At 66.7% G+C, this 57,192-nt stretch carries 52 protein-coding genes and 1 tRNA gene (2 of these 53 running past the window's edge); 19 read left to right on the forward strand and 34 right to left on the reverse strand.

Annotation, left to right across the window (positions count from 1 at the left end):
• From HLH21_RS09450 to gspG, 12 genes are all read right to left on the reverse strand, one after another.
• A protein-coding gene (locus tag HLH21_RS09450; protein WP_182943508.1) for a type II secretion system minor pseudopilin crosses the window boundary here: on the reverse strand, positions 1 to 339 show its 5' portion. The gene continues 498 nt to the left of window position 1, outside the view; 339 of the gene's 837 nt are visible here — the first part of the coding sequence; the start codon lies at positions 337 to 339; its stop codon lies beyond the left edge, outside the window.
• Positions 336 to 2,693, reverse strand: coding sequence for a type II secretion system secretin GspD (gene gspD, locus HLH21_RS09455; RefSeq protein WP_182943509.1), 2,358 nt, complete (start codon positions 2,691 to 2,693; stop codon positions 336 to 338). The genes HLH21_RS09450 and gspD overlap by 4 nt, the downstream gene beginning before the upstream one ends.
• The gene (locus HLH21_RS17000; RefSeq protein WP_246379499.1) at positions 2,690 to 3,199 is read right to left on the reverse strand and encodes a general secretion pathway protein GspN; all 510 of its coding nucleotides are present in this window, start codon (positions 3,197 to 3,199) and stop codon (positions 2,690 to 2,692) included. Before HLH21_RS17000 ends, gspD begins: the two co-directional genes overlap by 4 nt.
• Positions 3,196 to 3,825, reverse strand: a complete 630-nt coding sequence (gspM, locus tag HLH21_RS09465) for a type II secretion system protein GspM (protein WP_182943510.1) — start codon at positions 3,823 to 3,825, stop codon at positions 3,196 to 3,198. Before gspM ends, HLH21_RS17000 begins: the two co-directional genes overlap by 4 nt.
• Positions 3,825 to 4,871, reverse strand: a complete 1,047-nt coding sequence (locus tag HLH21_RS09470; protein WP_182943511.1) for a PilN domain-containing protein — start codon at positions 4,869 to 4,871, stop codon at positions 3,825 to 3,827. The genes gspM and HLH21_RS09470 overlap by 1 nt, the downstream gene beginning before the upstream one ends.
• Positions 4,872 to 4,987: 116 nt before the next feature.
• A complete protein-coding gene (locus tag HLH21_RS09475; RefSeq protein WP_182943512.1) occupies positions 4,988 to 5,578 on the reverse strand; it encodes a prepilin-type N-terminal cleavage/methylation domain-containing protein in 591 nt (196 codons plus the stop codon).
• Complete coding sequence (locus tag HLH21_RS09480; protein ID WP_246379500.1) at positions 5,575 to 5,991, reverse strand: PulJ/GspJ family protein; 417 nt, start codon at positions 5,989 to 5,991, stop codon at positions 5,575 to 5,577. The genes HLH21_RS09475 and HLH21_RS09480 overlap by 4 nt, the downstream gene beginning before the upstream one ends.
• Entirely contained in the window at positions 5,988 to 6,410 is a 423-nt protein-coding gene (locus tag HLH21_RS09485) for a GspH/FimT family pseudopilin (RefSeq protein ID WP_182943513.1), read from the reverse strand. Before HLH21_RS09485 ends, HLH21_RS09480 begins: the two co-directional genes overlap by 4 nt.
• Positions 6,400 to 7,620: a type II secretion system F family protein gene (locus HLH21_RS09490; protein WP_182943514.1), complete on the reverse strand. Its 1,221-nt coding sequence runs from the start codon at positions 7,618 to 7,620 to the stop codon at positions 6,400 to 6,402. The genes HLH21_RS09485 and HLH21_RS09490 overlap by 11 nt, the downstream gene beginning before the upstream one ends.
• Before the next feature lie 26 nt (positions 7,621 to 7,646).
• Complete coding sequence (locus HLH21_RS09495; protein WP_182943515.1) at positions 7,647 to 9,359, reverse strand: GspE/PulE family protein; 1,713 nt, start codon at positions 9,357 to 9,359, stop codon at positions 7,647 to 7,649.
• Positions 9,360 to 9,383: 24 nt separating this feature from the next.
• On the reverse strand, positions 9,384 to 10,172 hold the full coding sequence (locus HLH21_RS09500) for a prepilin peptidase (protein WP_246379504.1): 789 nt from the start codon (positions 10,170 to 10,172) through the stop codon (positions 9,384 to 9,386).
• Positions 10,172 to 10,609, reverse strand: coding sequence for a type II secretion system major pseudopilin GspG (gene gspG / locus HLH21_RS09505; protein ID WP_182943516.1), 438 nt, complete (start codon positions 10,607 to 10,609; stop codon positions 10,172 to 10,174). Before gspG ends, HLH21_RS09500 begins: the two co-directional genes overlap by 1 nt.
• 186 nt (positions 10,610 to 10,795) lie before the next feature.
• Between gspG and HLH21_RS09510 the strand changes: the two genes are divergently transcribed.
• Entirely contained in the window at positions 10,796 to 11,209 is a 414-nt protein-coding gene (locus tag HLH21_RS09510; RefSeq protein ID WP_182943517.1) for a lytic transglycosylase domain-containing protein, read from the forward strand.
• Between the two features lie 64 nt (positions 11,210 to 11,273).
• Here HLH21_RS09510 and HLH21_RS09515 read toward each other — a convergent pair whose 3' ends face one another.
• From HLH21_RS09515 to HLH21_RS09525, 3 genes are all read right to left on the reverse strand, one after another.
• Positions 11,274 to 12,896: a glycoside hydrolase family 32 protein gene (locus HLH21_RS09515; protein WP_246379537.1), complete on the reverse strand. Its 1,623-nt coding sequence runs from the start codon at positions 12,894 to 12,896 to the stop codon at positions 11,274 to 11,276.
• A 70-nt stretch (positions 12,897 to 12,966) separates the two neighbouring features.
• Positions 12,967 to 14,733: a glycoside hydrolase family 68 protein gene (locus HLH21_RS09520; protein WP_182943518.1), complete on the reverse strand. Its 1,767-nt coding sequence runs from the start codon at positions 14,731 to 14,733 to the stop codon at positions 12,967 to 12,969.
• Between the two features lie 521 nt (positions 14,734 to 15,254).
• Positions 15,255 to 16,178, reverse strand: coding sequence for a LysR family transcriptional regulator (locus HLH21_RS09525; RefSeq protein ID WP_182943519.1), 924 nt, complete (start codon positions 16,176 to 16,178; stop codon positions 15,255 to 15,257).
• A 106-nt stretch (positions 16,179 to 16,284) separates the two neighbouring features.
• Between HLH21_RS09525 and HLH21_RS09530 the strand changes: the two genes are divergently transcribed.
• The 6 genes from HLH21_RS09530 to HLH21_RS09555 all read left to right on the forward strand — a co-directional run bounded on the left by HLH21_RS09530 (position 16,285) and on the right by HLH21_RS09555 (position 22,189).
• Positions 16,285 to 17,112: a DODA-type extradiol aromatic ring-opening family dioxygenase gene (locus HLH21_RS09530; RefSeq protein ID WP_246379506.1), complete on the forward strand. Its 828-nt coding sequence runs from the start codon at positions 16,285 to 16,287 to the stop codon at positions 17,110 to 17,112.
• Positions 17,113 to 17,147: 35 nt separating this feature from the next.
• Positions 17,148 to 17,756, forward strand: a complete 609-nt coding sequence (locus tag HLH21_RS09535; RefSeq protein ID WP_182943520.1) for a YceI family protein — start codon at positions 17,148 to 17,150, stop codon at positions 17,754 to 17,756.
• 325 nt (positions 17,757 to 18,081) lie between these two features.
• Positions 18,082 to 18,690, forward strand: coding sequence for an acetate uptake transporter (locus HLH21_RS09540; RefSeq protein WP_246379508.1), 609 nt, complete (start codon positions 18,082 to 18,084; stop codon positions 18,688 to 18,690).
• A 618-nt stretch (positions 18,691 to 19,308) separates the two neighbouring features.
• Complete coding sequence (locus HLH21_RS09545) at positions 19,309 to 19,980, forward strand: phosphatase PAP2 family protein (RefSeq protein ID WP_182943521.1); 672 nt, start codon at positions 19,309 to 19,311, stop codon at positions 19,978 to 19,980.
• A gap of 222 nt (positions 19,981 to 20,202) precedes the next feature.
• Positions 20,203 to 21,249: a hypothetical protein gene (locus tag HLH21_RS09550; protein WP_246379510.1), complete on the forward strand. Its 1,047-nt coding sequence runs from the start codon at positions 20,203 to 20,205 to the stop codon at positions 21,247 to 21,249.
• 166 nt (positions 21,250 to 21,415) lie between these two features.
• Positions 21,416 to 22,189 (forward strand): VOC family protein, encoded by a 774-nt coding sequence (locus tag HLH21_RS09555; RefSeq protein ID WP_182943523.1) that lies wholly within the window; start codon positions 21,416 to 21,418, stop codon positions 22,187 to 22,189.
• A gap of 28 nt (positions 22,190 to 22,217) precedes the next feature.
• On the opposite strand, the gene HLH21_RS09560 is transcribed toward HLH21_RS09555, so the two are convergent.
• From HLH21_RS09560 to HLH21_RS09570, 3 genes are all read right to left on the reverse strand, one after another.
• Positions 22,218 to 22,961, reverse strand: coding sequence for a TerC family protein (locus HLH21_RS09560; protein ID WP_182943524.1), 744 nt, complete (start codon positions 22,959 to 22,961; stop codon positions 22,218 to 22,220).
• Positions 22,962 to 23,408: 447 nt separating this feature from the next.
• Positions 23,409 to 23,690: an addiction module antidote protein gene (locus tag HLH21_RS09565; protein ID WP_182943525.1), complete on the reverse strand. Its 282-nt coding sequence runs from the start codon at positions 23,688 to 23,690 to the stop codon at positions 23,409 to 23,411.
• Positions 23,691 to 23,741: 51 nt separating this feature from the next.
• Positions 23,742 to 24,035 (reverse strand): type II toxin-antitoxin system RelE/ParE family toxin, encoded by a 294-nt coding sequence (locus tag HLH21_RS09570; protein ID WP_182943526.1) that lies wholly within the window; start codon positions 24,033 to 24,035, stop codon positions 23,742 to 23,744.
• A 148-nt stretch (positions 24,036 to 24,183) separates the two neighbouring features.
• On the opposite strand from HLH21_RS09570, the gene HLH21_RS09575 reads away from it, so the two are divergent.
• On the forward strand, positions 24,184 to 24,438 hold the full coding sequence (locus HLH21_RS09575) for a hypothetical protein (protein WP_182943527.1): 255 nt from the start codon (positions 24,184 to 24,186) through the stop codon (positions 24,436 to 24,438).
• Between the two features lie 261 nt (positions 24,439 to 24,699).
• Here HLH21_RS09575 and HLH21_RS09580 read toward each other — a convergent pair whose 3' ends face one another.
• A complete protein-coding gene (locus HLH21_RS09580) occupies positions 24,700 to 25,290 on the reverse strand; it encodes a hypothetical protein (protein WP_182943528.1) in 591 nt (196 codons plus the stop codon).
• 882 nt (positions 25,291 to 26,172) lie between these two features.
• Positions 26,173 to 26,258: transfer RNA gene (locus tag HLH21_RS09585), tRNA-Tyr, on the reverse strand.
• Positions 26,259 to 26,362: 104 nt separating this feature from the next.
• Here HLH21_RS09585 and HLH21_RS09590 point away from each other — a divergent pair.
• The 4 genes from HLH21_RS09590 (at position 26,363) to HLH21_RS09605 (ending at position 29,191) form a co-directional block, all read left to right on the forward strand.
• Positions 26,363 to 27,217 carry a TrmH family RNA methyltransferase gene (locus HLH21_RS09590; protein ID WP_182943529.1) on the forward strand — a complete coding sequence of 285 codons (855 nt, stop codon included), beginning with the start codon at positions 26,363 to 26,365 and terminating at the stop codon, positions 27,215 to 27,217.
• A gap of 40 nt (positions 27,218 to 27,257) precedes the next feature.
• Positions 27,258 to 27,653 carry a GFA family protein gene (locus tag HLH21_RS09595; RefSeq protein ID WP_182943530.1) on the forward strand — a complete coding sequence of 132 codons (396 nt, stop codon included), beginning with the start codon at positions 27,258 to 27,260 and terminating at the stop codon, positions 27,651 to 27,653.
• 31 nt (positions 27,654 to 27,684) lie between these two features.
• Positions 27,685 to 28,233 carry an OsmC family protein gene (locus tag HLH21_RS09600; protein WP_182943531.1) on the forward strand — a complete coding sequence of 183 codons (549 nt, stop codon included), beginning with the start codon at positions 27,685 to 27,687 and terminating at the stop codon, positions 28,231 to 28,233.
• A 232-nt stretch (positions 28,234 to 28,465) separates the two neighbouring features.
• Complete coding sequence (locus HLH21_RS09605; protein WP_182943532.1) at positions 28,466 to 29,191, forward strand: haloacid dehalogenase type II; 726 nt, start codon at positions 28,466 to 28,468, stop codon at positions 29,189 to 29,191.
• On the opposite strand, the gene HLH21_RS09610 is transcribed toward HLH21_RS09605, so the two are convergent.
• The 7 genes from HLH21_RS09610 to HLH21_RS09640 all read right to left on the reverse strand — a co-directional run bounded on the left by HLH21_RS09610 (position 29,124) and on the right by HLH21_RS09640 (position 43,219).
• Positions 29,124 to 30,704, reverse strand: a complete 1,581-nt coding sequence (locus tag HLH21_RS09610) for an amidase (protein ID WP_182943533.1) — start codon at positions 30,702 to 30,704, stop codon at positions 29,124 to 29,126. The genes HLH21_RS09605 and HLH21_RS09610 overlap by 68 nt on opposite strands.
• Positions 30,705 to 30,861: 157 nt before the next feature.
• Positions 30,862 to 31,734 carry an alpha/beta hydrolase gene (locus HLH21_RS09615; RefSeq protein WP_246379511.1) on the reverse strand — a complete coding sequence of 291 codons (873 nt, stop codon included), beginning with the start codon at positions 31,732 to 31,734 and terminating at the stop codon, positions 30,862 to 30,864.
• A 211-nt stretch (positions 31,735 to 31,945) separates the two neighbouring features.
• A complete protein-coding gene (locus tag HLH21_RS09620) occupies positions 31,946 to 33,535 on the reverse strand; it encodes an efflux transporter outer membrane subunit (protein WP_182943535.1) in 1,590 nt (529 codons plus the stop codon).
• A complete protein-coding gene (locus HLH21_RS09625) occupies positions 33,532 to 34,713 on the reverse strand; it encodes an efflux RND transporter periplasmic adaptor subunit (protein ID WP_182943536.1) in 1,182 nt (393 codons plus the stop codon). Before HLH21_RS09625 ends, HLH21_RS09620 begins: the two co-directional genes overlap by 4 nt.
• Positions 34,713 to 37,886, reverse strand: a complete 3,174-nt coding sequence (locus tag HLH21_RS09630) for an efflux RND transporter permease subunit (protein WP_182943537.1) — start codon at positions 37,884 to 37,886, stop codon at positions 34,713 to 34,715. The genes HLH21_RS09625 and HLH21_RS09630 overlap by 1 nt, the downstream gene beginning before the upstream one ends.
• Before the next feature lie 566 nt (positions 37,887 to 38,452).
• Positions 38,453 to 40,312 (reverse strand): dihydroxy-acid dehydratase, encoded by a 1,860-nt coding sequence (ilvD, locus tag HLH21_RS09635; RefSeq protein WP_182943538.1) that lies wholly within the window; start codon positions 40,310 to 40,312, stop codon positions 38,453 to 38,455.
• A gap of 441 nt (positions 40,313 to 40,753) precedes the next feature.
• Positions 40,754 to 43,219, reverse strand: coding sequence for a TonB-dependent receptor (locus tag HLH21_RS09640; protein ID WP_182943539.1), 2,466 nt, complete (start codon positions 43,217 to 43,219; stop codon positions 40,754 to 40,756).
• Between the two features lie 250 nt (positions 43,220 to 43,469).
• Between HLH21_RS09640 and HLH21_RS09645 the strand changes: the two genes are divergently transcribed.
• Together HLH21_RS09645 and HLH21_RS09650 are read left to right on the forward strand one after the other, a co-directional pair.
• The gene (locus HLH21_RS09645) at positions 43,470 to 44,402 is read left to right on the forward strand and encodes an MBL fold metallo-hydrolase (protein WP_264811943.1); all 933 of its coding nucleotides are present in this window, start codon (positions 43,470 to 43,472) and stop codon (positions 44,400 to 44,402) included.
• Between the two features lie 133 nt (positions 44,403 to 44,535).
• Positions 44,536 to 45,012, forward strand: a complete 477-nt coding sequence (locus HLH21_RS09650) for a CBS domain-containing protein (protein ID WP_182943541.1) — start codon at positions 44,536 to 44,538, stop codon at positions 45,010 to 45,012.
• An 8-nt stretch (positions 45,013 to 45,020) separates the two neighbouring features.
• On the opposite strand, the gene HLH21_RS09655 is transcribed toward HLH21_RS09650, so the two are convergent.
• The 3 genes from HLH21_RS09655 to HLH21_RS09665 form a co-directional block, all read right to left on the reverse strand.
• The gene (locus HLH21_RS09655; protein WP_182943542.1) at positions 45,021 to 45,620 is read right to left on the reverse strand and encodes a nitroreductase family protein; all 600 of its coding nucleotides are present in this window, start codon (positions 45,618 to 45,620) and stop codon (positions 45,021 to 45,023) included.
• A gap of 180 nt (positions 45,621 to 45,800) precedes the next feature.
• Complete coding sequence (locus tag HLH21_RS09660; RefSeq protein WP_182943543.1) at positions 45,801 to 46,580, reverse strand: sulfite exporter TauE/SafE family protein; 780 nt, start codon at positions 46,578 to 46,580, stop codon at positions 45,801 to 45,803.
• Positions 46,581 to 46,709: 129 nt separating this feature from the next.
• Positions 46,710 to 47,636: an MBL fold metallo-hydrolase gene (locus HLH21_RS09665; protein ID WP_182943544.1), complete on the reverse strand. Its 927-nt coding sequence runs from the start codon at positions 47,634 to 47,636 to the stop codon at positions 46,710 to 46,712.
• Between the two features lie 109 nt (positions 47,637 to 47,745).
• On the opposite strand from HLH21_RS09665, the gene HLH21_RS09670 reads away from it, so the two are divergent.
• Both HLH21_RS09670 and HLH21_RS09675 read left to right on the forward strand, forming a co-directional pair.
• Positions 47,746 to 48,423 (forward strand): peroxiredoxin, encoded by a 678-nt coding sequence (locus tag HLH21_RS09670; protein WP_182943545.1) that lies wholly within the window; start codon positions 47,746 to 47,748, stop codon positions 48,421 to 48,423.
• Positions 48,420 to 48,869, forward strand: a complete 450-nt coding sequence (locus HLH21_RS09675; RefSeq protein WP_182943546.1) for an ArsR/SmtB family transcription factor — start codon at positions 48,420 to 48,422, stop codon at positions 48,867 to 48,869. The genes HLH21_RS09670 and HLH21_RS09675 overlap by 4 nt, the downstream gene beginning before the upstream one ends.
• Here HLH21_RS09675 and HLH21_RS09680 read toward each other — a convergent pair.
• The 3 genes from HLH21_RS09680 to HLH21_RS09690 form a co-directional block, all read right to left on the reverse strand.
• On the reverse strand, positions 48,857 to 49,621 hold the full coding sequence (locus HLH21_RS09680) for a class II aldolase/adducin family protein (protein ID WP_182943547.1): 765 nt from the start codon (positions 49,619 to 49,621) through the stop codon (positions 48,857 to 48,859). The two genes, HLH21_RS09675 and HLH21_RS09680, sit on opposite strands and share 13 nt — an antisense overlap.
• Positions 49,622 to 49,746: 125 nt before the next feature.
• A complete protein-coding gene (gene mgrA, locus HLH21_RS09685) occupies positions 49,747 to 50,742 on the reverse strand; it encodes an L-glyceraldehyde 3-phosphate reductase (RefSeq protein WP_182943548.1) in 996 nt (331 codons plus the stop codon).
• A 77-nt stretch (positions 50,743 to 50,819) separates the two neighbouring features.
• Positions 50,820 to 51,746 carry a TauD/TfdA dioxygenase family protein gene (locus HLH21_RS09690; protein ID WP_182943549.1) on the reverse strand — a complete coding sequence of 309 codons (927 nt, stop codon included), beginning with the start codon at positions 51,744 to 51,746 and terminating at the stop codon, positions 50,820 to 50,822.
• 259 nt (positions 51,747 to 52,005) lie between these two features.
• Here HLH21_RS09690 and HLH21_RS09695 point away from each other — a divergent pair, with 259 nt between their 5' ends.
• A complete protein-coding gene (locus tag HLH21_RS09695; protein ID WP_246379513.1) occupies positions 52,006 to 54,327 on the forward strand; it encodes a TonB-dependent receptor in 2,322 nt (773 codons plus the stop codon).
• Positions 54,328 to 54,369: 42 nt separating this feature from the next.
• Positions 54,370 to 55,593: an MFS transporter gene (locus HLH21_RS09700; RefSeq protein WP_182943550.1), complete on the forward strand. Its 1,224-nt coding sequence runs from the start codon at positions 54,370 to 54,372 to the stop codon at positions 55,591 to 55,593.
• Here HLH21_RS09700 and HLH21_RS09705 read toward each other — a convergent pair.
• A complete protein-coding gene (locus HLH21_RS09705) occupies positions 55,588 to 56,742 on the reverse strand; it encodes a Gfo/Idh/MocA family protein (RefSeq protein WP_343065125.1) in 1,155 nt (384 codons plus the stop codon). The genes HLH21_RS09700 and HLH21_RS09705 overlap by 6 nt on opposite strands.
• Before the next feature lie 62 nt (positions 56,743 to 56,804).
• Here HLH21_RS09705 and HLH21_RS09710 point away from each other — a divergent pair, with 62 nt between their 5' ends.
• Positions 56,805 to 57,192: the 5' end (the start) of an LLM class flavin-dependent oxidoreductase gene (locus tag HLH21_RS09710; protein ID WP_182943552.1), read on the forward strand. 701 nt of this gene lie beyond the right edge of the window; 388 of the gene's 1,089 nt are visible here — the first part of the coding sequence; it begins with the start codon at positions 56,805 to 56,807; the stop codon falls past the right edge of the window.

A 57,192-nucleotide genomic window follows, 5' to 3' on the forward strand; every position in this document is an offset into this window, starting at 1 on the left:
CCGCGAGGCGATGTTGGGATTGACCAGCCCGGCCTCGCTGGCCAGGCGTATGCGCGATGTCAGGCCCCCCGCGGCCTGCACATGTTCGCGCCCGTCGGCGTTCCAGTGCCCGGGCGAGCGGTCGAGGACATGGAAGATCCCCAGCCAGATTTCCCCATCCGCCGCCGCCCGCATCTGCGCCGCGCGGCGCATGGCATGGACGGTACGCAACTGCCGGTCGGCCGACGTCACGACGACGGACACCAGGAACGACAGCAGGACCAGCGTCCACAGCACGATCAACAGGGCGAAGCCCCCGTCGCGTTCTCCGTCGCCCTTCCTGGTACGGGCGCCCGTCACGGCGACAGGCCGACCCTGTGCCGCAGGTGCTGCTGGGGATCGGCGTTGCCGGTCGCGCCCATCGTGGTCAATTCGTCCGGGACGACCGCGGCGTTGGGGTGGCTGTCGCGCAGGTCTTCCATCAACGCCACGGCGTCATGCTGGTCGTGCATGACATGCGGGGTAATGAGGATCAGCAATTCCGTCCGCTGGCGATTGTTGTTCTGGTTTCCCGCCAGGACACCCAGCACCGGGATGTTCTTGAGCCAGGGGATGCCGCTGTTGGTGCGGGTGGAGGTATCGGTAATCAGGCCCGCCAGCCCCACCGTCTGCCCGTCCTGCACCACCACGCGCGAGGACACCGAGCGGTCGTTGAAAGTGGGGTTGGCGATCGCGCTGCTGGTGGTGGAATTTGCCGAGGTCACGGAACTGACCTCCTGGACGATGTCCAGCGTGACCAGCCCGGCGTCGCTGACATGCGGCGTCACCTGCATGATGACGCCCGTCGGCTGGTAGGTGAACTGGTTGTAGATCGACGTGCCGATGGTGCTGGATTGCGAGCCGATCTGGATCGGCACCAACTGCCCGACCTGCAGGCGGGCGGCCTTGTTGTCCTGGACCATGAGCTGCGGCGACGACAGGACATGCACCGTGGTCACGTTCTGCAGCGCGTCGATGGCGAACGGCGCGCCGCCGCCGCTGGCGCCGCCGATGATGAAGCCGGGCAGCGTATGGCTGAAGGCCGCCGTCGCCAGGGTGCCGGCAGTGATGGTCTGGCTGTTGCTGCTGAGAACCCCGTTGATGCCGCCGGATTTGAAGAAGAACTGCGTGCCGTACTGCAACGCGTCGTTGAGCTGGACTTCGGCGATGACGGCGTCGATGCGGACCTGCAGGGGCATGACGTCGATTTTTCGCATCATCTGCTCGACCGTGTCGCTTTCCTGCTCGGTCGCGTAGATCAGGATGGCGTTGTGCTGGGCGTTGGAGATGATCCGCATCCCCTGGCTTCGGCCGTCGTTGCCGGCCGTGCTGTCCAGCCCGCCCAGCAGCGGATTGCTGGACGCCCCCGGCTGGGCTGCCGTCTGTCCCCCGCCCCCCTGCTGGCCGGCGGCCGGCGTCGCGGCACCCTGCTGCCCCCCGCCGAACAGGGAACCGGCGTTTCCCAACCCGCCCGTCATGGCATTATTGCCGCCCAGTCCGCCGCCGGCCAGACCGCCACCACCCAGGCCGCCGCCCATGACATTGGCGCCGATGCCCCCCTGGCCGGCCTGGGTGGCGGCGGCTTCGGGCGGCAGCGCCGTCACGTCGCCCGGCGTGAACGCCTGCTGCAACGTATAGGCCACGTCGTTCACGCTGGAATTCTGCACATAGAACACGTGCCACGACCGCATGGTCGCGCGGCGGTTGCGTTCGATCAGCGCGAACAGCCGTCGCGCGTCATCGACATAGCGCGCGGCCCGGGCCACGACCAGGACGGCATTGACCCGCGCCAGCGGCAGGACCTGGACGACCTGCGCCAGCGCCCCGCCGCTGCCGTGCAGGGCGGTTTGCAGGGCCGTCGCCATGTCGCGGGCGTTTCCCGAATCCACGGGCAGCAGGGCGTAGGACTGGCTGGCCAGCCAGTCCACGTCGAAGGCGCGGATGACCTCGACCAGCGTGTTGCGCGCCGAGGGCTCGCCGCTGACCATCACGGCATTCGCGCTGTCCACCGGCGTGACGTGCGCCCCAGCCTGCACGAACGGCTGAAGCGCCTTGGCCAGGTTTCCGGCGGCGGCGTAGCGCAGCGGCACCATGACGCTGCCGCCCAGGGCCTCGCCCTCGGCCAGGCCCGGCGTGCCCGCCCCCTGCGACGCGCCCCCCTCGGCCTGCGCGGGCACGATGCGGTACAGGCCGTTGCTGCGGACGAGGGTGGCGTGCACCTGGGACAGGATGAGTTGCAGGGCCGGCATGACCTGCGCCGACGTCAGGGGCGCAGCAGTATGCAGCGTCACCTGGCCCCTGACCGCCGGGTCGATCGCGTAATTCACATGCAGGATGTCCGTCAGGATCTGCGATACCGCGTCGCGTATGTCGGTATCGGCGAAATTCAGCACGATCGTGCCGACACCGCCCGCCTGCCCCGACGCGGGAATATACGGCACCGCATCGCGCCCGTAGCTGTACTGGACCGGGCCGACCGGGTTCACCGCCCCGATCCGGCCGCCGGTCATGTCGGGTTCGGCGCGGCCCAGCGACAGCGGGCCGGGCAGCGGCCGCACCTGCGGCGCATGCGCGGGGGCGCATCCCGTGACGGCCAGGCACAGCATCACCCCTACCCGGCCCGCATGTCGGCGGCGGCAGGTCGTGCGGGGAAACGAATCATCGCGAAAAATCATTGTGTGCCGCCTGGTATCTGGTCTTCGGGCTTCTGGTCGCCGGGTTGGGAAAGGCCGGGAGGTGGGGCGCCGGCCTTGCCGTCGGCGCTGCGGTCGCGGTCCGGCCGCAGGGTCTGCGCGCCGCCCGCGCCGGTCACGCGCACGGAATCGACCCCGATGGCGAGGACCCGCCACGGGCCGACCGTCGCGCCGGCATCGACGACCTGTCCTCGCCCCGCGCCCGGCGTCATGAAGATGGCGCGGCGTCGCCCCAGGCTGACGACGATGCCGGCCAGCCGCGGCACGGATGCGGACACATCCGGCGCGGCCTCGGGGCGGCGGGTGCGGCTGAACAGCGGACGCGCCAGGATGACCGCCTGCCAGTCCGCGATCCGTGCGGCGTTGGCCATGCCCGGCGCGGCCGGCGCGGCGGCGTGGGCGGAAAAGGGAGGAAAGAGGACGGCCCATACGATACCGCAGGCCATGGCGCGGCCCCGGCGCGACGGGCGGACTGTCGTGCGGATCATGGCGCGGGGGCGGCCGGCGGGGGCGCGCTGCTGTCGGTCCGGCGGAACGCGTACACGGACATGTCGCATTCCATCATCGTGGCCGGCGCGTCCTCGTCTTCGGATTTGTGAATATGCAGCCCGTCGATAACGACGGCGGGCGCGGAACGTTCCAGGGTGGCGATCAATCGGACCAGGGTGGGAAACGACGCGCCGACCACGATGTGCAGCCCGATCCGCTGGTACGGGCCGATCATGGCGGCGGGCACATTCTCGGCGCTGGAGATGCTGGCCCCCATCGACGAGGCCGTCTGTTGCAGCATCTCCTCGAGATTGGCGCTGGCGATGGCGTCCGTCGCGCCGCCGATCAGCAGCGCCGGCCCCGGCGCGGACGTGGCGGCGGCGCGGCGCAGGCCCGGCAGGGCCGCCGACAGGGCCTGCATCCGTTCCACCGTGTCGCGCTGGAGGGCGAGGGTTTCGGCGCGCCGCCCGTACCAGCCCCACAGCGGCCCCACGACCAGCAGCCAGCCCAGCATCACGACGAGCGCCGACAGGCCCAGGGCGGCCACGTGGCCCGCCCGCCCTTCGGGCAGGGCGCGGACCAGGGCATGGCGCGACGGGAGAGTGTGTTTCGAGATCGGCGACATCACTGCCCGACGCCCGCATGAATCGAAAAGAGGCTGGCATTCTGCCCCTCCACCCGCGTCACCGGGGCGACGAAGGCGGGGGTCCGGAACAGGGGATCGGTGCTGAGGGCCTGGATCAGCCCCGTCGCGGCGGCGGCCTGGCCGCTGACGATCAATTGCCCCTGTCGCAGGATCAGGTCGGTCAGGAAGCTGTCGTCGGGCAGGATGCGGGTGACGGCGGCCAGCACCTCCATCGGGTCGCCCAGCCGCCTGCGTTCGCGCGCGATCAGTCCCGCCCCGGCCGAACGGTCCTCGGCCTGCCGGCGCAGCACGCGGGCCTGCTCGGCCTCGGGGCGCAGCAGCGCGATCCGCGCCGCCAGATGCCCCTGTTCGACCGACTGCCGCCAGAACGCCGCCGCCCCCGCGACGACGGGCAGCAGCGCCGCCGCGACGATCATCGCCATGCGGGCGCGACGCGGCCGCCCGTACCGGGTCGCGGCGTCGCGCATCGGGATAGCCGCCCGGCTTGCCGCGTCTTCCAGCACGTCCGGCCGAAGCCCGACCCGCGCGAGGGCGGCCAGCGCCGGGGCGACCGCCGCGCGGGGCACGATCGACAGCCGCACATGCAACTGCTTGTGGTCGGGGTCGCGGCGCAGGATGTCGTAGGCGTACCAGATCCGGTCGGCGGGAAAGGGCGTCAGCCGGTCCATCTCGTAGCCCAGGACCGTATCGAGGCTGCCGCCCGTGGCCGACGGCAGCACGACATCGCGCTGCATCAGCAGGCCGGGCGGCAGGCGCAGCACGGTCGAGGCCGGCGCGCCGCCCCCCAACGCATCGGACAGGGCCTGGCGGCAGGCCGTGGCCTCGCCGTCGTCCGCCCCGTCGGACAGGCCGCAGCCGCCGACCGGCGTGGACGTGCCCTGCCGGACCAGCGACACGGCCAGCCGCGCGTCCGCCAGCGCCGCGACGATCACCGGCCGGGCCGAAAAGCGTGACAGGCGCCATCGCTCGGGGATCATCTCCCCGATCTGTCGCCGCCACCAGATGAACAGGTCGCCGAGGATCATGAAGCGTGTGTCAGGGACGTGACGGGCAAGGACAGGGTTCCGACCGGTGGCAAGGGAGTATTTTGCTTCTTTTGAAAAAAGAATCAGAAAACTTTTATTCGTTCAGGGTTCTTTTACTAGCCGGGCATGGGTTCCGTCATGGGCGCCGCGACGATATCGGGCCAGTGGCGCCGATCGTCATCGGGAAAGAGGATCCGGATCCGCACGAGTTCCGGCAAACCGTTTCCATACCATCCATTGTCCCACTTTCCGCCCGAAAAATAATCACAGTCGATCCCCCGCACGCCGTCCAGCAGGATGTCCTGCCGCGTGGGGGGCGCGGGTTCGACCACATGCCGGTAGGGCGCCCAGACGACGGTCAGCCGGTGACGGTCGTCCACCGACAGGCGGATATCGGCCAATGGCGTATCGGCCCCCAGCGCCAGCGGCAGGCGGCCGCGCAGGGCGAAGCCGTGGGCGCGCCCGACGAAGACCGGCCCGTCCCGCGCGCCGCCGTTGTTGGCGTCCTCGACCAGATGGCGCAGGAACCGGTCGACCGCGCCCAGTTCGGCCTGCGCCGCCAGCATGCCGCGCTGGCGCTCGAAGACCATCGTCGCCGCCTGGAACCCCCGTTCCAGCGCCAGCAGCACCAGCGAGAAGACCACCAGGGAAATCAGGATTTCGACCAGCGTGAAGCCCTGCTGCCCGCTGTCGCGGCCGGCCCTCATGGCGCGCCCACCCGCGCGCCCAGCCGCCGGGTGTGCAGCACCACCGCCCGACGCCCCCCCGACGGGGTCGCGTCGGGCCATGATTCGGTGACGTCCACCCGGTACAGCACCATGGCGGAGCCATGGTCCGCCGTGCCCGACTGGTCGGGGACGATGCGGATCTGCCAGGTGAAGCCGCTGCCGTCGTCCCCGCCCTGCACCAGCGGGGCGATCCGCAGGCCGTGACCCACCGCCGCCAGGTGCGACTGCGCGCGCGAGATCGCTTCCTCGGTGCGGTTGGACAGTTGCGTGGCCGCGATGCCGCCGATCATCCCTTCGTAGACCACGCCCAGCGCCAGCATGGCGATGACGAAGGCGATCAGGACCTCGATCAGGGTGAAGCCGGCGTCGCGGTCGCGCATGACGGGGCTCATGGCCCGTCCACGGTGACGGCGCCGGTCAGCCAGTTGGTGCGGAGGGTGACCTGCCGCCCCTGCTCGACCAGCCCCAGCCGGGCGCCGGAGGCGCTGCCGTCGGGGTAGAAGGTGACGCCCGTGGCGCTGCCGGCGGCCAGCGCCACGCCGCGCGGCAGGGCCTGGCGGGCGCCGCGCCCTGCCCCATAGTCCAAATGCACCGGGTCGATCGTGACCGTGGTGGCGGCGCCCGAGACGATCGCCTGCATCCGCGCCTGGCGCAGGGCCAGGGCCAGCGACTGCGCCGCGCCGCGCAGGTCCATCGTCGTGGAATGCAGCGGCCCGCGCGCGATCAGCATCGTGCCCACCAGGCCCAGGACCAGCACGACCACGATCATCTCGATGAGGGTGAACCCCGCGTCCCGCGCGCTATTTCGCAAGGTCGTTCAAGCTCAGCATGGCCAGCAGCAGCGACGACACGATGCCCGCGACCAGCAGGCCCATGACGATGGTGATGGCGGGCACCAGCAGGGCGACCAGGCGCTGGGTGACGATACGCACCTGGTCTTCGTGAATGTCGGCGGCCCGCAGCGCCATCGGCCCCAGCCGGGCGGTTTCCTCGCCCAGCCGCAGCAGATGGACGGTGCGGCGAGGAAACAGCGCAGCCGCTTCCAGCGCGCCGGACAGGCCGCGCCCGCCCTTGGCGCTCTGCGTCGCCGCGTCGATGGCCCGCACGGCCGCCAGGTTGGTGATGGCCCCCCGCACGATCGACAGCGCCGCCAGGATGGGCACCCCGTTTTCCAGCAGCGTGCCCAGGATGCGGGCGAAGCGGGCGGCCAGGATTTCGCGCAGCAGCGCGCCGAGGCCCGGCAGCGTCAGCAGCCAGCCGTCCACCCGCAGCTTCGCCGCCGGACGCCGCAGGATGGCCCGGCCCGCCACGACCAGCGCCAGCAGGACCAGCGGGATCAGGATGCCGTAGCGGCCCAGCACGTCGCCGGCCCCGATCATCAGGCGCGTCGAGGCCGGCAGCACCGCCCCGTTCTGCGCGAACAGGGGGGTGAACTGCGGCAGCACGTCGGTCAGCAGCAGGTAGATCGAGCCGCAGGCCGCCAGCGTCAGGATGGCGGGATAGATCAGGGCGGACTGTACGGTGGCGGCCAGGGCGCGCTCGCGCTCCTGCAAGGCCGCCAGCCTGTCCATGGTGGGGGCCAGGTCGCCCCCGGCCTCGGCCGCGCGGACCATGCCGACATACAGCGGCGGAAAGCTGCCGGGATAGCGCCCCAGGGCGACATGCAGCGCCTGGCCGTCGCGCACCATGGCGCGGACCCCGTCGCACACCGCGCGCACCCGCGCGCTGGGCGCGGTTTCCACCAGGAAGCGCAAGGCCCGGTCGATATCCTGCCCCGCGCCCAGCATGACGGCCAGTTCGCGCGTGATCGCCGCCAGTTCGCCGCGCCGCAGGTCCTTCCGGCGCAGGCCGCCCATGGCCGACGGCAGCGTCAGCGCGAAGCGGGCCGGGGCGCCGACCTGCATGGGGATGTGCCCCTGCCGGCGCAGCGCCGCCACGGCGGCGGCCTCGGTCTCGGCATCCAGCGTGCCCCGGACGAGGTTGCCCTGCGCGTCGACGGCGGTGAAGCTGAAGTCAGCCATCGGCGCCGCCGGGCATGGATTTCACATCAGCCCCGGACACTGCGGGTCACTTCCTCGATGGTCGTTTCCCCGCGCAGCGCCGCCAGCAGGCCGGCGGTGAACATCGGCACCATCCCGGCCGCGACGGCCGCGCGTTCGATCGCCGTATGGTCGCTGCGGGAAAAGATGAGATGCGCGATGGCCTCGTCCGGTTCCAGCAGTTCCGCGATCGCCTGCCGCCCGCTGTAGCCGGTGGTGCGGCAATGGGCGCAGCCCACCGGGCGGAACAGCGTGACCGGCCCGTCGGGCGACAGCGCCCGCAGGCCCAGGCGCTCGACCAGTTCGGCGGGCGGGCTGTACGGCGCCTTGCACCGGTCGCACAGGCGGCGGACCAGCCGCTGCGCCACCACGCCGCGCAGCACGGCCGTCAGCAGGTAATCCTCCACCCCCATGTCGCGCAGGCGGATGATGGCGGCGGCGGCGGAATTGGTATGCAGTGTCGAGAGCACCAGATGCCCGGTCAGCGCGGCCTGCACCGCGATCTGGGCCGTCTCGATATCGCGGATTTCGCCGACCATGATGACGTCGGGGTCCTGGCGCAGGATGGCGCGCAGCAGGGCCGCGAAGGTCAGGCCGATCTGCGGGCGGACCTGCACCTGGTTGATCCCGCCGAGCTGGTACTCGATGGGGTCCTCGATCGTCACGACCTTGCGCGTCACGGCGTTGAGGTCCGACAGGCCGGTGTAGAGCGTGGTGGTCTTGCCCGAGCCGGTCGGGCCGGTCACCAGCACGATCCCGTTCGGCAGGGCCAGCAGTTCGCGCAGCCGCGCGACGATGGCGGCCGGCAGGCCCAGGGTTGCGTAGTCGAATCGCACGCTCGACCGGTCGAGCACGCGCAGCACCACGGTTTCGCCATGCAGCGACGGGATGGTGGAGACCCGGAAGTCGATCTCATGCCCGCGCACGGCCAGCTTGATCCGCCCGTCCTGCGGCAGCCGCCGTTCGGCGATGTCGAGGCGGGCCATGATCTTGATGCGCGAGACGATGGCCGGGATCAGGTGTGCGGGGGGGCTGTCCATCTCGTGCAGCACGCCGTCGTAGCGGTAGCGGACGCGCAGCCGGTCCTCGAAGGGTTCGATATGGATGTCCGACGCGTGGGTCTCGACGGCGCGGCCGACGATCTGGTTGACCAGGCGGATCACCGGGGCCTCGGACGCCAGGTCCTTCAGGCGTTCGGCGTCGTCCTCCAGCGGCGCGGCGGCGTCGTCGTCCGGCAGGGCGGCGCCGTCCTCCTCGCGCGGGTACAGGCGCTCGAACGCGGCGTCCAGTTCGATCGGCAGGGCCACCAGGGGCGACACATGCAGCCCCGTGGCCGCCGCGATCGACGCCGGCGCGAAGGGGTCCAGCGGGTCGCGCAGGGCCAAGGTCACGCCATCCCCGGTCCGGGCCATGGGCAGGGCGTGGACATCGCGCAGGAAGCGCGCGCCCAACTGCTCGGCCAGCACGGGCTCCTGCGGGTAGAGATCGGGGGTTGCCAGCGGAATGTGCAGCAGTTCCGCGTAGCTCAGCGCCATGTCGCGCTCGGACACCAGGCCCAGTTGCAGCAGGATCCGGTCCAGCCGCCCCCCGCTCTGGTCCGCCGCGCGACGCGCGCGTTCGATGGACCGGGCGTCGCACCGGCCGGTATCGACCAGCAGGCGCGCCAGATCCGCGACGGGATCGCCAACCGCGATGTCCTGAATCTCCGGCTCACGCTCCATGGACTGCGGCGCCCTCCTTCACGGTCACAGGGCCAGCCCGTCCGGCCGGGCCTGCCATAGCCATATCCCCCACATCGCCAGCGCCAGCCCCGGCCCGAACGGCACCGCCTGCCCCCGGTCCAGCCGGCCGCGCCCGGCGATCGCGGCCCCGCACAGCGTCACCAGCGCCGCCAGCAGCACGACATGCGGCAGGGCCTGGAGGCCCAGCCACGCGCCCCCGGCGGCCAGCAGCTTGGCATCCCCCAGGCCCAGCCCATCATGGCCCCGGACCCGGCGATACAGAAGGGAAATCGCCCGGAAGGCGCCGTACCCCAGCACCGCCGCCCCGCCGTGCCACAGGACCGATGCGACACCCTGCGGCGCCGCCATCGCCAGCCCCGCCGCGACCAGCGGCAGCGTCAATATGTCGGGCAGGCGCAGGCAGGCCAGGTCGATTGCCCCCAGCGTCAGCAGCCCCCATCCGAACACGCATCCCCCCCAGACCGGGAATGGCGACGCCGCCCCGCCGTTCCCCGGAAGGCCGACCGCCCACAGCACGGTCGCGGCCACCATCACCGCCAGCACTTCCATGACGAGATGCGACAGATGAATGACGCCGCCACATGTCCGGCACTTCCCCTTTTGCGCCAGGTAGCTGACGATCGGCACCAGGTCGCGGGGGCCGAGCACCGCCCCGCAGTGCGCGCAGGCCGACCGCGCGAACACCACCGGCTCGCCCCTGGGCAGGCGCGACGCCAGCACGCCCAGGAACGACCCGACGAAGGGTGCGAGCACCAGCGGCAGGTACGGCGAATGCAGCAGGGGTCCCATCATCAGGGGTTGCAGATCCGCGTCGCGGCGGCGTCGGCGTTGCCGCCATTGGCCCCGGCCGAGCACAGGTCGTACTCATGGCCCGCGCGTTCCGACGGGTTGCGGTAGAGATAGGGATGATGCCAGGGGTCCTGCGGTTCGCCGCCCTCCTTCACGTAGGGGCCGTTCCAGTTCTCGGCGTCCGCCGGGCGGGCGACCAGCGCCTTCAGCCCGTCCTCGGTGCTGGGGTAATTTCCCACATCCAGCCGGTAGAGATCGAGGATCTGGCCCATCCGCTGGATCGATTCCCGCGCCACCGAATTTTTGGCGCCCCCCAGTTGCCGCAGCGCCGCCGGGGCGACCAGGCCGATCAGCAGGCCCAGGATGGCGATCACGACCAGCAGTTCGAGCAGGGTGAAACCTTCCTCGCCGGATCTGGAAGACTGTGTGGATTTGGGCATGTTCAAGCTGAGTCCCTGTGAGAGTGGATCAGGGCTCTGCCCTGAAACCCGCCAAAGGCAGTCGCCTTTGGAAACCAGTTATTATCCATGATCGGGGTGCATCTGTCATTGCGTCCACCGGTTGGTGCAATGTTATAAAAACCGCGCCCCCACAGCGGGCCGATCACGGAAAGGCCGGGGCCCGCCATGGGAATCGCATATCTTGGCTGCATGGTGCTGGCCGCGTCGATCTATCACCTGCCGCCCCGCATCCTGCCGTCGATCCAGGCCGTGGAGGGCGGGGGAAACGGACTGGTGCACCATAATGCGAACGGCACGGACGATCTGGGCATCATGCAGGTGAATACGCGCTGGATCTTTCCCATTGCAAGATATACGCACGTTCCGCCGCTGATGGTCTATCGCAACCTCCTGGAAAATCCCTGCTATAATATCAGCGCCGCCGGGGCCATCCTGCGTACCTACCTGAACGAAACCCGTGGCGACCCGATGCGGGCCATCGGCAATTACCATTCCCATACCGCCCCGCTGAACGAAGCCTACCAGATGCAGGTCCTGTCCTCGGCCCGACGGCTGTTCGGCCCGCGCCCCCATTCATGATCGGGGTCCAGGGCCTCGGGCCCTGGTAGGTTCGGGCAACGCCCGACCTGTCCTGCCCGCCGGCTCATTTCCCCGGCACGGCCACACGCATCGCCCCGAAGGTCGCGCTTCCCCCTTCCGCAAACAGCGACACCCGATCGCTTCCGGCCGGGGGAAAGACAAGATCGGTCATACGCAACACGCCGTCATTGGCGAACAATTCGACAGAATTGCGGTCGATGACCAGATGCAGCGACAGCGTGCCGTCGGGGGCCGCCAGATGGGCGATATGCGCCAGGCTGAACCGGGGCGAAAAGCCGACGTTGCCGGAATGCCCACGGTCGAGGGTCAGCATCTGATCGACGAAATCGTACCCGATGGAGGTCCCGATCGTGCCGTCCGCCGAGCCCCGCACCACGATGCCGGCGCGCCGGGCATCGCCCCGGCGGATGGTCAGGTGAATGTCCAGCACGTCGCCGCCGAAGGGTTGCGGCAGGCGCTCCCCGGCCTTCAGAATCCGATCGGGGTAGGACCGGACACCGCTTTTCCGGACCATGTCGTCATAGAGGCGGGGCGGCGCCTGCACCAGGGCCGGCCGCCCCTCGACGGTCTTCAGGGCGACCTCCACCGGCAGGGTCATCTGCCCCCGCCAGGGCGATGTCGGGACGTCGGAGGCATAATCCCAGTTGCTCATCCATCCGATCAGCAGGGGATTGCCGTCGCCGGTATTGGCGAAACGCGCCATCGCGTACTGGTCCGCCCCATGGTCCAGCCAGAGATAGCGGGACGGGTCCGAACCCGGCGCCGGCAGGGCGTCCGGCGTGAAGGTCGTGCCGTCGAACCGCCCCACGAAATATTGCACGCCCGAGCCGCCGGCGATGCTCCATGGATTCACGCTGACGATCATCACCCATTTCATGGCGTGGGGATTTCCGTCCAGCGGCAGGGGCAGCAGCAGCGGCATTTCCCACAGCATGCCGGGCTTCCGATAGCCGGACGGCTGAAAATCGCTGAGAAACGACCAGTGCAGCAGATCGGTGGAGCGATAGAGCTTCACCACCTGGGCATCGCCGACCACCGTCGCCATCACCCAGCACCGGCCGTCCGGGTACCAGAAAACCGACGGATCGCGGAATTGCCGTGAATCCGGCTGCAATGTCAGGATGGGGTTGCCCGCATGGGCGCGCCAGGTGTGGCCGCCATCGACGCTGTAGGCAATCGACTGCGCCTGCGTGCCGTCGGGATGCGCCGGGTTATTGTAATAGACGGAGGTATAGAAGGCGAGCAGCGGCGGGGTCGCCTTGCTGCCCAGACCCGACCGGTTGTCGCGATCGAGAACCACCGTGCCCGAGAAAATATCCTCGCCGGGGCGGGCCGGAATCGCGACGGACTCCTCGTTCCAGTGGACCAGGTCGGTGCTGGTCGCATGTCCCCAGGACGTATGTCCCCAGACCATGCCGTCGGGATTGTACTGGAAAAACAGATGATAGACCCCGTTCAGCAGGAACGGGCCGTTGGGATCGTTCGCCCAGTGCCGGGCGGGCGAGAAATGCAGGGCCGGCCGCCAGTGCGGCGTCGCCGCATCCTGTGCCCGCAGCGCGGGCGACGCCGCCATCAGCAGGGCAAAGGCAAGCAGGCCGGATCGACGACGCGCGACGCCGGAAGACCGACGCGGCGAGCGGAGGCATGTCTGGAATATGTTCCACATCACCGAAGAAAAATCCGTGGCCGGACGCGGGATGACCAGCCTGCCTTTCGGGCAGGCTGGTCAAGCCATGTCACTGATTCACGAACTGATTGATCTGCTGCACCGTCTGGGGGCTGGCGCCGTTGCCGTTGGCCTGGGCCAGCAGGCCCGACTGGCCGCCCTGGCCGAACAGATCCTGGATGAAGCCGGCGATATTGATATCCGCGCGATTGGCGGGAATATCACCATAGGCACCCAGTCCGCCATTGCCGTAGCGCAGATCGACGACCGACGCGCTCTTGGCGATTTTCACCCTGACCGTCGGCGACAGTGCGCCACCCCGACGCCCCTCGACCGTGTCGATGAACGATTCCACCAGTCCACCCGGCATGATGTAATGCGAATAGGACTGGAACGCCCGCGGGTTCTGGTCCGGATTGGGATCGAAATCGGTTCCGGCCGCGGTGTTGAGGTCGGTCGGGTTGCCCAGCACCAGCCCGCTGCCATAGTTCATGGGCTGGAAGTCGCTGCGGATGCCGTTGCCGACGAAGCCGTACACGCCATCCGGACCATCGACGCCGGCCGCATATGTCGTGCGATGGCTGATCGTGAAGATGTAGTATTTTCCGTCCTTGATATACACCTGCGGCCGCTCGGTCTGGTCATTGACGCAGTTGGCCGAAATCAGCGGCGGCAGGAACTTCCACTTCGACAGCGACCCGTTCTCGGCAACCGCCAGGCCGATATTGGCCTTCTGGTAATAGGCGCCGGAATCGAGCACTTCCTGCAGGGTTTCGGCATGCGGGTCGTTGGGGCGATAGCCCAGGTCGGCCTCGGTGCAGTTCGGCGTGCCGCGATCGCCGGCGGTATTGCCCTCGAACACCATGTAGTTCACGCCGGGATGCTGCGGATCCTCGAAGGTGAACGGATCGCGGAAGCTGTAGAATTCGTTCTGCTGTCCGGTCTGGTAATACACGCCGTCAGGCCGCAGAAGCGGCGTGTGCGTGCCGAAACCCGTAAACCAGACATGACGGAAATCGGCATGGATCTGGCCCAGCGTCTGGGTGATGACGGCCACCGGCGGCGTGATGTTGCTCGCGTCGGGGTTACGGTTGAACGCCAGGTCGGTATAGAACACCGAGACGGTATTGCCACGCACGTTGACCAGGCGGGTCGAACCCGACCATTCCGCCTGCTCGGTATAGGTGGTGCCGGCGAAAACCTGCGCGCTGGTCCCGTCGGGGAACAGATGGCCGCCATAGATCCAGCCGCCGTTGACCGGCCGCTGGCTGGCGGGAATGCCCGCGCGCCGGTAGAAGAAGCCGATGCGGGCGTGGACGTGACGATCGTCGAAGGTATAGCCGGCATTCGGGTCGGCCGTGAGCGAGAAGATGACCTCCCACCCGTTATAGCTGAACTGGTCGGCGTGCTTGTCGATCAGCGTCCAGGTATCCCATATCCAGACATCCGGATTGGTCTGCGGGAAATCGGCCGGAATGTTCGGCATCGTCAGCTGCGCCGGCATGGAATTCTGCCCGACCGCGACGCTGGTGCTGGAATGGGCCTTGATCTGCAAGGCGTCGGCGCGCGTCCAGCGCGACGTGAAATCCGCAGCGGGGTCATACGCCTGCTGCGTATGGATGCTGGGCAGCGGGAAACCCGGCACGCCCGACAGCGAACGCCCCGCGAAAAGCTGGGCGCCATGGGGCATCATGCCCGGACGATGGGCGCTGCGCTCGGCCTCATGCTTTTGCATGGATTCTGCCTGGGCAGGCGCACCCTGCGCGCCCAGAGACATGGCAATAGATCCCGCCAATGCAATTTTCAGCATTGACCCTTTCCGGCGTACATCCGCCATGTAACCCTCCTGAAGCAAGAGTCGGCACATTGCGGTCTTGCGCCGCAATTGCCAGACTTCTAATAAACTCATGATTTATAAAGGATTTTTCCTATTTTCCTCCTGAGCCGAGGCGCAGAAGATCACAGAAAATTTACATGTGTCAATTTTATTTTAATTAAATCTTGGTGGCAAAATTGAGGCACGCCGTCGCGATACACGGGATGCAGGGTGAATTACATTTTGAATATAGAATATATATGTATATGTTTTTGATTTTATAAATTAACCTGCCCCGGATACAAACCCGGCGTGGGCGCGAATGATCGGAATACCATCCGGCATTCATGCTGTTTCGCGGCCCCGGCGCGATGGCAACCCACATACCGCACTTCTTGCGGAATAACAAAGCAGATTTTCAATCGCCGCGACTGAACGGCCCTCCGGCGGGATAGTTTCCCGCCCCCCGCCCGTGGGACGCACATGGAATGCACGTCATATTCCGTTATCATATCAGGGCATTTCCGATCACCCTGCCCCTGTCATAACATCAACCCCTTCTCCCACGGCGGCAGCGGGCCGTAGCATTCGGCAAGATAGTCGATCATGACCCGCACCTTGAGGGCGACGGTCGCCGCCGGCGCGTAGACCGCATGCAGTTCGGGGCCGTCCATCGGCGGCGCGTCCAGTGCCAGGGCGCACAACTGCCCCGCGCGCAGTTCGTCGGCCACGATGAAAGCCGGCTGGTAGATGATCCCCTGGCCCGCCACCGCCGCTTCGCGCAGCACGTCGCCATTATTGGCGCACAGGGGGCCGTGCACGGCGATGGCGCGCTCTCCCCTGGCCCCGAAGCGCCACCGCGCGGGCCCGACAGCATCGCTGAGCGTGTAGCCCAGGCAGGCATGATGGACGAGGTCCGCGATCGTCTGGGGGGCGCCGTGGCGGGCAAGGTAGGACGGGGCGGCGCACACGACGAAGCGGATGGGGGCCAGCCTGCGGGTACGCAGGCTGCTGGAGGCCATCCTGCGAATACGCAGGGTCAGGTCCCATCCTTCCTCGACCAGGTCGATCGCCCGGTCATCCACGCCCAGCTCCACCGAAACCAGCGGATAGCGCCGGCCGAATTCGCCCAGGATCGGCGCGACATGACGAATGGCGAAGGACACCGGCGCGTTCAGGCGCAGCCGCCCGCGCGGCTCGTCCCGTTCGGCCGCGACCCCCTGTTCCATATCTTCCAGTTCGGACAACAGCCTGTGGCATCCGTCGAGAAACAGCCGGCCGGCATCGGTCAGCGAGAGGCGCCGCGTGCTGCGATGAAACAGCGCCACGCCCAGCCGGGCCTCCAGCGCCGCGACATGTTTGGTGACCATGGTCTGCGACAGGGACAGCGTACGCGCCGCCCCCGCGAAGCTGCCCTGCGCCACCACCCGGACGAACACCTGCATGCTGGTAATGCGGTCGAGCACGGAATTTCATACCCACAGTGTTAGCTGATTTTCCAAAAGGGGGGATTATCGTAGTGCGGGTGCGCGGGCAAATTCGCATCACGACAACAGCAAGGAGGCAGGCGTCATGGACATGCGACCCGTCAATGCAGACAACGGCCCGGCCCGGCAGCCGGTGCTGTTCGTGCCCCATGGCGGCGGCCCGTGCTTCTTCATGGACTGGCCGGACACCTGGGACCGCATGGCGGCCTATCTGCGCGGCATCGCGGCGACGCTACCCCGGCGGCCCGATGCGATTTTGGTCATGTCGGGCCATTGGGAAACCCCCGTGCCGACCGTGACCTCGGGCGCGCGGCCGCCGCTGATCTATGATTATCATGGCTTTCCGCCACACACGTATCAGCTACGCTATCCGGCGCCGGGTTCGCCCGCGCTGGCGGCGCGGGTGCGCGCGCTGCTGGACGCGGCGGGAATCGCCAATGCCGAGGACCCCGACCGGGGCTTCGACCATGGCGTGTTCATCCCGTTCATGCTGGCCTTCGCGGCCGCCGACATCCCGATCGTGGAACTGTCGCTGAAGGACGACATGGACGTCGCGGACGAACTGCGCGTGGGGGCGGCCTTGCGCCCCCTGCGCGACGAGAACGTACTGATCGTCGCAACAGGGATGACGTACCATAACCTGCGCCATTTCATGGGGCGGAACCCGGCGTCCGACGCCACCTCGCGGACGTTCGACGCGTGGCTGGCCGATGCCGTCGAAGCCCCGGCGGACGCACGGGACGCGGCGCTGCTGGGGTGGGCGAGCGCACCGGGCGCCCGGGTCTGCCACCCGCGCGAGGAACATCTGCTGCCGCTGATGTTCGCCGCCGGCGCCGCCGGGGCCGACCGTGGACGGCGCGACTACGGCGACATTGTCATGGGCAAGGCGTTATCGGGTTTCCGCTTCGGCTGATGCGGTCCACCTTCACCACAGGAAAGACCATGTGCATGAAAAAGACTCTTCTAGGCGGCGCCGTCGCCACGCTGGGCCTGGTCGCACTGCTGTCGGGAGCACGCGCCGCCACCGCGCCGCACGACGTGCAGGCCGGCAGCTACAAGGTCGAGACCACGCATACGCAGATCATTTTCTCGGTGCTGCATTTCGGCTTCACCCTCTATTCCGGCATATTCTCCGGCGTCACGGGGACGCTGCAGGTCGATCCGGCACACCCGGCGGCCGCGAAGCTGGACATCACCGTGCCGGTGGGCAACGTCACGACCCCCAGCGACAAGCTGACGGGCGAACTGAAGGGCAAGGACTGGCTCGACGCCGGGACATACCCGACCGCGACCTTCACCGCGACGAGCGTGACGCCGGCCGGCATCGGCAGCGCCACGATCACGGGCAACCTGACGCTGCATGGGGTCACGAAGCCGGTGGTGCTGCACGCACATTATGTCGGCGCGGGGGTCAACCCGATGGACAAGGCCTATACGGTCGGGTTCCAGGGCACCGCCACCATCAGGCGCGCCGATTTCGGGGTGAAGACCTATGTTCCGATGATCGGCGACGAAGTCACCCTGACCATCGCCGGCGCCTTCGAAAAACAGGGCTGAGCCCACGGCGGGCGCTGTTGCGCGACACCGATCACGAGCACGCCAGCGCAGGAAACCGCCGGGTCATTTTTCGTTAAGGACCCATCGCCGAGGCCGCATGGCCGGACCCGCACGCCGGGGGCGTCCGCCCCACGGCTGTACCGGACATGCGGTCGCGGCCCCAACCCCGATCGGTCCGCCGCGCCCATGAGCCCCTTCATCACATCGTTCCGGAACAGGTCAGGCGGTCCATTCCTGAAAAACAGCCCATAAGCCCGATTTTACCGTCGGTCTTCTTACGCACCATGGAAATAATATGACACAAATAAAACATGGCATGGTGGAAATGACACGAGCAACCCCCTCCCAATACGCCAACCCCGGGCCGCTGGGCCTGATGGGTTTCGGCGTCACCACGGTCCTGCTGAACCTGCATAATGCCGGATGGATTCCCATGGGATCGGCCATCCTGGCCATGGGGCTGGTGTTCGGCGGGCTGGCGCAGATCATGGCCGGCCTGCTGGAGTACCCCAAGGGCAATACGTTCGGCCTGACGGCCTTTACCTCGTACGGCGCGTTCTGGCTTTCGCTGGTCGTGCTGGTGTGCCTGCCGCAGGTGGGGCTGATGCCGGCCTCGACCCCGGCGCTGATGGCGGCGTACCTGTTCATGTGGGGGATCTTCACGCTGATCCTGTTCATCGGCACGCTGTCGGCGTCCCGCGCGTTGCAGGTGGTGTTCGGCTCGCTGGTCATCCTGTTCATGCTGCTGGCGGCGGCCGAGCGTTCCGGCAACCCGGCCCTGACGGTGGTTGCGGGATATGAAGGCATATTCTGCGGTTTTTCGGCCATCTATATCGCGATGGCCGAAATCCTGGAATTCCAGTTCGGCCACGCCGTCCTGCCCCTGGGCCTGATGCCCCGCCCCCGGACCAGCCAGCCGATCGGCGCGCTGTAGACGCCGCGGGACGGTCCTTTCGGACCGTCGCCGGCACATCTTCGCAACAAGCTGCCTTCAACGCCCACGCATCCGCGCGGGCGTTTTTTTTGTGGGCAGGGCTTCTGCACGCAGAGTTCCATCAACGCGGCCAATCTCACCGGATCGAAGCCATTCTCCGGCTCCGCCACATCGGTCGGAACCGGATCACCCGCCAGCACACCCAGTCCAAAGCCCAGGAACGAACCGACCAGAAGCAGGATGAGGACGAAAGGGCCTTTTTCACAGCACCCTCATTTTCCGAACGAGGGAGGCAACGGCGACGTACCCTAGCAGGTAGACGTTTTCTTTACATATTAAGTAATAATATGCTACGTACTAAAAAATGCCCATCGACAGGGTCGGGGAGATAGGCCGTCGATCGGATACGCCCGCACGAAAAGCATACCATTACTTTACATTGAATACTTATTCTATTCTTCAAAAAACGAAAGAAGAGAAATGAGTACATTTTCCGCAAAGAAACCAGAATACTCATACATCGATGGGCGCGGGAAAATAATTATTTTCCCTATATTTATATTTCTACTTATGGCTACCCTCTCCTTGTCCAGGACTCACGGTCCGGACTACGCCATCATGCATCTCATGTCCTTGATCTCCGGTCGATCCGCTTTATTGGATCACGCCGTCTTCGGCCTGACCAAGGACATGTTTTCCAGCGTCATTCTTCTATCCCTTGTCGTCTATGCCTGGTTTGGCACGAACCGGTCCGATCGCCGCGCGGGAATCCTGGTAGGGACCGTGATGTCGTTTTTCGCCGGAGTCGTGAGTCGTATCCTGCAACTGTCGCTACCGACGCATCTTCGGCCTTTGTATGATGCCGATCTTCATTTCAAGTCGCCGTCCGGCCTCGATTCAGGCGCCCTCAACCACTGGTCGTCATTTCCCAGCGACCACGCCGCCGTCGTGTTCGGCCTGGCATGCACGATATATTACGCCGACATCCGGATCGGCCGACTGGCATTCGCCCTGGTGACGCTCTTGAGTGCTTCACGGATTTACCTGGGCGTTCATTTCCCCTCAGACGTAATTGCAGGCGCTTCGCTCGGCATTGCCGTCGTCATGGCAACGCAGCAGTTTCGGACGTCGAGCGTGATGCGGCAACTGATGGCAAAGGAAGAAACCAACAGCGCGTTGTTCTATTCCCTCGCGTTCTATTTCTGTTTCGGGGTGGCCACTCTTTTCAACGACTACCGATCGGCGCTTTCCGAATTGGCGAAACAACTGCATGCCCATATCGCCAGCTAGAATCCTTCGGAATCCCGTGACGCTCCTGACGGTCGGTAGCCTTCGTGCAGATCTGACGCGCGGCAGAGGGCGTCAGATCTGGCGGCATGGCCAGATGCGTGTCTCCTGCAACTTGTTACGTTATAATTACAAAAAAAATAAGTTAAAAGAGGCTTGGTGTTCATCTGCCGTGGCTTTATGCCTCACGCGATCATGCTTAAGTACCTTCCTCATTTTTGCCTGTTGCCGTTGTTATTTGGTCTGGGAGGATGCGACCAGATCGGGCCGACGCGGCTCGATCGGGACCAGAGCGACTATTCCCGTGCATTGACCAGTTCGGGCAAGCAGCAGACGCTGCTGAACGTCGTGCGCCTGCGCTATGCCGACACGCCAGGCTTTCTCGACACCACGCAATTGATCTCGGGCTATCAGCTTCAGCGCAACATCTCCGCCGGGATCGGGACCTATTCCCTGGCCAGCCGGCCCTATGGCGGCGCGAGCGTCCAGCTGCAGGAAAGCCCCACCTTCACCTTCCAGCCGGTCACCGGCGACGCCTACGCGCAGAGCTTCCTGCGCCCCCTGCCGCCGGGCAACCTGCTGCCCCTGGCCATGGGCGGCCTGCCGATCGACGTGCTGTTCCGGCTTGCCGTGCAGTCCATCAACCTGATTAACAACGCAGCGGCGCTCGGCGGCGATGTCGGGCGGGGATCGCCGGTCTTTTTCGACCTGATCCACGACCTGCGGCTGCTGCAGGTGGCCGGCCTGCTGGGCATTCAGCTGGAGCGCGGCCCGGACGCGACCGGCAAGGACCCCACGGCCGATCGCGTCTTTCTGTCGATCGCCTCGACGGACGACCCGGCCATGGCGCAGGTGGTCCATGAAGTGCGCCAGATCCTGGGCATGGCCCAGAACGACGAGCGGGTGGAGGTCGTCTATGGCGGTGGCCGGCCGCGCGCGGGCCAGATCCGGCTGCTGACCCGCACGATACTCGGCGTGCTGGGGCAGATCGCCTATCAGATCGACGTGCCGCAGGAGGACATCACCTCGGGCCGCACACGCCCCAGGATCAGGCTGATCGGCCGGGAGACGAAACCCATCGTCGTGATCCATGTCACCAGGGAGCGCCCGCTGTCCGTCTTTTCCTGGACCACCTATAACCACAAATATTACTGGATCGCCGACGACGATTACGACAGCAAGCTGGCCTTTACGATGCTGCAGATTCTCCTGGAACTGTCGAAGACCAGCAAGGGCCCCAGCACGATCGTGACGATCCCCGTCAACGGCTAGACGGCCCGGAAACGCGGCAATGATGTGACGTTCGCGCCCTGGTGAACGGAATGTGCGTCATCGGGGCCGGTTTCCGGGGTGTTCGGCGTGTCGTGGGTCCTTGATGCGCGGGGGCGGCGATCCCACGATCTGCCGGGGACCCCCAAGCAGGACTGGAAGAAGCGTCATGTCCGCATTCCATGGCCAGTTCGTCTGGTACGAACTCGCGACCCTCGATGCCCCGGCGGCATCTGCCTTCTACCGCGCCGTGATCGGCTGGAACATGAAGGATGCCGGGCTGCCCGACCGGGAGTACACGATCCTCAGCGCCGGCGAACGGCCCATCGGCGGCCTGATGGCGCTGTCCCAGGCCGAGTGCAAGGCCGGCGCGCAGCCGGGCTGGATCGGCTATGTCGCCGTCGAGGACGTCGATGCCATGGTGGCGCGCATCGCCGATGCCGGCGGCGCGATCGTGCGCCCCGCCAGCAACATCCCCGGCGTGGGGCGCTTCGCGATCGTCGACGACCCCCAGGGGGCCGTCTTCGCCGTGTTCCGGGGCGGCGGCGACGGGACCATGGCGCCTGCGGCGCCCGACACGCCCGGCGGGGTGGGCTGGCACGAACTTCTGGCCCAGGACCGGAAATCCGCCTTCGCCTTCTATGCCGACCTGTTCGGCTGGGGCGTGGGCGAGGCGGTCGATATGGGTGACATGGGCATCTATCAGATCTTCACGATCGGCGGCGTGCCGATCGGCGGCATGATGACGCGGGCGGCGACCATGCCCGCGCCGTTCTGGCTGTATTACGTCAATGTGGACCGGATCGACGCGGCCATCGGCCGCGTGCGCGAGGCCGGCGGCCGGGTGGTCAACGGCCCCCATCAAGTGCCGGGCGGAAGCTGGATCGTGCCATGCCTCGATCCGCAGGACTGCATGTTCGCCCTTGTCGCGCCCACCCGCTGATCCCGGCGCGCTGATCCCGGCGCGCCGGTTACGGCTGGTCCCCCCGCCGGCGGTCCGGATTCGCCCGGCGGCGGCGGGTGGCGAGCAGGTTGAGGCTCTCGACCATAATCGAAAACCCCATCGCCGTGTAGATGTAGCCGCGCGGCATGTGGAAGCCGAACCCGTCCGCGACCAGGACCATGCCGATCAGCAGCAGGAAGGACAGGGCCAGCATCTTCACCGATGCGTTCCGGTCGATGAAAGCGGTCAGCGGCCCCGACGCCAGCAGCATCACGGCGATGGCCACGACGATCGCCGCCACCATGATGCGGATGTCCTCGGCGATGCCCACCGCCGTAATCACGCTGTCGATCGAAAACACCAGGTCGAACAGGGAAATCTGCATGACGGTCGATGCGAAACCGGGATGGCCGCGCAGGGTCGCCGCGTGATCGCCCTCGCCTTCCACGCGCAGGTGAATCTCGCGCGTGCCCTTGAACAGCAGGAAGCCGCCGCCGGCGATCAGGATGAAATCGCGCCACGAGAACCCATGCCCGAGCACCGACAGGACGGGCGCTGTCAGATGCACCATCCAGACGATGGACCACAGCAGCAGCAGCCGCGTGCCCAGCGCCAGCACCAGCCCCAGCCGGCGGGCGCTGGCCTGCCTGGCCTCGGGCAGGCGCCCGGCCTGCAGGGCGATGAAGACCAGATTGTCCACGCCCAGCACGATTTCCAGCGCCGCCAGCGTCGCAAAGCTGGCCCAGACGTCCGGATCGAGAAGCCAGGCCATGGTCAGGCGGCACCGGCCGGACCGCGATCCCCGTTACGGCGCGGCAGGCGCCCGCCGCCTTTCGGACTCGCGTCGAAATCCCGGCCGTCCATGATCCCGGCTCCCTGCGTCCCCCGTGGGTCGTCCCTTGCGGACGATGAGGAGATGAGGACGGGACGCGACCGCCGCAAGGCTATCGGTGCCGGGGGAAGGTCGCGATGCGACTGTCCAACACGCCGCAACGCGGATACCGATCCGGGAAGATCGCAAGATACTGATTTTACTGATGAATTTTGGAGATCTGGTGGAGGGAGTTGGACCATCCCCACATTTTCCAAAAAACCGCAGTAATCCGCTACCAAGAGCCAGAAAACCACTACCGGTAGAGGTTTTGTCAAACGGTAGTGCCGGTCGTCAACCCTCAACAGGCCACATGCTGCCCCCGAGGACGGACCCCAGTCAATCGCTTCAGGCGGTAGTCGCCTTCAGGCTGAACCCAAGAGACTTAAGGACCCCCAGCAGCGTCGTCAGACGTGGATCGCCATTGTCATCCAGGGCCTTGTAAATCCCCTGACGGGTCAGTCCGGTGTCTTTGGCAATCTGAGAGATTCCTCGGGCCCTGGCGATCACCCCAAGGGTTTGAGCAATGAAAGCCGCGTCCCCGCTTTCAAGGGCTTCGTTCAGAAGTTCTTCCTGCGCCTCTGGGCGCGTGAGGTATTTGGCAGGATCGAAGGGCCGGGTATGGGTCATGGTATCAACCAATCATGGTTTAGAATCAATAAGTTGGGTCGATATTCCGTATCATTCCAACGACGCGGCGAGCACCTTTGCCTTCTTGATGTCAGACGGTTGGGTCCGCTTGGTTCCCCCACAGATCAGAACAATGATCGTCCTCCCGCGCTTCACGAAATAAATCCGATAGCCGGGGCCATAGTGTATGCGGGCCTCTGAAACCCCATCTCCTACCGGCTCCACGTCCCCGAGAAGCCCGACCGAGAACCTGACCAACCGCTTGGCGATGGCTTCGGATGCTTTGATGTCCTTGAGGCTGTCCAGCCAATTATCAAAAACCTCGGTCGATCTTACCTCAAACATCCATCCGTCTCGTAGCGGTCCATGACAACTATAGGTTACAAAGAGACATACTGTCAACTATGGTTGACGGATAGGGTCTGACTGGCGTCACACATCAATTCGGATGCCCGTGACGGACCAACATGCTAGATAGGGAGAGGCACAGAGTATGAGCGACACGACCATGACCGCCGTTGACATGGAACACGAGCAGTTCATCGCCACCATCAGGAGGATGAATGCTGAGACGGAAAAGTTCGTTGCCGAACAGCGCAAGCTAATCGCCGAGGCATACACATCTCGGCGGGACACCTCCCTCAGATCTCGGCATGATGCTTTCTTGCAGTGGGTAATGGTCGTCTCGGGGCTGGTGGCGGCCCTATCGTGGTCAGCAACCATCATCCTCAAGGCGCGATGCTGGTAAGAAAGCGCCCGGACGTGCGTGCTACGCACACTTCCCAGGTCCCTTCACATCTATCCTGATCGCCCGTCCCAGCCTGCCCATACACGCCTTGTCCATGGGCCGCCCTCGCCCTGTCAGCCCACGATGCGGGGACCAGCAAGGCATCATGAAAGCTGCAGGGCAATTCCTCCCTGGTGCATCACGGCTTCGATAGCGTAACGGACAATGCTGGCTTCTACCCCAGCAAGATACTGACCTGTCGCCCAAGGCACGTAGGCGGCATCAGGAAGCGCCTGGCGGACATTCTCTGGCAAGATGCTGTGCAGGCCCATCAGGGCCGGATAGCAGCCTAAAGCGGCTTCCCTGATCGCCTTGCAGGGGTGCTTGTCGGGCACTCTCGGGCGTGTCTGGCGACCATTTCAGGCGCAGACTGCCGCCTTGAAGCGAGGACACGAACCAGGGCTTGACGGCCTCTCGGTCGAGCCCGGCCAGCGGTCCGCATTGGTATGGGTCTCCGCCCTCCGGTTCGGGGGACTGCACCAGCGCCAAGAATATGGACAGACTCGACGCCTTCATATCTATCTCGACCGCAGGTTCTCCATTGATCGTGATCCGGCTACGCTCGGCTGCCTTCATGTTCTGGAAGCTGTCCACACCTCGGGAATAGATGCGACCGCCCAGGAATACGCTCGGACCGAATTGCATCGTCAGGACCGGATGAATGCAGCCCGCGAAGGTCGCGCCCTCGACCGCCTTGACTAGCCGCCCCATGAACTCCTGCCAATTGGTCGCATTGGGCTGTTCAGGCAGGCGCTCTTTGCGTCCGGTCAAAACCCGACCATGCAGGAGAGGCGGGAATTGATGGAACTGCACCAGGTTCGTTTCGGCCAAAGGCTGGGGACGCGGGAACCCGCACAGAGGCCAGTCCTCGGATACCGTCTCCCCCGTGCAGCCGTGGGAAGCCGCCAGGGCGGTAAACGCGTCGGAGGGGACCAGACACCCAGCCTTGCCATCATATCCGGTGGACCGGTTATTCCCCCAGCAGCCGGAAGGCATATTCGGTGCTGGCCGATCATCTGTTTCTTAACGGTGCCGTCGATGTCCCTGATCCAACGATCAATCAGAGGCCCTAGCGGCGTTGCCTGTCCTGTGACGACATCAACAGCCCGGCGATAGAACTCGACCCCGGCCTTTCCGCCTATCCGATCCACCTGTTCGTCCAGACGGTCGCGCACCAGGTCCATGACCGTATCGCGTTCAGATGGCAGTGCCTCACCGTCATCATTGTATCGTGGGGTGTCTCTGGCGGCTGTTACGGTCCGGCGGGCTTCTAGGATCTGATCGTCCGCCCAGGATCGCTCCTTCGATGCCCACGCAGGGTTCCAGCCGTCTAAGGGCCGTAGACCGGCTTCTACAAGGCGGCGGTTAAGATCTCACGGATCAGGTCCAGGCCTTGGAGCGGCGTTTGACAGCCTCTCTGTGGTCGCGGGTGCCGAGGGTCTTAACAATGTCTCTACAGCGACCTGTCGGGGATTGGAGCACATGGCCAGCGTCTTCCCAGCGATCTTTCGGAATGATGAAACGGACACAGTAGGTCCGTCCCCGAATCATCAGACTGTGCATGACACCCGCGCCCGTTCCCGTGGTCAGACCTACCTAAACGGGACGGGTGAACACTCAACCTGTAACGCAAAGCTACATAGATGTAACGCTTGCACAAGATAAGTGGTTGATTTTTATGGGGTTTTAGTGTGCTGGTGGAGGGAGTTGGATTCGAACCAACGTAGGCGTACGCCAGCGGATTTACAGTCCGCCCCCTTTAGCCACTCGGGCATCCCTCCGTGTGACAGGGTGGTTAGTTCCATCCGGACGGCGTGTCAATGCCCCTTCGCCGCCGTTGCGCGCGACGGCGTGACGGGCGGCGCAGTTCGGCCTATATCGGGCCATGCGTAATCGCCCGCCGCGTCGTCCCGACGCCCGAACCGCCCAGCGCCCGTCCGGACGGACGGACCCGCAGGCCCCTTCCGACACCGCCCGCCCGTCGCGGCAGCGCGGTGCCGCGTCGCCCCGTGGCACGCCGCCGCGCGGGACCTACTGGCTGTACGGGCTGCACCCGGCACTGGCGGCGCTGGCCAACCCCGAGCGGCGCATCCGGCAGATCCTGACCACCGAGGAGGGCGAGGCCGCCCTGCGCGAGCGTCTGGGCGCACCCCTGCCGATGCAGCCGCACCGCACCGACCGCAGCCGGCTGGACGCCCTGTGCGGGCGCGATGCCGTGCACCAGGGCATCGCCGTGCTGACCGACGCGCTGCCGTCCCTGGCGGTGGATGATGTCATCGACCGGCCGGGGCCGGTCCTGCTGCTGGACCAGGTGACCGACCCGCGCAACGTGGGCGCCATCCTGCGCTCGGCCGCCGCCTTCCGCGCCGCCGCCGTGGTGGTGATGGAACGCAACGCACCCGACGAGACCGGGGCGCTGGCCAAGGCCGCATCCGGCGCGCTGGAAATCGTGCCGCTGCTGCGGGTGGTGAACCTGGCGCGGACGCTGGATGCGCTGAAGGACCGGGGGTTCTGGGTCGTCGGGCTGGATGCCGGCGGCGGGGTGCTGGACGGCACGTCGTTCGGCAAGCGGCGCGTGGCGCTGGTCCTGGGGGCCGAGGGCGACGGTCTGCGCCGGCTGACACGCGAACATTGCGACGAAATCTCGGGGCTGGCCATGCCGGGCGACATGGAGAGCCTCAACGTCTCCAACGCCGCCGCCGTCGCCCTGTACGAACTGGCCCGCGCCGGGGTGAGCTGACCCCGTCCGCGCGGCGCCCCCTCAGCCAGGAAAGGATGACATGAGCACCTTGCACGGAAGCTGCCTGTGCGGCAGCGTAACCTATCGGATCGACGGCCAGCCGCTGGATTTCGTGCTGTGCCATTGCGGGCGCTGCCGCAAGGTCACGGGGTCGTCCTTCGCCGCCAACCTGATTGCCCGGCCGGAAGATGTGTCCTGGACGGCGGGCGAGGCCCACATCCTGCGCTGGGACCTGCCGACGGCGCGCAGCTTCGCGGCCTCGACCTGCCGCGTGTGCGGCACGCCCGTGCCGCACGTCACCCGCAACGGCCAGTTCATGATCGTCCCGGCCGGCACGCTGGACAGCACGCCGGACATGAAGCCCGCCCGCCAGATCTTCACCGCGTCGAAGGCGGCGTGGTGCATCGACGTGGCGGACCTGCCATCCGAATCCTGAGAGACGGCGACGGGGAAGAAGGAACCGCCCGATGGACAAGACCCACCGCTATGCCCTGACCGTGACCTGGACGGGCCACCGGGGTGACGGCACGGCGTCCCACCGGGCCTATGACCGGTCCCACCGCATCACCAGCCCCGGCAAACCGCCGATCGAGGGATCGTCCGATCCGGCCTTCCGGGGCGACCCCGCCTGCTGGAACCCCGAGGAACTGCTGCTGGCCGCGCTGGCCGCCTGCCATCAGCTCTGGTACCTGGGCCTGTGCGCGCAGGCCGGCATCGTCGTCACGGCGTATGAGGACGCGGCCGAAGGCACGATGGCCGAACAGGACGACGGCGCCGGACAGTTCACCGAGGTGACCCTGCGCCCGCGCGTGACCCTGGCCGCCGGGTCGGACGTCGTGGCGGCCGAGGCCCTGCATCGCGTGGCGCACGACACCTGCTTCATCGCGCGCTCGGTGAATTTTCCGGTCCACCATGCGCCGGTGACGACGGTCGCCCGGAAGGTCGGGCGTTGCCCGAACCCACCAGGGCCTGAAGCCCTGGACCCCGATCATGGAGAGCGGATGGCCGACGTTTGAACAACAAAACCGATCAATCGGGCGGATTTTTTGAAATCCTTTCCCAAGCATTCTTCAATCGTAATGTTTTGCATGCACTTCGGGTGTGGGGCCGGCCTGCCGGATATGATTGCCAGGATACGATTGCCGCCCGGCGGCGCTGTCGGCATACTGGTGGCGGATCGGTATCACAACGAATCTCCGGGGCCGCGACCGCCCGGCGCCGGGCGGACATATCCCGGGAACACCCACGATGAAGCTGAGCGACTTCAAGCTCCTGACCTTCGATTGCTATGGCACCCTGATTGATTGGGAGACCGGCATTCTGCAGGGGCTGGCGCCGCTGATCGACCAGTTGTCCGGCCCGGTCAACCACCACGCGATCCTGCAGGTGCATGCCCGCCACGAATCCCGGCAGCAGCAATGGACACCCGGCCGCCCCTACCCGGCGATCCTGGCCACCGTCTATCGTCGCCTGGCCGAGGAATGGGGCCTGCCGGTCAGCCTGGCGGACGCCGAGGCCTACGGGCGATCCATCCCGTCCTGGCCCGCCTTCCCCGATACGGTCGCCGCCCTGGCCTATCTGAAACGGCATTTCCGCCTGGTCGTGCTGTCGAATGTCGACATGCCGTCCTTCGCCGCCACCAACGCGCGGCTGCACGTCGCCTTCGATGCCGTGTACACGGCCGAGGACATTGGATCTTACAAGCCATCGCATCGAAATTTCGAATACATGCTGGAACATCTGCACGATCTGGGCCTGTCGGCGCGGGACGTGCTGCATACGGCGGAAAGCCTGTTCCACGACCATGTGCCCGCCAACGCCTTCGGCCTGGCGTCCTGCTGGATCGCGCGCCGGCACGCCCGGCCGGGCCTCGGCGCGACGATGGAGCCGGGGGCGATGCCCAACGTCAATTTCCGCTTCGATTCGCTGGCCGACCTGGTGACCGCCCATCGGGCGGAAATTGCTGCGGCGTAAGACCCTGGCCCCCAGCCATGGCCTGCTCGTAGGCATAACCCATCGCCAGCAGGGCCGGTTCCGACCAGGCCGTGCCGATAAAGGACAATCCGACCGGCAGGCCCCGCACCCGGCCCATCGGCACGCTGAGATGCGGGTAGCCGGCCACCGCCGCCAGCGTCCCCGCGCCCGTCCCGTCACCCGGCCGGTCGCCCAGGACCAGGTCGGTCAGCCAGGCCGGGCCGGTCGTGGGCGCCACCAGGGCGTCCAGCCGGTCGTGCGCCAGCATGGCGTCGATGCCCTCTGCCCCGGCAAGCCGCCGCGCGGTGGCCCGCGCCGTCAGGTAGGCCGGGTCGGACAGGGCCGGCGCCTTGTCGGACTCTTCAAATATATCCTGTTCAAACGACGGCATTTCACGATCGGCATGTGCGACGTCGAACGCGATCAGGGCTGTCAGGTCGCGGGTTTTCACCGCCGGCGGGGTCTGCGCCAGATAGACATTCACCCCGGTGCGGAATTCGGACAGCAGAACCGTCAGTTCGGCATCACCCAGAGATTTCCGATCAAATTCGCCGATTTCGACCAGGGTCGCGCCCTGCGCGCGCAGCCGCGCCAGGGCGGCGTCGAACACCGCGCGCAGCTCGGGGTTTTTGCCCTGGGCGAAGCGCAGCACCCCGATCCGCCGCCCGCGCAGGGCGTCGGGCGTCAGGCCCGCCAGATAATCGGCGCGATGGCGGTCGGCCTGCGCCGTCGCGGGGTCGGCGGGGTCCGACCCGGCCATGACGCCCAGCAGCAGTGCCGCATCGCGCACGGTGCGCGTCATCGGGCCGGGCGTATCCTGGCTGGCCGAAATCGGCACGACGAAGGTACGTGACACCAGCCCCACCGTCGGCTTCAGCCCGACGATGCCGTTGACCGCCGCCGGGCAGGTGACCGACCCGTTGGTCTCGGTCCCGATGGCCGCCGCGGCCAGCCCGGCCGCCACGGCAACGGCGCTGCCGGCGCTGGAGCCGCAGGCCGTCCGCGCGCGATCGTACGGATTGCGCGTCAGGCCGCCCACGGCGCTCCATCCGCTGCTGGCGTGGGCCGAGCGGAAATTGGCCCATTCCGACAGGTTGCCCTTGCCCAGCACGATCGCCCCCGCCGCGCGCAGCCGCGCGATGACCGGTGCGTCGCGATGCGTGACATTGCCCAGCAGCGCCAGCGACCCCGCCGTGGTCGGCAGTGGGTCGCGCGTTTCGATATTGTCCTTCACCATGATCGGCAGGCCATATAGCGGGCCGCGCACCCGCCGCATCCGCGCCAGGGCGGCGGCCTGCGCCACCGCGTCGGGATTCAGCGCCAGGATGGCATGCAGCCCGTCCGGCCCCGCGTCAGTCCGCGCGATGCGCGCGCGATAGCGCCGCACCAGGCTGTCGGGCGCCAGCCGCCCGGCCCGCATCGCCGCCACCAGGGCGGAGGCGCTGTCCGGTCCGGCCTGGGGCGACGCGGCCTGCGACGCTGCAGGCACGCACGCCCCCAGCAGTGCCGCCAATGCCGCGCCTTGCCATCCTCTCCGGACCGGCCGGCCGATGCCTTCTTTTTCTGAAGAAAAAGAAGCAAAAAGACTTTTATTCGTTATGAGCCTTTGCATGACCCGGCACATGGCTCCCTGAACGTCAAAAAAGAACGAAGAACCCCGCCACACGGGATCAGTGCTGGAATTGTCCCAGCCAGGTCACCAGCCGGCTGGCCAGGGCGATTCTGGCATCGGAAAAACTGTGATCGGTCTCCAAAGTCTCGGCATCGAGATTTTTGGCGCCTGCCTTGCGCGCGGCCCGGGCGGCGGCTTCGGCCATGGCGCCGATCCCACGCGTTGCACCGATCAGCGCCAGGGGCCGCCCGGACAGGGCCGGCATCGTGGCGACCAGATCCAGCGCGGGACCGGCATGCGTCACCTCGTCCATGATGCGCGCCTCGCTGGTGCCGGCCAGTGGCGGCATGTCCCCGCGCACTTCATCGACCAGGAACGCCTCACGCTTTTCAGGATCGACGAAACTGCGGCCGATCGCGGCGAAGTCGGCCGGGTCGATCAGGAAAGTACCGACGACACGCGGGTCGGCCGCTGCGACCCGCGCGGCCACGATGCCGCCGAGACTGTGTCCGGCGACGGCAATCCGGGACGGGTCGATGTCGAACCGCGCGACCACCTGGGGCTGGCGCAGGTACGCCAGCGCATGGGCGGCATCCTGCACGCAGTGGGCGAACGAAAAGCGACCGGGGCTGCCCCAGGACCCGCGATAATGGAATGTGAGGACATTCCACCCCGCACGACGCGCGGCCTGGGCCAGATCGAGATTCTGTTCGTTGCCCGGAAAGCCGTGGAGCAGCAGCAAGGTCGGATGCGGCCGGGCGCCGGCCGCGCTGTACATCACGGCGTTCAGCGCGCCATCTTCCGAGGGGATGACGAAAGGGGCCATCGCCGACGGGTGCACGCGATCGACGGGCGGGTCGGTGGTCACCGCCGCCGGCGGGGGCGCGGCCAGCGCCATGGCGGGCATCGCCAGAAGAAGTGGAAAAAGCATCCGTCGCATCGACATACCCCGCCTGGCCGCACGGGCCGCCCGCCCGCACTCATCACCCTGAAGCCTGGTCCCTCGACCAGTCCTCCCCTCTGAATCACATAATCCGTTTCCTGGGAACCAGGCGACCCGGCCTGTTTGCGACCTCATCGGGCAGGCACAAAAAAACCCGGGGCCAGATGGCCCCGGGCATCGGGCGCGCAATGTCGCCCGGTCACTTTCCCGTCGGCAGCGTGCCCGTGCGTAACGTCGTGGCCCCCGTCAGGTCGTCATACGGGGTTTCGTCCACCGGAGGGGCGATTCCGCCGGCCGGCGCGGGGTGGTGCAGCCCGTCATATTGCAGGACCGAGAACGTCATCGTCTGGTCCGGCGTGGGCAGCAGCCTGTCGTTCCAGCCGCCGCCCAGCGCGCGGATCAGGCCCACTTCCGCCTGGAAATAGCGGGTGGCGACCTGCACCTGCGAAATCTGCGCGTCCAGCGCCGCTTCCTGCGCGATGATCGCATCCAGGTAGGCCGACAGGCCGCCCTTGTACAGCGTCATCGTCATGTTCTGCATGTCCAGCGCGGCCGACACCGCCGCCTTCAGGCGGTCGTTTTCCGCCCACAGCCGGTCGGTGCGCGACAGCCCGTCCTCGACCTCGCGAAACGCCGAGAGGACCGACGAGCGATAATGGTCGCGCGTTTCGCGATAGCTGGCCCACGAGGCCTGCAACGCGGCGCGGCGCATCCCGCCCTCGAAGATCGGCATCGAGGCCGATGCGCCATACGACCACATGCTGTTCGCCAGGTTGGCCAGGTCGAACCCGTTGGCGTCGAACCCGCCGTTCGCGTTGAGCGAAATATGCGGATAGAACGCCGCGCGCGACACGCCGATCGCGCGGTTGGCCTGCGCCATCTGCCGTTCCGCCGACGCGACGTCGGGGCGGCGTTGCAGCAGGTCGGACGGCACGCCCATCGGAATGGTCGCCCGCGTGAAATGCAGAACATCGACCGGCGCGATATGGAAGCCGGACGGCGCGCTGTTCGTCAGGATGGCGATCGCATGTTCGGTCACCTCGCGCTGGGCCAGGATGTCCAGTTCCGCCGCCTGGGTGACGTACAGCCGGTTCTGCGCGCGGGCCAGGTCCAGGCGGGGGGCCGCCTGGTTGACCAGTTGCGTCTGGGTGACCGACACCGCCTGCTGGTAGTAGGCGATGGATTTGCGATAGATCGCATCCTGCGCGTCATAGCCGCGCAGGGCCACGTAATCGTCGGCCAGTTCCGCCTGGAGGCTCAGCCGGGCCGCCGCGAAATCGGCCGCCTTCTGCTGGGCGGAATATTTCGCCATGCGTACCTGGTTGCGGATTTCGGACCAGAAATCGGGCTCCCACGACGCCAGGCCGCCATAGAACTCGTCGGTCTGGGTCAGCGCGCCCTTGTAGCGGAACAGCCGGTCGGCCGACTGCTTGTTGTCGGACGCGCCGAAGGCCAGGCCGAAATGCGGCAGCAGGTCGGCGCGGGCCTGCATGACCATGGCGCGCGCCTGCACGAAGCGTTCGGCGGCGGCCTGAAGGTCCGCGTTCGCGGCGATGGCCTTGTCTTCCAGCGCGTCCAGTTGCGGATCATGCAGCACCGTCCACCAGTTTGACGGCAACTGGGTGTCCGCCGGCGTGGCGGTGGCGAACGGCGTCTGCCCATGCCAGGTGGCCGGCACGACATAGGTGGGCGGGTGATAGGCGGGCGCCAGGTCGCAGGCGGACAGCCCCGCCAGCGACAGCATCGCCCCGCCGGACACCATGGTCCGGCGCAGTGACCGCACGATCATCCCTCGATTTCCTCGCTGGATTCGTCATAACCCTTGGCCGGCTGGACGACGTGCACCTTCTGCCCTTCCAGCAGGTCGGCCGGCGGATTGTTGATGATCCGGTCGGTGGGCGACACGCCGGCCGTCACGTCGGTCTCGCCATCGGCCATGCGCCCTACCTCGATATTGCGATAATGCACGACGTCGTTGGCATCCAGCACCGCGACCTGCATGCCCTTTTCCTCGAACACCAGGGCGGCGGTCGGGATCTCGAACACGCCGGGCGTCGAGGCCGCGGTCAGCTTGACCGAGGCGAACGTGCCCGGCCACAGCTCATGCCTGTCGTTGTCGATGGTGAATTCCGTCACCGCCGTGCGGGTGTTCGGGTCATAGCCCCGCGCGATGGTCAGGAAGTCCGCCTTGAACGTGCGGTCGGGGAACTGCGGCACGCTGACCTCGGCCGTCATGCCGGGCTTGAGGATATACGAGAACACTTCGGGCACCGACACGAACAGGCGCATCTTGTGCATGTCCGACACGGTGAAGAGCTGGCTGGCCTCGCCGTTCGAGCCATGCTCGCCGGCGCCGCCGCTGACATAGTCGCCGACATTGATGTCGCGCGACGTCACCACGCCGTCGAACGGGGCGACGATGGTCTTGAACCGCTCCAGCGCCGCGAACTGGTCGACCTTGTGCTCGGCCGCCTGCATGCTCGCCAGGCCCGCCTTCTCGTTCGCGTCGGCGACCGAGACCGACTGGCCCGACACCGCCTGCGATTTCGCCATGGCGCGCCAGCGACTGGCGCTGACCACCGCCAGGTTGTACTTGGCCTGCGCCTCGGCCAGATCGGCCTTGGCCTGGGCGTATTGCGCGTCCAGGCTGGGGGCGTTGATCTCGGCCAGGATGTCGCCGGTCTTCACCTCGGCGCCGTAATCCTTGTACCACATCTGCACATAGCCCGAGGCCTGCGGGAACAGCGGCGCCTGGTACCAGGCGTCGATATTGCCCGGCAGGGTCAGCGTCACCGTCTTGGGCGCGGGCTTGGCCAGGATGACGGCGACGTCGGGCAGCGCGTCGCGGATGGTCTCGGCACGCAGGGCGCTTGCCGCATGCACCCGGTCGAAGACCTGATAGCCGACCAGCAGGGCCAGGACACAGCCCCCCGCCGCCAGAACAGTAGTGCGTGACAGGGAAGCCATCAGACGGTCTCCTTCCGGCGGGACGAGCGGTTGTAGATGATTGCGTAAACACAAGGGACGAACAGCAGGGTGGAAATGGTGGCCACGATCAGCCCGCCGATCACCGCCTTGCCCAGCGGCGCGTTCTGCGAATTGCTGATCGACATCGGGACCATGCCCACGATCATCGCGGCGGCGGTCATCAGCACCGGACGGATACGGCCGTACCCGGCCTCCAGCGCCGCGCGCAGCGCGTCGCCGTGGATCTCCAGCCGTTCGCGGGCATAGGAGACGACCAGGATCGAGTTCGCGGTCGCCGTGCCCATGCACATGATGGCGCCGGTCAGCGCCGGGACCGACAGGTGGGTGTGCGTCAGGAACAGGCTCCACGCGATGCCCGCCAGCGCCCCCGGCAGGGCCGAGATGATGATGAACGGGTCAAGCCAGGACTGGAAGTTCACGACGATCAGCAGGTAGATCAGCGCGATCGAGACCGCCAGGCCGCCGATCAGCTGGTAATAGGCGCTACGCATCGTGGTCGCCTGGCCTTCGACATCCACCGCCGCGCCGCGCGGCACGTCGGCGGCCGTCTGCGCGATCACCTTGTTCACCCCCGACAGCACCGTCCCCAGGTCGGTGCCCTCGGCCGAGACATAGATGTCGAACGCGGGCATCGAGTTGTAGTGCGAGACCTGGCCCGGCGTGCCGACGGCGCTGATGGTGCTGACGGCGCCCAGAAGCTGCATGTCGTGGCCGGAGGGGTCGCCATCGCCCTTGTCGACCGGGATCGACAGCAGGTCGTTGAAGTGCGTGAGCTGGTTCTGCGTGACATAGGTGTTCAGCAGGAAGGTCACGCCCCAGGCCGGGTCGTACCAATATTGCGGATCGACGGTCGAGCTGCCCGACAGGGTCATCAGCTCGTTGTCGGCCAGGTCGGCGGCATTGATGCCGGTTGCCTGGCTGAACGTGCGGTCGCCCTTCACGAACAGGGTCGGCGTCTTCATCGTCTGCTGCAGCGAGACGTCGGCGGCGCCGGGCACCAGGCGCAGCCTGTTGGTCAGTTCGACGGCGTATTTATAGCTCTTGGCCAGTTCCGGCCCCGTCACCTTGATGTCGATCGGCGAGGGCGATCCGAAATTGAGGATCTTCGCCGTCAGGTCCGCCGGCTGGAAGGTGAAGACCGTGCCGGGGAAGCTGGCGGACAGGCCGCGACGCAGCACGGCGCGGTAGTCCCACACCGGCGCTTCCGCCTCGGTCAGGGTGATCGTCAGGTCGCAATCCTGCGTGCCGATGGTGGGCGTGGGAATGAAGGCCTGGTTGTGCGGCGCCTCGGCCAGGCCGCAATTGCTGACCACGTCATCGACCTTGCCGGGCAGCAGTTCATGGATGCGGTCGCTGACCAGCGTCGCGATGCGGCCCGCGACCTCGATGCGGGTGCCCAGCGGCGCGCGCATGTGCATCTGCAACTGGTCGGACTTGATTTCGGGGAAGAAGTCGCGGCCCGCCACCATGTACAGGCCCATCGACAGCACCGACAGCCCCAGGAAGACCGACACGAACCGGACGCGGTTCTCGATCGAGCGTTGCAGGAACGCCCCATAGGCCTCGCGGAAGTTCGTGAAGCGGCGTTCGAACCCGCGCTGGAAGCGCGAGAAGACGTTGCCGCCCTTCAGTTCGTCCCCATGCGTATCGTGGCCGTGGGCGCCATGGGTCTGCCCCGCCAGCAGGAACTTCGCCATGGTCGGCACCAGGGTGCGCGACAGGATGAAGGACGCGATCATGGCGAAGATGATCGCCTCGGCCATCGGCATGAACAGCCAGCCGGCCACGCCGCCCAGTTCGAACAGCGGCAGCCAGACGATGCAGATGCAGGTGGTGGAGACGAAGGTCGCGGTCACGATCTGGTTGGCCGCGTCGATGATCGCGACCTCCAGCTCCTTGCCCATTTCCAGATGGGTGTCGATGTTCTCGATCATGACGGTGGCGTCATCGACCAGGATGCCGACCGCCAGCGCCAGGCCGCCCAGGGTCATGACGTTGATGGTCTGCCCCGCCCAGCCCAGCCCGATGACCGCGCACAGGATCGCCAGCGGGATGGACGTCGCGATGATGATCGTCGAACGCCACGACCCCAGGAACAGCAGCACCACCAGGCCGGTCAGGGCCGCCGCCGTGACCATCTCGCGCACCACGTCCTTGATCGAATCCTTCACGAAGCCCGAAGCATCGTTCAGGATCGAGATATGGGCCGATGCCGGAATGACCTGTTCCAGGCGGGGCATCAGCGCCTTGACGCCGTTGACCACGTCCAGCGTCGAGGCTTCGCCGCTTTTCATCACCACCATGACCACGGCCTGCCGGCCCTTGACCAGCACCAGGTTGGTCTGCGGATGGCCGCCACGATACACCGAGCCAAGGTCATGCATGTAGACGACCGAGTTGCCCACGCGCTTGATCGGGATATTGCCCAGTTCGTCCATCGTGCGCGGCTGGGAGTTGGTCGCCACCATCCAGTCCGTGGCGCCGATCTTCTGGTCGCCGGCCGGGCGGACGATGTTCTGCTTGTCCAGGACGTTCTGCACGTCCATCGCCGACAGGTGGTGGGCCTGAAGCTGCTTCTGGTCCAGCGCGAACATCACGAACGCGTCCATGCCGCCATACGGATGGGGCACGATGGCGCCCGGCACCGTCACCAGCAGCGTACGCACGCGGATCTGCGCCAGCTTGAACAGGTCGGACGGCGTCATGGTGGGGGACGTCAGTTCCAGCGTGATGACGGGGACCGACGACGCCTCCAGCTTCATAATCATCGGCGCCGGGATCTTTTCCGGCAGCTGCATCAGCACCGTCTGCGAAATCGCGGTGACGTCCGCCTCGGCCGACCCGATATCCGTTCCCGGCTGGAAGAAGATCTTCACGATGCCGCGTCCGTAATACGAATCGGACTCCATATGCTCGATGCCCTCGACGGTCGAGGTCACGCCCTGTTCGTAATTGTACATGACGCGACCGGCGACTTCGTCGGGCAGCAGACCGCCGTAGGTCCACACCACGGCGATCGCCGGGATCTTGATATTGGGAAAGACGTCCGTCGGCGTCTTGAAGGCGGACATGACGCCGAACAAGAGGATCACGATAGACAAGACGATAAATGTGTACGGCCGTCGCAGGGCCGTCACGACTATTGCATTCATATGCGACCTTTTCCCCTGTTCAGGACGTTCTTGGCGGGGGCATGGACCGTGGGCGCGCGCCGGCATTCACCCCCGGCGGGCGGGGATGGGCCGGACCTGCGGTCCTGTCATGACATGACGGCGGCGCGGCGGCGCGCCCACAGGGGCCGCATCCGCGCCGGTCCAGGCCGCACGCTATCGCACGCCGATCCCGGCAGGGCGGGATGACGGACAGGTGACGCCCGGACGGATGTCGCGATATCAGTCGCTGGAATCTGGATCTGTCATAACTGGCCTCCTGTGTCGGTGGACGTGCCCCGGCCGGGACGCGTTGTCTCGGGTCACAGGCTATACATAGGAGTGTTTCAAAACATGTATGAAAAGATGTTCATGTAAGAAAAACATCTTTCATGAAGCGCCGTTCATTATTCGACTGTTACAGGAGTTTACGGACGCGCCCGGTCGCCTGCGGGCCGCCATGCCTGCCATGTTCGGAAACGAAACGAATTGTTACATGTCCGGATGGGACGGGCAAGTCGGGCGTTGCCCGAACCCACCCGTTATCCAGGCCCTGCGCCGGGCCGCGCTCAGCGCCCGCGGCGCTTCAGTTGCGCGACGTCGCGCACGGCGCCCCGCGCGGCGCTGGTGGTCAGCGCGGCATAGGCCTGCAGGGCGACGGACACCACGCGGTCGCGCTCGGGCAGCCAGGCGGCGTCGCCCCTGTCCTCCATCCGGGTGCGGCGGGCGGACAGTTCGGCGTCGGGCAGCGCCGTACGCAGGACGCGGTTGGGGATGTCGATCTCGATGATGTCGCCATCCTCCAGCAGGCCGATGGCCCCGCCCTCGGCCGCCTCGGGCGAGATATGGCCGATCGACAGGCCGGCGCTGCCGCCCGAGAAGCGACCGTCGGTAATCAGGGCGCATTTCTCGGCCAGGCCCTTCGATTTCAGGTAGCTGGTCGGATACAGCATTTCCTGCATGCCCGGCCCGCCCTTCGGCCCCTCGTAGCGGATGACCACGACGTCGCCCGCCACGATGCGGCCGGCCAGGATGGCCGACACCGCCGCGTCCTGGCTTTCGAAGATCCGCGCGGGGCCGGAGAAGGTCAGCAGCCCGGCGGCCACCCCCGCCGTCTTCACGATCGCCCCGTCCTCGGCGATGTTGCCGTACAGCACCGCCAGCCCGCCATCCTGGCTGAAGGCGTGCGCCCCGTCATGGATCGCCCCCGTGGCGCGGTTCAGGTCCAGCTCCACATACCGGCTGGCCTGCGAGAACGCCTGGGTGGTGCGTACCCCGCCCGGGGCGGCGCGGAACAGGGTGGTGGCGTCGGCCGGCGCGTCGGGCGCGGCCACGTCCCAGCGGTCCAGCGCCTGGGCCAGGGACGGGGCGTGGACCATCGGCACCTCGCGGTGCAGCAGGCCCAGCCGGTCCAGCTCGCCCATGATGGCGGGGATGCCGCCGGCGCGGTGGATGTCTTCCATATGCACGTCGGCCTTGGACGGCGCGACCTTGCACAGATGCGGCACCTTGCGCGACAGCCGGTCGATGTCGGCCATGGTGAAGGGGACTTCGCCCTCATGCGCCGCCGCCAGCAGGTGCAGCACCGTGTTGGTCGATCCGCCCATGGCGATATCGACCGACATCGCATTCTCGAACGCCTGCATCGTCGCGATGCCGCGCGGCAGGGCGGTCGCGTCCTCCTGCTCGTACCAGCGGCGGGCCAGGTCGACGATCCGCCGCCCGGCTTCCAGGAACAGGTCGCGCCGGTCGGCATGGGTGGCGACCAGGCTGCCGTTGCCCGGCAGGGCCAGGCCCAGGGCCTCGGTCAGGCAGTTCATCGAATTGGCGGTGAACATGCCCGAGCACGACCCGCAGGTGGGGCAGGCCGAACGCTCGATCGTCTGCGAGTCCGCGTCGCTGACGCGCGGATCGGCGGCTGAGACCATAGAGGTAATCAGGTCGACATGGCGCTCCACCCCGTCCTGGGTGATGCGCCCGGCCTCCATCGGCCCGCCCGAGACGAAGATGGCGGGGATGTTCAGCCGCATCGCCGCCATCAGCATGCCCGGCGTGATCTTGTCGCAATTGCTGATGCACACCAGCGCATCGGCGCAATGCGCGTTGACCATATATTCCACCGCGTCGGCGATCAGTTCGCGCGACGGCAGGCTGTAGAGCATGCCGCCATGGCCCATGGCGATGCCGTCATCGACCGCGATGGTATTGAATTCGCGCGCGACGCCCCCGGCCTCGGCCACCGCGCCGGCCACCAGCTGGCCCAGGTCCTTCAGGTGGACATGGCCCGGCACGAACTGGGTGAAGGAATTGGCGACGGCGATGATCGGCTTGCCGAAATCGGAGTCCTGCATGCCCGTGGCGCGCCACAGGCTGCGGGCGCCGGCCATGTTGCGACCATGCGTCGTGGTGCGGGAACGATAGCCGGCCATCAGAGTGCCTTTCCGTGCATGCGGCGGGTCCAGAACAGGGCGGATACAGGAGCAACGGCCGCAAATCCAGCCCCGGCCCCTTCACTGTGCCGCCCCTTATATGGGACGGCTGCCGCCCGCGTGAAGCCACAACCCGCGCCGGCGGACCGGACAGGCCCTGTCGATCCGCGTTATGCGGCAGGCCTCGGGGCGCTGCCCTGAAACCCGCCAAAGGCCGCAGGCCTTTGGAAACCAATTCGTTTATCCAGGATTGGGGTGCGGTTCACGACCTGCGAAGCGATCGGCGGATCCGATGTCGGGATGATACCCGAGGCGTCCCTTCGGTGACGGCATCGGCCGGTTTGTCATCACAAAGCCACGCCCCAACAGAAAAAGCCGGGTGGCGACGCCACCCGGCTTTCCCGGCCGCACATTCGCCCGCGCACGGGCGAAGCGCCACGATCAGAAGGCGGTGGAGGCCGTCACGATCGCGGTGAACGGGGCCTGCAGGTAGTAGTAGGGCGAACCGATGCCGTTGGAGCCCGAAATCGTGCTGCCACGGACGCCCGTGGTCGCATTCAGATTGTTCGCGAAGCCGCCGATACCGCTGCGGAACTTGGCGTTCGTCAGGTTCTGCATGTTCAGCTGGATCTGCGGCCCCTTCAGGAAGCCGAACGACGAGAAGCGATAGCCGATGTTCACGCTGTCGGTGATGTAGCGCGGGATGTACGAGTCATCCATCAGGGTGGCGTACTGCTTGTCGACATACTTCACGTTGCCCGAGATGAACAGGCGGCCGTCATCGTAATCCAGGCCCAGGGCTGCCTGCACCTTCGGGCTGCGGATCTGCGTCTTGCCGCGCGTCGGCAGCGCGTCGTTGATCGTCACACCGTTCAGCTTGCCGGTCGTCGCCAGGTCGTTGTCGATGCGCGCGTTCAGATATTCGAACGTCGCGTAGGGGCGCAGATGGAACCACAGCGGCCGCGTCGCCAGCTGGACGTCCACGCCGCGCGAGGTCTGGCCACCGGCATTGACGGTGCGGCTGTAGTTCGTGCCGCTCGACGGGTCATAGTAGCTGAGGCTGAGCTGCTTGTTGGTGAAGTTGTAGTTGAAGAACGAGATGCTGCCGACCAGCAGGTCGCCGTTATAGCGATAGCCGATTTCTTCCGAGATCGAATATTCCGGCGCCGACGACCCGCCCGTCTGGGTCTGCTTGCCCGCGGTGCTGTAATAATCGACCAGCGACGTGTTGCTGGGCACGCGGAAGTTGGTGGACCCGGCGACATAGATCTGATGGTGCGAATTGAAGGTCCAGCTCAACCCGACCTGCGGCAGCGGCTCGGCATTGTGCAGGTTGCGGTTGTAGGTGGTGCCCGGCGTATAATCGTAGGTGCGGCGGGTGACCATCGCCTCCTTGAAGCCGAGGTCGATACGCAGGCGATCGTTGAAATACTTCATGGTGTCGCCGACGAACAGCATGTTGATCTGCGTCAGCGTCAGGAAGTCGCGCGAGCGGTACTGGTCGCCGCCCGGCACGGTGTAGATGTTCTTCGTCCCCCAGATGTTCAGGGGCTGGCCGGTCGTCTGGTTCACCATGCCGATCGGCGAATACTGGTCGAGATTGGAATATTCATACCACCAGCCCGCCGTCAGCGTGTGGTGACGGCCGATCTGGTAGTTGAACTTCAGCGTGTTGCCGGTCCGGAACTGTTCCTGGTTCGACGGCGAGAAGACGATGGCCTGCGCGCCCGGGGTGATCTTGCCATCCCCGTTCAGGTCGACGGCCACGGGCTGGTTGCCCATGTAGGTCATCCCCTCGGTCGCCGTTCCACCGGTGTCCGTCCCTTCGGTCAGGACGGACGCGCCGGTGCCGTTGCCGATGCCGTGCCAGAAATAGACCGTGTCGTCGATCGACAGGTCGGGCGTGACGACGATATGCGTCGGCGCCGAGACGATGACGTTGCGGAACGGATTGACGTGCAGCTTGTAGTAGTTGGTGTCCTTGATGCCGCTATAGTTGGCATCATAATTCGTGCTGTACCCCGTCGCGTTATACTGCGCGAGGCTGGGGTTCAGCATGAAATCGTTGACCTGGTCGTTGTACGACACGGTCATGCCGGTATGGCTGCCGTTCTCGAAATCCTTGACGGCCTTGAAGTCGTAATGGAACTTCTCGATCCGGCCGGGGCCGCGCCAGTTGTTGCCGTCGGTGTGGCTGAAGGCGAACATCGCGCGCAGGCCGCTGGTGCCGATATCACCCGAATTCAGGCGCAGGAACTGCCGGTGGGTGTCGAACGAGCCGAACGAGATGTCCAGCAGGCCGCCCCGCTGGTGCGTCGGGTTGCTCATGGTCGCGGTCACCAGACCGGCCGAGGCGTTCACCACGGGCGAATCGATATTCACCGAGCCCGGCTGCAACGAAACCGATTCCAGGTCCTCGGCTTCCAGCACTTCGTTGGAATAGAACTGGCCACCGCCGATATCGTTCAGCGGCATGCCGTCCAGCAGCCAGCCGATCTGCGTCTGGTCCATGCCACGCACTTCGGTCTGGCCCGAGGTCAGGCCGAACGGGTCCTGGTCGGACACGTTGGCGCTGGGCAGCATACGCAGAAGCTGCTGGATGTTGGTCGTGGGCGACTGCTTGGCGATGAAGTCGCGGGTGATGGTCTGGACCGCCTTCGGCTCGGTCTCGACACGCAGCAGGCCGCCGCCGGGCGAACGGGTACGCGCGCTACGGCCGGTCACGGCGACTTCCTCGGGCGCCGCGTCGGAAACTCCGCCTTTCGCGGTCGTGGCGGGGGCCGGCGACGTCGTCGCGGAGGTGGAGGACGACGCAGGCGCGGCCCCCTGCGCCACGGCGGTCGTGGCGGCAAATCCGCTTATGGCAGTGCTGGCCAGCAGGATGGTCAGACAGGTGCGAGACAACATTGGCCGAAGGGCCCCCCTCGTGAAAGTGTGAAGTCGGGCCGAGTATTCCCAGAACCTAAATTTTCCTCAACGAAAACCTGACCATCCGGACAAATCGATTTCGCACCTATGACATATATGCAACAGAATCATACCAGCCCCGTGAAAGACCGATCTCATGAAATTAAAAACGTCATGTCTGTTTCTTATTTCTTTCATATTTTCATCGAGTCTGCTCCCTGCCCTGGCCGCCCCGGCGCGACCGGGATTCGTGGTCACGGTACTGGGTGCGCGCGGCGGAATACTGGACGGGAACCTCAGCGCCTACATGATCCGGCCGGCCGGTGACGACCGCGCCGTCCTGTGCGATGCCGGAACGGCCATGGCCGGGCTGGTGGCGGCCGACCGGACCGGCGCGCTGGACGACATTGCCGTGCCGCCCGGCAGCGGCCTGACCCGCGCGGGCTATGTGCTGACCCACACGATCCGCGCCTATCTCATCAGCCACGCGCATCTGGACCATGTCGCGGGCCTGGTCGTGGCGTCACCCGACGACAGCGCCAAGCCGGTCTATGCCCTGCCCGCCACCCTGCGCGACCTGTCGGAACATCTGTTCAACTGGCGGATCTGGCCGAACTTCGGCGATCGCGGCCCCTCGCCCGCACTGGGCAAATACCATTATCGCGCGCTGGCGCCGGGCCGGACGGAACCGGTGCCGGACACTGCGATGACCGTCACCGCCTGGCCGCTGAATCATGGCGGTGTCGAATCGACCGCCTTCCTGGTCGCGGCCAACGGGGCCTCGGTCCTGTATCTGGGCGATACCGGACCCGACGTCGTCGAGGGCGGGCGCCGCCTGGACGACCTGTGGCGGGCGGTCGCCCCCGAGGTTGCGGCGCACCGGCTTAAGGCCATCGTCATCGAGGCCTCGTACGACGACAGCCGCGCGGACCGGATGCTGTTCGGCCACATGACCCCGGCCTGGGTGGTGCGCGCGCTGCGGGACCTGGCGCACCGGGCGGGCGGGCCGAGGTCGCTGCGCGGCCTGACGGTGCTGATCGGCCACGTCAAATACAGCCTGGCCGCCGGACCCGCGCCGCAGGATGTCATCCGGCGAGACCTGGCGCGGGATGCGGCGCGCGAGGGGTTGAGGGACGTGCGCTTCGTGATCGCCGAACAGGGGCTGCGCCTGGCCCTGGACTGACAGGGCGGTCACACGATTATGAAGGGCGGCGGCCGTTCCCGCCGCGCGCCGGGCAGCCATGTCTTCCGTTACCACCGATACGCACACAGAAACCGCGCCGGCGAAGCGCGTGCCGAACGGAGGAAGACGTCCCATGGCCATTCCCGTACTGCATATCCTGAACAGCAAGGGTTCGGCCGTCATCACCGTCCGGCCGGACGAACCGGTGACGGCGATCGCGCATCTGCTGTCCCGGCATGGAATCGGCGCGGTGCCGGTGGTCGTCGATGGCGGACATGTCGCGGGGCTGGTCACCGAACGATCCATCGTCGAGGCGCTGGCGACGCGCGGCCCCGATATCGGCGGATTGCGCGCGGCGGACATCATGACCCGCGACGTGCCGACGGCGACCCGCTCCGAGGACATCCAGTCGGTCGCGCGCAAGATGACCCACCGCCACAGCCGCCACATTCCCATCCAGGACGGCGCCGGACAACTGGTGGGGCTGGTCAGCATCGGCGACATCGTGAAGCTGCGGCTGGAGGAAGCCGAGCTTCTGGCGCGGGAAATGCAGTCCTACATCATGCAGGACAGCCACGCCTCGGTCGCGCCCCACCCGTTCGCAACCTGACGGTCGCCTCAGCCCCCGGCGAAACGGCCGGGAAAGGCGATATCGGACAGCGGCAGCCGGTCGGACGGCGCTTCGCGCCCGCGCAGGCCCTCGGGCAGGATCTCGGGCGCGGCCTGGCGGCCGATGGCGATCGCGGCGTGGATCGCGTGGTCGTCCGGCACGCCCAGGCCCGCGCGGATGGCGTCATGGTCGATGCCGCTCATGGCATGGGCGGCCCATCCGGCGGAGGTCGCCTGCAACATGATCTGCGCCGCAGCGGCCCCGGCGTCGAAGGCGTGCGTCGGGGCCGGCACGGGCGCGGTCTTGCCCGGCGGCAGCATCGTCGTGCCGGACAGCACGAACACCAGCGCCGACGCGGACCCCGCCCAGGACTGGTTGAACGGGATCAGGTAGCCGACGAAGCGGTCCCAGTCCGGCGTGTCGCGCCGCGCGTAGACAAAGCGCCAGGGCTGCGAATTATAGGCCGACGCCGCCCAGCGCCCGGCCTCGAGGAAGGACAGCAGCACATCCTCGGCGATCGGCGCGCCGTCATAGGCGCGCGGCGACCAGCGGTCGAGAAAGAGGCGCTCGACCGGATGGGCGGACGTGCGGGAGGGAGCGGTGGTCATGGGCAAGGCACCATTCTGGCCAGAGGAACATTCAGCATAGACCGGATCGCCGTCCTGTCGAAGACCCGTCGTTCCGGCCTCAGGGCGCTGCCCTGAAACCCGCCAAAGGCCACAGACCTTTGGAAACCCAGGACTTCAGGCCCTTGCCGGGTTCGGGCAGAGCCCGATCTTCCTTTTTCCCTACAGCAGCACCGCCAGCCCCCGCCAGATCATGTAGCAGGCGACGGCGAAGATGATCCCGGCGAACACCCGCGCCAGCATCCCGCGCGATGCCGCCAGCCCGCGGGCCGCGCGCGTGCCGATGAGGCTGCCGGCGACGCCGCCCGCGACGAACAGGCCGGCCAGCGGCCAGTCCACCAAACCCGATGCGGCATAGCTGGCGGCGGTGCCGAGGCCGAAGACCGCCACCGCCACCAGCGACGTGCCCACCGCGTTCAGGATCGGCATGCCGGTCGCGGCCATCAGGCCGGGGACGATCAGGAACCCGCCGCCGATGCCGAAGAAGCCGGACAGCACCCCGGTCATCAGCCCCGTCCCGGCGATGCGCCCGATATTGCCGCGCGTGCAGGTGACGTCGGGGTCGCCCGCCCCGTTCCGGCCGCGCAGCATCAGCACGCCCACGACGACCATCAGCACCGCGAAGCAAAGCAGCAGCCGCTGCCCGCCCACCGCCTTGCCCGCATGCGCCCCCGCCAGCGCGCCGAGGATGCCCGCCGCCGCGAACACCCCCGCGCAGCGCCATTTGACGGTGCGCGACCGCGCGTGGCTGGCCAGGCCCGCCAGTGCGTTGACCGAGACGGCGGCGGCGCTGGTGCCGATGGCGACATGCGGGTTGGGCACCCCCACCAGATAGACCATCAGCGGCACCGCCAGGATGGACCCGCCCCCGCCGGCCAGCCCCAGGGTGAAACCGACCAGCACGCCGGACAGCGCGCCGAGCGCGGCCTGAAGCGGGTCCATCGCGCCCTCAGCCCCGGCCGGGCCGGCGGAATGCCGGACTGTCAATCGCGATTCTGGCCATCGCGATGTCCGCGCCCAAAACGCGAGGAAGGCGTACGATCATGCGATGCGGGGTCTTCGTCCGGGCGCCTACAGCGTGTCCAGCGGGATCTTGATATAGCGGGTGCCGTTGGATTCCGGGTCCGGCAGATGGCCGCCGCGCATGTTGACCTGCACCGAGGGCATAATCAGCCGGGGCAGGTCCAGCGTGGCGTCGCGCGTGGTACGCATGGCGACGAAATCGTCCTGGCTCACCCCGTCATGGACATGGATATTGCCCTGGCGTTCGGCCGAGACCGTGGTTTCCCAGACGAAATGGTCGCGCCCCGGCGCGCCGTAATCGTGGCAGAGGAACAGCCGCGTTTCCCCCGGCAGCGACAGCAGGCGGCGGATCGAGCGATAGAGCATGCCCGCGTCGCCGCCGGGGAAATCGGCGCGCGCGGTGCCGTAATCGGGCATGAACAGCGTATCGCCGATAAAGGCCGCGTCACCGATGACAAAGGCCATGTCGGCGGGCGTGTGCCCCGGCACATGCAGGGCGATGGCCTCGATCGACCCCAGCCGGAAGCGTTCGCCATCGTGGAACAGCCGGTCGAACTGCGACCCGTCGCGGGCGAAGGCGGTGCCGGCGTTGAAGATCTTGCCGAACACGTCCTGCACCTGGACGATGTCCGCCCCGATGGCCAGCGCGCCGCCCACCTGCCCCTGCAGCCAGGGCGCGGCCGACAGATGGTCGGCATGGGCATGGGTTTCCAGCTGCCACGCGACCTCCAGCCCCTCGGCGCGGACATAGGCCAGGACGGCGGAGGCGGAATCGTGGCGCGTGCGGCCCGACGCCGGGTCGTAATCCAGCACGCTGTCGATGATCGCCGCCTGGCGCGTCGCCGGGTCGTGGACCACATGGGTCGCGGTGAAGGTCGCCGGGTCGAAGAAGGTGCGGACGACCGGCGCCGGGCCGCCGGCGCGGCTTGCGCTGATCTGGGACGCGGCGGCGTCGCGGGCGGCATCGGTCGGCATCGGGTGGTCCCCCGGGTTGCGAAGGCGATATCACTTTCGCACTTTCATAATGTCTGTATTTCATGCTTCATGTGGCGTCAAGACATATGGGATGCAATAAGGCCCCGTGATGACCGACAGGACGATTTTCGACGCCGACTCCGCTGTCGACATCCCATCCGCCGGGGCCGGTCGCCCGCTGCGGATCGGCGATGTCGCGCCCGATTTCTGCGCCCGCACCACGCAGGGCGAGGTAAGGCTGAGCGACTATCGCGGGGTCTGGCTGGTCTTCTTTTCCCATCCGGCGGATTTCACGCCCGTCTGCACCAGCGAATTCGTCGCCCTGGCCGGGGCGGCGGAGCGGTTCGCGGCGCTGGGGTGCGCGCTGCTGGGCCTGTCGGTCGACAGCCTGCACGCCCACCTGGCCTGGATGGAGGCGATTCGTGCCCGCTTCGGCGCCGACATCCCCTTTCCGGTGGTCGAGGACCCGACGATGGCGGTCGGCCGCGCCTATGGCATGCTGGATGCGACCGCGCACGACAGCGCGACGGTGCGGGCGACCTACTTTATCGACCCGGCGGGCGTCGTCCGCGCCACCACCTGCTATCCGATGTCGGTCGGCCGGTCGGTGGACGAGATGCTGCGCCTGGTGGCCGCCCTGCAACGCGCGGCGCGCGGCGATGCGCTGACCCCGGAGGGCTGGACCCCCGGCGCGGATATCGTCCTGCCCGCCGCCCGGACCGATGACGAGGTCGCGGCCGCCGGCCCGTCGTGGTTCTGCCGCCTGGCGCCCGACCCCCTCGCATGACGGCCGCCCCCCTGGACCGCGCCGCCGCCGAGGACACGGCCGAGCGCCTGCGCGCGCTGGCGCAGCCACAGCGCCTGATGATCTTGGCTCTGCTGCTGGCAGGCGAACATGCGGTGGGCGAGATCGACGCCCGGACCGGCATCGGCCAGCCGGCGCTGAGCCAGCAACTGGCCGAACTGCGGCGCGGCGGGCTGGTCGCCATGCGCCGGGCGGCGCGGCAGGTGCTGTACCGGATGGCCGACCCCGACGCCGCGCTGCGGGTCCGCGCCGTGCTGGCCCTGTTCGGCCCCGACGCGCATCCAGCCCGGGCGCTGGCGGCCCAGTCCCTGGCGGCCCTGGCCGCCCCGGCCGACACCCCGGCCCCGGCCGCCATCGCCCCTGCGGCCGGGACGGGGTCGGCCGCCCGGTTCGTCAGGATCGTCGGCGCGCGGGATCAGGTCACGTAATCGGGCTGCTCGCGGTCCAGCTTGCGGCGCAGCGCCTTCCAGACCAGTTCGCCCTTGTCCGCTTCGTCGTCGAACTGCTTGCGGGTCCGCTGGATCCGCTCCAGCGACGGGACATTCAGCTTCGCCCCGGTGGACTGGGCGGCGATCTGGATGCGGCAGGCCTGTTCCAGGTAATAGGTGCGATAGAACGTCTCGGCCACCGTGCGGCCGACGGTCAGCAGGCCGTGATTCTGCAGGATCAGCGCGTTGCAGGCGCCCAGGTCGCGGACCAGGCGTTCGCGCTCGCTCAGATTGTCGTCGGCGGCGATGCCTTCATACGGGTGGAAGGCGACGTCCTCGTGAAATTCCAGGTTGATCTGGTTCAACGGCAGGATGCCGCCGTCCTGCGCCGCGACGGCCATGCCGGCCAGCGTGTGGGTGTGCATGACGCACGCCGCGTCGGCGCGGCTGCGATGGACGGCCGAATGGATGACGAAGCCCGCCGGGTTGACGGGGTGGGAGATCGGCTGCGTCGGCAGGCCCTCGGCATCGACGACGACCAGCGAACTGGCGGTAATTTCCTCGAACAGCAGGCCGTAGGGATTGACCAGGAACCGATGCCCCTCGCCGGGCAGGCGCACCGACAGGTGGGTATAGATCAGGTCGGTCATGTCGAAGACGGCCAGCAGGCGATAGGCGGCGGCCAGATCCTCGCGCAGGCTCTGCTCGTCGGCGGCGAGGCCGGCCGGCAGGCCGGTGGGGGTGATGTCCATGAGGGCACTCCGGAGGGCGGGGTCGGGAAGAATGGAGATCGGGGGACGTTAGCCCATCGCCCACCCGAATTCCACGCCCGCTCCCGCGATCGGAAGCGGGCGCCCCCCGTCAGGTCATGGTCGCGTCATGCGCCGGACGTATGGCGGTCGATCGACCGCAGTTCCTCGGAAGAAAAGGACAGATTGTTCAGGGCGTCCAGGGAGTCGTCGAGCTGTTCGACGTCGCGGGCGCCGATCAGGGCCGAGGTGACGCGCGGGTCGCGCAGCGTCCAGGCGATGGCCATCTGCGCCAGGCTCTGCCCCCTGGACCGGGCGATCGCATTCAGTGCGCGCAGGCGCTCCAGCAGGTCGGGCGTCAGGCTTTCCCTGGACAGGAACCGGCTTGTCGCGGCCCGCGACCCCGCGGGAACGTCGCCATCGAGATATTTGCCCGTCAGGACGCCCTGGGCCAGCGGCGAATATACGATGCACCCCGTGCCCAGCGCGCCCAGCGTATCCAGCAGGTCCGCCTCGATCGCGCGGTTGAGCAGCGAATACGGCGGCTGGTGAATCAGCAGGGGCACCTTGGCGCTTTCCAGAATCGCGGCGGCCTTGCGGGTGCTGTCGGAATCATAGGAGGAAATGCCGACGTACAGCGCCTTGCCCTGCTGGTGCGCGTGGATCAGCGCGCCGATGGTTTCTTCCAACGGCACGTCCGGCGTGGGGCGATGGGAATAGAAAATATCCACATACGGCAGGCCCAGGCGGCTCAGGCTCTGGTCGAGGGACGACAGAAGATATTTACGCGATCCGCCATTGCCGTACGGGCCGGGCCACATGTCCCATCCCGCCTTTGTCGAGATAATCAGCTCGTCGCGATGGCTTGCGAGATCCTTGCGGAAAATGCGTCCGAAATTCTCCTCGGCCGAGCCGTAGGGCGTTCCGTAATTATTGGCCAGGTCGAAATGCGTGACGCCGCGATCGAAGGCGCGACGCACGACGGCGCGGCCCGTGGCGAAAACGTCCGTGTCCGCAAAATTATGCCACAGCCCCAGGGAAATGGGGGGCAGATCCAGTCCCGACCGGCCGCAGCGCCGGAAAGTCGCCTGGGCGTAACGGTCGGACGCCGGTGTCCAAGTCATAATGCCATCCTTATGGAAGAACGGAAAAACCGTCCTGTTCTGTTACAGGTGTTCCAGGGGCGGGCCGCCCCGTGGGGTCAGTCGATCGCCGCGGACGGATTGGGCTGTCCGGCAATGGCCTGCCGGCTTCTCCGCCCGTCCACGCTGACCGGCACGTCGCCTTCGACGGTGACGCGATGCAGTTCGCGGTGCTCCTCGCCGAAATCGGCGACGGCCCGGTGCTGGGTGGCGCGATTGTCCCAGATCGCGACATCCCCCGCCTGCCAATGCCACGTCAGGGTATTTTCAGGCCGGACGATATGCGACTGCAGCAGGTCGATCAGCGCGCGGGAATCGGGAAAGTTGAAGTTGAGCAGGCGCTTGGCGAACTGCCCGAGGACAAGGCATTTTTCCCCGGTTTCCGGATGCACGCGCACCACCGGATGTTCCGCCTCGAAAATGCGCGCGGCGAAGACCGTCCGCTGCCATGCGATGAACTCCCCGTCGCGCTCGGCGATCAGGTCCGTATGGTCGTACTCGTTGTTGGAATGCAGCGCCCAGAGCTTGTCGGCGAATTCCCTCAGGGGAACGGGCAGGGACTGGTAGGCCGCCGCCGTATTGGCCCATAGCGTCGCCCCGCCATAGGGCGACGGATGGATGCAGCGCAGGATGGAGAGCTGGGGATAGGCGTCCATGAACGTCATGTCCGCGTGCCAGCTATTGGCCGCCCGGCCCTTCCTGGCCTTGAGCTCGAAGATGTAGCGTGTCCCTTCGGCGCTGGACACCGTGGGGTGGGAGACCAGGGTGCCGAAGCGCGCGCCCAGCTTCTCCTGCGCGGCATCCGTCAGCTGCTGGTTCCTGAAAAATATGACCTTGTGCTTCAGAAGCGCGTCCTTGACGAAGGCGACAAGGGGCTCCGACAGATCGGCATCCAGGCGTATCCCCTTGATTTCCGCGCCTATGTTCCCGCCCACCTTGCTGATGACCGCCTTTTCATCGACCGCGGGAAAACCACCCAACACCATATGCCGCTCCATTCCGCCTGGCAGGTAACGAATCGGATTGTACGAATCCGATCGTGTTAATCTCGTCGAATAACGATTGATTTTCGTTATATATGAGATAATCTCATGTGCAAGATAAAAATCCCATATACCCTGCGACATGGGGAGACGGTGCGAAGGGGGATATATGACTCGCACCGCGAGGTTTTATGCATATTGACATTATAATAGTAAATTAGATTAATGACGCGAAACGTCACGCATATAGGGATTTCCACGATTGAAATACGTTGTAGGGCCGGGGCATAAAAAGGCGCGGGGAAACCGCGTTTTCGCCGGAACATACGCGGGGAAAGGGCTGCATGCCCCCCTGCTGGCCAGTTGCGCCCTGCTCTGCCTTGGCGACGTCCACGCCGGCCGGGCGGCCGCCCCCGCACCGCAGGCATCGGCGCCGCAGGCGACGCCCGAGGATGTGACGGTCACGGTGCGCCGGCGCAGCGAGCCGCTGCAGAAAGTGCCCGTCGCGACCTCGATCTATACCGCGCGCCAGGCCGCCCGCGACAACGTGCATGACCTGCAGGGTATTTTTCAGTACGTGCCGGCGGCGAACTTCCGCACCAGCGCCTCCGCCAAGGACCGCACCGTCTTCGTGCGCGGCATCGGCACCATCTCGACGTCGCCGGGGGTCGAACCCTCGGTCTCGACGGTCATCGACGGGGTGGTCCTGGCGCGCTCGGGGCAGGTCAGCATGGACCTGCTGGACCTGGATCATATCGAGGTGCTGCGCGGCCCGCAGGGGACGCTCTTCGGCAAGAACGCGTCGGCCGGGGCCGTGAACATCGTGACGGCCCAGCCGACCAAGGCATTCCACGCCTATGCCGACGCCTCCTATTTCTCGGGCGACGAGTACCGCCTGGCGGCCGGGGCGTCGGGCACCCTGGTGCCGAACGTGCTGACGGCGAACGCCGCGTTCCTGGTGGGCGGGTTCGACGGCAACGTCAGGAACGTCACTCTCAACCAGACCGTCAACGGCTACGAACATCGCGGCGCGCGGGGAAAGCTGGCATGGACCCCGGATGCCCGGACGCGCGTGACCCTCGGGCTGGACTACATGTATTCCAATGATGCGATACCGACCGGGGTCTTCGTCTCGAGTTCCCAGGTCGCCTATCCGTCCGGGATCGTGACGCCGAACGCGAACCTGGCGCAGGCCCTGGCGTCGCAGGGCATCGTGCCGTCGCGCGACAATACGACCATCGCCAGCAACGTCCGCAGCCGCTCGGTCGATCACAATGGCGGCGCGTCCGTCACCCTGGACCGGCAGTTCGGCGCGTATGCGCTGACGGCGATCTCGGCATACCGGCGCTGGCGGAACACGCAGATCCAGGATTACGACCAGCAGGGCCGCGCCTTTCCGACCATTCCGCAGATCGCCGACCGTGGAGACCTGGATTTCTGGCAGGCGTCGCAGGAAGTCCGCATCGCGTCGCCCAAGGGGCATTTCTTCGACTATGTGGCCGGCCTGTATTACCTGCACGCGGTGGATGACGAACATTATCTCCGCACCCTGCAACCCCTTGGCGGCGGCGGCGCCACCGGCCGGGCGCATTTCGGCACGACAGGCAACAACTATGCCGCCTTCGCCGAAGGAAACCTGAACTTCACGCACAATTTCAGGGCCATTCTCGGCCTGCGCCTGCTGCGCGACGACCTGTCGTACTCCATGGCGCGCCAATCGACCTCGCTGGTGGCCGTCACCGCCATCCGGCCGAATTTCGTCTCGCAGGGTTCGACCGCCCATAACGGCTATGTCGACCGGATCGGGCTGCAATACGACCTGACCCAGGACATCCATACGTATTTCACCTATTCGCATGGCTACAAGGGCCCGGCCTACAACGTCTTCTTCAACATGCAGGGCACGGACACCCAGGCCCTGCGCCCCGAACAGAACGACAGTTTTGAAATCGGGCTGAAATCGCAGTTCGCCCATCGCAGGGTGACGGCCAATTTTGCCGCGTTCATCGAGAATTTTTCAAACTATCAGGCCAACTTCCTCGATCAGGTCGCCGGTGCGACGGTCGCGCGCCTGATTAACGCCGGCAGCGTCTCCTCGCGCGGGGTCGAGGGCGACATCGCGGTTCACCCCCTGCGCGCCCTGACGCTGGGCGGCAATTTCGCCTACACCTACGCCGTCATCGACCAGTTCAACTGCCCGCCCGGCGCGCCGTCGTCGTGCAACGTGAACGGCAAGCCCCTGCCCTTCGCCCCGCGCTGGAAGTTCGTGCTGAATGCGGATTATGTCCGCCCGCTGAACGATCGCTTCACCTGGTCGCTGGACAGCGATTACACATGGCAGAGCCGCACCCAGAACTCTTTGACCGAAACCTCGGACACCATCCAGAAAGCCTACGGTATCTGGAATCTCAGCACCTCGATCGAAGACCGTCCCCACCGGCTGCGGCTGACGCTGGTCCTGCGTAACGCGCTGAACTCGCATTACCAGTCCTTCCTGTCCTACGGCAGCATGGGTGGCGTCACCTCCTGGGTGCCGCGCGACTTCTCGCGGTACGGCGGCTTCATCCTTCACAAGGATTTTTGACCGGTGACCACGCAGACACCAGCGGCAAGGCCGTATCGGACGATGGCGGTTTCCTCGAACCGGCCGCTCCTGCTGCTGGTGCTGATGTTTGCGATCGGCATCGTGGCCTATGCCGATCGCCAGATCATCGCCCTGCTGAAACCGGAACTGGACCAGGAATTCGGCTGGACGGCGGCCGATTACGCGCTGATCTCGTCCTGGTCGCAGATCGCCATCGCGATCAGCCTGCTGGTCAGCGGCTGGCTGGTGGACTGGTGGGGCGTGCGGGTGACGCTGGGCGTCGGCGTCGCGGGGTGGAGCCTGGCGACCGCCCTGCACGCCACCCTCCGCACCGTGCAGGGGTTTCTGGGGCTGCGGGTCGTCCTGGGCGTGTTCGAGGGGATCGGCACGCCCGCGACGATGAAGATGGTGACGGCCTTTCCCCGTGCCCAGCGCGGGCGGGTCATCGGCATATTGAACGCATCGCCCAACCTGGCGGCGATGGCGACCCCCATCGTCGTCAGCCTTCTGTTCCCGGCCTTCGGATGGCGCGGCACCATCGCCATCGTGGGGCTGGTCGGGGTTTTCCTCGCCGCCCTGTGGCTGTATGCGGTCCCGACCCACCTGGCCGATTTCGGCGACGCGCCCCTCGAGGCCAGGGACCATGTCCCGGGAACGCTGCCCGTCTGGCGTCGCGTCACGGGGCTGGCGCTGTGCAAGTTCCTGACCGACCCGGTGTGGTGGTTCCTGCTGTTCTGGCTGCCGGACATCCTGCACCGCCGCTTCGGGCTGGGGCCGGAGCAACTGGGCGTGCCGCTGGCCGTGGCCTATGCCATGGCGGCGGTCGGATCGGTTCTGGGCGGATGGCTGCCGGGCCGGCTGGCGACGGAGTTCCCCCGGCGCGGGCATGAATATGCGCGGCGGGTCGTCATGGGGTTCGCCGCGCTGTGCGTCCTGCCGCTGCCGCTGCTGCTGGTGACATCCGCGCTGCCGGTGGCGGTGGCCCTGGCGGGCCTGGCGCTGGCCGCGCATCAGATGTTCGCCGCCAATCTGTTCGGCTTCGTCACCGAACTGGTGCCGACCTCGCGCGTGGGTCGGGCGACCGGCATCGGCGCCTTCTGCAGCAATATCGGCGGGGCCCTGGCGCTGCGCCTCGCCGGGCATTTCGCAGCACCCGGCAGCAGCCTCATGCCCATGCTGGGCTATTGCGCCGTGGCCTATGCGCTGGCGTGGGTGGTGCTGGCCGTTCTGGCGCCGGTGCGTGGCGTCACGGCCGAACGGTCATGACGCCGCGCCGGCGGCACGCGGCTCCAATGTCACCAGTTCGCTGATCTGCACGACACGTTTTTCGCGCGCGCTGATTTCGGCGGCCGTGCCCATCGCGACCGCCACCAGCCCGTCATGGGGCGTGACCTGCACCGGTCGATGCCCCGCCGCGGCCTCCAGGAAGGCCAGAAGCTGGAAATAGGTCGCGCCATGATGATGGCCCGCCGCCAGCACGTCCTCCCGCACCGCGATCCGTTCGCGCGTCACCGGTTTCGGGGCGTGCGGCGGCACGCGGGGCGACCAGGTCACGACCCCGCTGGGGATGCCGACTTCCAGCTTGGCCCGGTCGCCGATGGCGACAAGCTGCTCCTGCTCCTCCGACCCGTCGGCGAACATGCACAGGTCCAGCATGGCCCGCACGCCGTTGTCGAAATCCACGATCGTGTAGCTGTTGTCGAGGATGTCCGGCCGTTCGCCGCCGTAGCGCTCGTCCAGGTGATTGACGTCGGCGGCGCCCGAACAGAAGACGCGGACGGGCTCGGCACGGACGATCGTACGCATCAGGTCGAAGAAATGGCAACATTTCTCGACCATCGTCCCGCCGGTATTGCGATTGAACCGGTTCCAGTCCCCGACCTTGTCGAGAAACGGAAACCGATGCTCATGCAGCGCGACACGGCGCAGCACGCCCGTCCGGCCGGCGTGGATATCCTCGATAAAGCGCGCGATCGGCGGCATGAAACGATATTCCATGCCCACCCAGACGATGCCCTTCCGCCCCTGGCTGCGCCGCACGATGTCCTGCGCGTCGGCCATGGTGGTGCAGAGCGGCTTTTCGCACAGGATATGCAGGTCCGTGGCCAGAAGGGGTTCCAGAACCCGATGGTGCGTGTGGTTGGGCGACGCGACGATGACCGCGTCGGCGCGCACGGCGTCCAGCATCGACGGCACGTCGGCGAAGCCCGGCACGGCATGCGGGGCCGGGTAGCCGGTCCCGGCCAGGCTGCGGCGCGCCCATTCCAGCGACGCGGCCACCGGATCGACAAGGGCGACGACGTCGTGACCCGGGACCAGGGCCAGGGTGCGGATATGCTCCTGGGCCATATGGCCGGTTCCAACAAGTGCAAAACGCATTGTACGCCCTCTGATTGCATTTATAATGAATGACATATATATCGGGATAAACTTCGCCGCAAATAACAATAACCAATCGTTGTAGTGGGATATCCGAAATGCATTCGTCCGTGGCGCGCGCCTGCGAGGTCAGCTGGTTTTCTGCCCTGTGTGATGACGACTATGATTTTCTGGGGGTGTCCGACCCGGCGCTGCTGTCGTCGTGGCAGCATTGCCGCGATATCGTCCTGAGCGCCGAGAGCGGCGGCTACGACCGGATCCTGCTGCCGTCGGGCTACAGGATGGGGATCGACACCATCGCCTTTGCCGGCGGCGTCGCGCCGCTGCTCCGCCGGATGCGCCTGTTGACGGCCATCCGCTGCGGCGAGGTCTGGCCGCCCCAGCAGGCGCGGCAGATCGCCACGCTCGACCAGATGGCGGAAGGGCGGCTGGATATCAACATCATCTCGTCCGACCTGCCGGGCGCGACGCTGGACAGCGCCCCGC

This window comes from Gluconacetobacter johannae (assembly GCF_014174305.1).
In the GTDB taxonomy this organism is placed as follows: Bacteria; Pseudomonadota; Alphaproteobacteria; order Acetobacterales; family Acetobacteraceae; genus Gluconacetobacter; species Gluconacetobacter johannae.

Coding starts and splice junctions, on each gene's coding strand:
- gspD (WP_182943509.1), bottom strand. CDS start 2,693: ATGATTTTTCGCGATGATTCGTTTCCCCGCACGACCTGCCGCCGCCGA.
- HLH21_RS17000 (WP_246379499.1), bottom strand. CDS start 3,199: ATGATCCGCACGACAGTCCGCCCGTCGCGCCGGGGCCGCGCCATGGCC.
- gspM (WP_182943510.1), bottom strand. CDS start 3,825: ATGTCGCCGATCTCGAAACACACTCTCCCGTCGCGCCATGCCCTGGTC.
- HLH21_RS09470 (WP_182943511.1), bottom strand. CDS start 4,871: ATGATCCTCGGCGACCTGTTCATCTGGTGGCGGCGACAGATCGGGGAG.
- HLH21_RS09475 (WP_182943512.1), bottom strand. CDS start 5,578: ATGAGGGCCGGCCGCGACAGCGGGCAGCAGGGCTTCACGCTGGTCGAA.
- HLH21_RS09480 (WP_246379500.1), bottom strand. CDS start 5,991: ATGAGCCCCGTCATGCGCGACCGCGACGCCGGCTTCACCCTGATCGAG.
- HLH21_RS09490 (WP_182943514.1), bottom strand. CDS start 7,620: ATGGCTGACTTCAGCTTCACCGCCGTCGACGCGCAGGGCAACCTCGTC.
- HLH21_RS09495 (WP_182943515.1), bottom strand. CDS start 9,359: ATGGAGCGTGAGCCGGAGATTCAGGACATCGCGGTTGGCGATCCCGTC.
- HLH21_RS09500 (WP_246379504.1), bottom strand. CDS start 10,172: ATGATGGGACCCCTGCTGCATTCGCCGTACCTGCCGCTGGTGCTCGCA.
- gspG (WP_182943516.1), bottom strand. CDS start 10,609: ATGCCCAAATCCACACAGTCTTCCAGATCCGGCGAGGAAGGTTTCACC.
- HLH21_RS09510 (WP_182943517.1), top strand. CDS start 10,796: ATGGGAATCGCATATCTTGGCTGCATGGTGCTGGCCGCGTCGATCTAT.
- HLH21_RS09515 (WP_246379537.1), bottom strand. CDS start 12,896: ATGTGGAACATATTCCAGACATGCCTCCGCTCGCCGCGTCGGTCTTCC.
- HLH21_RS09520 (WP_182943518.1), bottom strand. CDS start 14,733: ATGGCGGATGTACGCCGGAAAGGGTCAATGCTGAAAATTGCATTGGCG.
- HLH21_RS09530 (WP_246379506.1), top strand. CDS start 16,285: ATGGACATGCGACCCGTCAATGCAGACAACGGCCCGGCCCGGCAGCCG.
- HLH21_RS09535 (WP_182943520.1), top strand. CDS start 17,148: ATGAAAAAGACTCTTCTAGGCGGCGCCGTCGCCACGCTGGGCCTGGTC.
- HLH21_RS09540 (WP_246379508.1), top strand. CDS start 18,082: ATGACACGAGCAACCCCCTCCCAATACGCCAACCCCGGGCCGCTGGGC.
- HLH21_RS09545 (WP_182943521.1), top strand. CDS start 19,309: ATGCATCTCATGTCCTTGATCTCCGGTCGATCCGCTTTATTGGATCAC.
- HLH21_RS09555 (WP_182943523.1), top strand. CDS start 21,416: ATGTCCGCATTCCATGGCCAGTTCGTCTGGTACGAACTCGCGACCCTC.
- HLH21_RS09560 (WP_182943524.1), bottom strand. CDS start 22,961: ATGGCCTGGCTTCTCGATCCGGACGTCTGGGCCAGCTTTGCGACGCTG.
- HLH21_RS09565 (WP_182943525.1), bottom strand. CDS start 23,690: ATGACCCATACCCGGCCCTTCGATCCTGCCAAATACCTCACGCGCCCA.
- HLH21_RS09570 (WP_182943526.1), bottom strand. CDS start 24,035: ATGTTTGAGGTAAGATCGACCGAGGTTTTTGATAATTGGCTGGACAGC.
- HLH21_RS09575 (WP_182943527.1), top strand. CDS start 24,184: ATGAGCGACACGACCATGACCGCCGTTGACATGGAACACGAGCAGTTC.
- HLH21_RS09590 (WP_182943529.1), top strand. CDS start 26,363: ATGCGTAATCGCCCGCCGCGTCGTCCCGACGCCCGAACCGCCCAGCGC.
- HLH21_RS09595 (WP_182943530.1), top strand. CDS start 27,258: ATGAGCACCTTGCACGGAAGCTGCCTGTGCGGCAGCGTAACCTATCGG.
- HLH21_RS09600 (WP_182943531.1), top strand. CDS start 27,685: ATGGACAAGACCCACCGCTATGCCCTGACCGTGACCTGGACGGGCCAC.
- HLH21_RS09605 (WP_182943532.1), top strand. CDS start 28,466: ATGAAGCTGAGCGACTTCAAGCTCCTGACCTTCGATTGCTATGGCACC.
- HLH21_RS09615 (WP_246379511.1), bottom strand. CDS start 31,734: ATGCTTTTTCCACTTCTTCTGGCGATGCCCGCCATGGCGCTGGCCGCG.
- HLH21_RS09620 (WP_182943535.1), bottom strand. CDS start 33,535: ATGATCGTGCGGTCACTGCGCCGGACCATGGTGTCCGGCGGGGCGATG.
- HLH21_RS09625 (WP_182943536.1), bottom strand. CDS start 34,713: ATGGCTTCCCTGTCACGCACTACTGTTCTGGCGGCGGGGGGCTGTGTC.
- HLH21_RS09630 (WP_182943537.1), bottom strand. CDS start 37,886: ATGAATGCAATAGTCGTGACGGCCCTGCGACGGCCGTACACATTTATC.
- ilvD (WP_182943538.1), bottom strand. CDS start 40,312: ATGGCCGGCTATCGTTCCCGCACCACGACGCATGGTCGCAACATGGCC.
- HLH21_RS09640 (WP_182943539.1), bottom strand. CDS start 43,219: ATGTTGTCTCGCACCTGTCTGACCATCCTGCTGGCCAGCACTGCCATA.
- HLH21_RS09650 (WP_182943541.1), top strand. CDS start 44,536: ATGGCCATTCCCGTACTGCATATCCTGAACAGCAAGGGTTCGGCCGTC.
- HLH21_RS09655 (WP_182943542.1), bottom strand. CDS start 45,620: ATGACCACCGCTCCCTCCCGCACGTCCGCCCATCCGGTCGAGCGCCTC.
- HLH21_RS09660 (WP_182943543.1), bottom strand. CDS start 46,580: ATGGACCCGCTTCAGGCCGCGCTCGGCGCGCTGTCCGGCGTGCTGGTC.
- HLH21_RS09665 (WP_182943544.1), bottom strand. CDS start 47,636: ATGCCGACCGATGCCGCCCGCGACGCCGCCGCGTCCCAGATCAGCGCA.
- HLH21_RS09670 (WP_182943545.1), top strand. CDS start 47,746: ATGACCGACAGGACGATTTTCGACGCCGACTCCGCTGTCGACATCCCA.
- HLH21_RS09675 (WP_182943546.1), top strand. CDS start 48,420: ATGACGGCCGCCCCCCTGGACCGCGCCGCCGCCGAGGACACGGCCGAG.
- HLH21_RS09680 (WP_182943547.1), bottom strand. CDS start 49,621: ATGGACATCACCCCCACCGGCCTGCCGGCCGGCCTCGCCGCCGACGAG.
- mgrA (WP_182943548.1), bottom strand. CDS start 50,742: ATGACTTGGACACCGGCGTCCGACCGTTACGCCCAGGCGACTTTCCGG.
- HLH21_RS09690 (WP_182943549.1), bottom strand. CDS start 51,746: ATGGTGTTGGGTGGTTTTCCCGCGGTCGATGAAAAGGCGGTCATCAGC.
- HLH21_RS09700 (WP_182943550.1), top strand. CDS start 54,370: ATGGCGGTTTCCTCGAACCGGCCGCTCCTGCTGCTGGTGCTGATGTTT.
- HLH21_RS09705 (WP_343065125.1), bottom strand. CDS start 56,742: ATGTCATTCATTATAAATGCAATCAGAGGGCGTACAATGCGTTTTGCA.